This window comes from Ferrovibrio terrae (assembly GCF_943371255.1).
GTDB lineage: Bacteria > Pseudomonadota > Alphaproteobacteria > Ferrovibrionales > Ferrovibrionaceae > Ferrovibrio > Ferrovibrio terrae_B.
Genome location: NZ_CALRUC010000008.1, coordinates 1 through 57,348, shown reverse-complemented (window position 1 = coordinate 57,348; position 57,348 = coordinate 1). Strand labels below are relative to the sequence as shown.

The following is a 57,348-nucleotide window of genomic DNA, read 5'->3' as shown; positions in this document are numbered from 1 at the left end:
CCAGATAGCCCGGCACGATCATTGGGCCGCGGATCCAGATTTCACCGGTTTCACCTGCGGGCAATTCGTTGCCGTCCGGTCCGACGATCCTGATTTCGGCACAATGGACCGGCAGGCCGATGGCTGCGCGCTTGCTGGTTGGCATATCGGGTGGTGACAGAGCCACCGGCGAGCAGCACTCCGTGGCGCCATAGCCATCAATCAGGCGTAGCTGCGGCAACCGGTCGGCAAGATCCTGGATCGTCGCCATCGGCATCGGTGAACCGCCGAAATGACCCAGCCGCCAGTTCCTGAGATCGTAGGCCGAGAAATCCGGCTGCAGCAGGCACAGGTTATACATGGCCGGAACCATGACCGTATGCGTGATGCGCTCATCGGCTGCGAGCTTCAGGAAGGCCGGCGCCTTGAAGGCGCGGGACATGATGACAGCCCCGCCTACCCACAGGAACGACATGATGGCAAGCAGGCCGGTGACATGGCTGGCGGGAACGACAAGCAATGTCCGTTCCCTGCCCTGGCTGAGGCCGAGAATGAGTTCGAAGTGGATGACCGAGTGCGCGAAATTCAGATGCGTGAGCATCGCGCCTTTGGGCAGGCCGGTGGTACCGGAGGTATAAAGAAGTGTCGCAAGGGCTTCCGGATCGGTGACCTGAAATTCCGGAGACGCCGCCCCGGTTTGATCGTCCGGCCAATGAATACCGTCGTCCGAAACCGGCACAAGTGCGGACAGGTTCGGCACATCCTGCCTGTTCGGCAATTCGCCGGATAACGTCGCCTCGTATAGCAGAATGCGAGCATCGGAATGAGCCACGACATGCGCGATTTCCGGCCCCTTCAGGCGGACATCCATCGGCACGGCCACGGCACCAAGGCGCAGGATACCGAGATAGACGGAGACGAACTCGATGCGATTGGCGAGATACATCGCCACCCGCATCCCGGGGCGCACACCAAAATCCCTGAGGCGAGCCGCAACTGCACCGGCAGCCTCGGCCAGTTCGCCATAAGTCAGACGCTGCCCGTCCCCAACCAGGGCCTCGGCATCGGGATGTTTGCGGGCGGCCGATGAGAATATGCCGTAAGCGGAGTCAGAGCGCGGCCGGAAGCAGTTCACCACCCGGCCATCGAAATGGGTTTCCTGCTGAATCTGGTAGCGGGGCTGGGCCGGCCAAGCGGCTTTCGACCGGGACATCGCTTGCAGGGGCGGTGTCGGCAGAACCATGGCCGCCTGATTTTCGGTCGGGGACATCGAGCCCTTCTTATATTTACTTACGAACGCTTGTTAGTTTATATTCCGACCAACACTGAGTCAATGGAGACATCGGAAACAGAATGGCTGCGGAAAATTCCGGCAAAACACTGAGCCGCAGGGATGTCGATTTCAATCTCTTCGATGTTCTTCAGATCGACAAATTGTTGTCGCGGCCGCTCTACGCAGATCTGGACCGCGAAATCTTCAACGCCGTCCTGGACACGGCCGAGACCATCGCCGCCAGCCACTTCCAGAGCTTCTACCGGAAATCCGATCTGAACGAGCCATCGCTTGAAAACGGTGCCGTTCACACGCTGCCCGAGCTCAAGGCCGCGATTGACGCATTCACCGATGCCGGCTTCATGTCGGCGCACGCACCGGCCGATGAAGGCGGGCAGCAGCTTCCCGTCACCATCATCCAGGCGGCCTATGCCTTCTTCCAGGCCGCCAATATCGGCGCCTCCATCTACTATTTCCTGACCGTGTCTGCCGGAAACGTGATCCGCGCCTACGGTACCGATATGCAAAAGACGACGTTTCTCCGTCCCATGCTGGATGGCCGTTTCCTCGGCACGATGTGCCTGAGCGAACCACAGGCGGGTTCGGGACTGGCCGACATTCGCACGCGCGCCATGCTCCGTCCTGACGGCACCTACAGCCTCAAGGGCAGCAAGATGTGGATCTCGGCCGGCGATCACGACATTTCCGAAAATATCGTTCATCTGGTACTGGCCAGGATCGATGGTGCCCCCCCCGGCACCAAGGGCATCTCGCTGTTTATCGTGCCCAAGTTCGATGTCGGCAACGACGGCAGGCCCGGCAGGCGCAACGATGTCCGGGTCACCGGCCTGAACCACAAGATGGGCTATCGGGGCGCGGTGAACACGCTCCTGAGCTTTGGCGACAACGACGACTGCACCGCCTATCTGCTCGGCGAGCCGCATCGCGGTCTGGAATACATGTTCGTGATGATGAACGAGGCGCGTATTTCCGTGGGCCTTGGCGCCACGATGCTGGGCTATGCAGGATACCTTCACAGCCTGGACTATGCCAAGCAGCGCCCGCAGGGCCGCCTGCCCGACAACAAGGATCCGCTCTCGCCGCCCGTGCCGATTATCCAGCACGGCGATGTCCGCCGCATGCTCCTGCAGCAGAAGGTCTATGTCGAAGGTGCGCTTGCGCTTGGCCTGTATGCGGCCTGCCTGGTCGATGAAGAGCGGTCGACCGGCGATACGGCAGCACGGGAAGACGCCTCGCTGCTGCTCGAAATGCTGACTCCGATCGTCAAGGCCTGGCCGAGCGAATACTGCCTGGAGGCCAACAAACTGGCGATCCAGGTTCTGGGGGGCTACGGCTATACGCGCGACTTCCCCGAAGAGCAATATTACCGCGACAACCGCCTCAATCTCATTCATGAAGGCACCAACGGCATCCAGGCGATTGACTTCGTCGGCCGCAAATTGCGCATGAAGGGTGCCGCCGGGATCGAATTACTGGGCCGGCGGATGCAATCCGATATCACTGCAGCTGAAGCCGTCGGGCTTACGGAATTCGCAGTCCAGCTGGGTAATGACCGGGACCGCGTTTTCGATGCAACGCGCGCCAATTTCAAGCACGCCGTGCCAGGCAAGATGGGAACCTATCTCGTCAACTCTTCCAGCTACCTGGACATGTACGGGCATCTGGTCGTGGGCTGGATGTGGCTGCGTCAGGCTGCCGCGGCCAAGCGCATGCTGGATGCCGGCTGCGGCGGTGACACCGAAGCTTTTATGCGCGGCAAGCTGGCGGCCTGCCAGTATTTCTTCCGGCACGAAATGAAACGCATCGATCACTGGCTGCCCGTCGTTGCCGCAAACGACGCGACAGTTCTCGACACTGCCCCCGACTGGCTTTGAGCCGAACCGAGACATTTCAATGTTCAGCTATGACACTGCCCTCTCGCGTCGGTTCCCGGAGCGGGAATTCTCCTACAGCGATTCCGACACCATGCTCTATGCGCTGGGTGTCGGAGTCGGCTTGATGCAGGATGACCCATACGCCACCCGCTACCTTTATGAGAAAGGTCTTCAGGCCATCCCGAGCCAGACCACAGTCGTAGCCTGGGAGGACACCTGGCTGGAGAAGATCGAACTGGATCTGACAAAGGTGGTGCATGGCGAGCAGCGGATCACACTGCATCAACCCCTGCCGACCTGCGGCCGCATTCGTTCTCAATTCAGGATCAGGGACATCTTCGACAAAGGCGCTGGAAAGGGCGCTATCATCCTGGCCGAAACCCGGTTGTTCGACGCCGCCAGCGGCACGCATATCGCCACCAACCTGTCGAGCGTCTTCGCCCGTGGCAATGGCGGCTTCGGTGGGCAGCCCGGCCCCGTCCCGCCAATGCATCCTGTGCCCGATCGTGTCGCCGACAGATTTCTTGTCAGCCAGACGACATCGAATCAGGCGGCACTCTATCGTCTGAGCGGAGACATGAACCCCCTGCATATCGACCGGGGCTTCGCTGAATCGGCTGGTTTCGACCGCCCTATCCTGCATGGCCTCTGCATTTTTGGGATGGCGACCTACGCCCTGACCTGCATGGCCTGCGAGGGTGATGCGAGCAGGATCGCACATATCGAGATGCGGTTCTCGGCCCCGTTCTTCCCGGGCGAGAGCCTGCGTACCGAAATATGGGTGGAAGCAGACCGGATTGCCTTCCGCTGCCTCGCGGAGGGCCGAGATGCCGTGGTTCTGGATCGCGGCAGCCTGATACTCAGGTAAAAGCAGGCGGACACCCATGTCAGGCCGCCCGCTTCAGTCACCTCAAATTGGCTTGAACACCGGAACCTGCGGGCCATCCTTCGACTTGGCGAAGGCGACCTGAACATTCTGGCCGATCTTTATCTGGTCGAGATCGCAATCGACAAGGTTGGTCAGTACCGTCAACCCTTCTTCCAGCGTGACATAGGCGATGGCGAACGGTTCCGGCGCGCGGCGCATCACGCTGTAGGAATAGATTTTCCCCTTGCCCGAAACCTTCTTCCAGGTGGTCTTGTCGCTCATGCAATGTGGGCAGTGCGATCGCGGATAGAAATGTGACTTGCCGCAGCTTTCGCAGCTCTTCACCAGGAATTCACCGCGCTCGGTCCCATCCCAGAAAGCCTTGGCTTCCGGTGTGATGGCCGGCGCAGGCAGAACGCGCTCAGTCATGTTAAATCCTCTCCAGAATCAGGGTTCCGCTCGCGTGCCGGCTGCCCAGCCATCCACCCATCCCCTGCGCCAGCGCCAGGTCGCAATTCTTGACCTGAACCGCCGGGTGGGCTTCACCGCGCAGCTGACGGACGGCCTCGATCACCTTCGTCATGCCGCCGCGATTGGCGGGATGGTTGTTGCACAGGCCGCCGCCATCGGTATTCACCGGCAGCTGGCCGACACCGGAAATCAGGTTGCCGTCGGCAACGAAAGCGCCGCCCTTGCCTTTCTCGCAGAAGCCGAGATCCTCGAGCTGCATCAGCACGGTGATGGTAAAGCTGTCGTAGATCGACGCGTATTTGATGTCCTTCGGCGTCACGCCGGCGGCCTCGAAGGCCTGCTTGCCGGACTGGACAGTCGAGGTATAGGTCAGATCGACCTGGCCGCCCTGGTGATGCTTGATGGCTTCACCGGCACCACGCACCGCAATCATAGGCCGCTTCAGCGTCCTGGCAACTTCCGGGCTGACGACAACCAGGGCGCCGCCGCCATCGCTGACCACGCAGCAATCCAGGCGATGCAGGGGATCGGCGATCATCGGCGATTTGAGGACGTCGTCGACCGTGACCACATCCTTCAGCATCGCATCCGGGTTGTGCTGGGCGTGATGTGATGCCGCCACCTTGATCCAGGCCAGCTGTTCGCTGGTGGTGCCGTAATCGTGCATATGCCGCATGGCGCACATGGCATACTGGTTCAGCACAATGGAGCCGTAGGGAAATTCGAATGGCAGTTCAGGCAGGTTCCAGTCCGGTGCCGGGTCGGCGCGCAAACCCGCGGCACGGGGGCGACCTGCCAGCGTGATCAGGGCCACGCTGCACTTGCCGTTGGCGATGGCCTCCATCGCGTGGCCGACATGCAGAAGATAGGCCGAACCGCCGGGATCGGAATTGTCCATATAACGCAGACGATTCAATCCGATGTATTCAGCCATCGAGAGCGGGCCGAGACCGGGCGCCTCGGTGTCGCAGAAGAAGCCGTCGACGTCATCCAGGGTCAGGCCGGCATCCCGGAGCGCCCCAATCGCCACATCCGCATGCAGTTCTGCCAGCGACTTGGTGTCGGCCTTGCGTGTCGGATGTTCGTAGGCCCCGACGATGTACGCTTTGGCTGCTTTGCTCATTCCGATACCGTTCCTCTCACGACAGTCCGCGCCGTGCCCGTCGACCACGAGCATATAGATACATACTAATGTTTGTTTGTATCGATAGAATGCGCATAATGTCAATGCGTTGATTCGCGGCCGGCACCAATCTGCAACGACTTAAGGTCGTGCACGGCTGATCTTGATTGATCGGGCGGCGGGGTTCTGCCTATACACTTTTTCGAACCGAGGAACACACAATCTCATGCGAATTGCAGGATCTAACGGGCAGACCACTCAGCGCGCGTTGCGACGGGCCGCGATTGAGCTGATTTCACAGCACGGCTATCACGGCATCAGCCTGCGTCTGCTCGCCGAACATGTCGGTCTCCAGGCCGGTTCGCTTTACAACCACATCAAGAGCAAGCAGGACTTGCTCTTCATGCTGCTGAAGAGCATCCAGGAAGATCTGGTCGTGAGCGCGGAGCAAAAAGTACTGCCGCAGCGTGGGACACTGTCCCGGCTTACCGCCTTCGTCAAACATCACATTGAATTCCATACGTCACGTAAAGCCGAAGTCTTCATCGGCAATATGGAGCTGCGCAGCCTTGAACCAGACAACCTGAAGGTCATGATCGACCTGCGGAAACGATACGAGCTGATTCTGCGCAGCATCGTTCTGGCCGGAATTGAAGAGCGGATTTTCGACGTCACGGATGCAAAGATCACCACCTTTGCAATCCTTGGCATGCTGAACTCGATTCCGACCTGGTACGATCCGAAAGGCGAACTGACCATTCCCGAACTGCAGGATCGCTATGTCGGCCTTGTGCTCAACATGCTGCACAAGTCCGAAGTCGTTCCCGCAAAGAAGGCAGCCAAGAAGTAAGCGCACGAACTACCGTTTGTTTGTCCACGACCTGCGCGGAACTGGCTATTTCCGCCGATATATGCCGTCAAGCGACATACTGATATGCCATGGAGAACATGCGCGGCGGAACGCCCTTGATGAAATGGCGGATATCGTGGCGCACGGCTTTTCGTGCTTCGTCGGATGCGAAATAGCGCTCGACCAACGCAGTCACGCTCGGAAAATGGAACTCAGAGAAGCCGCCGAAATCCACTTCCGGCGAGATCAACCCCGTTAAAGTAAGCTGTTGGGTGTAATAATTCGCGCCCGCATGTGCATGCAGCGCCAAATCGCCATGGATGTCCCGCCAGCTGCGCAGTAATGCGGAGCGGGGGAGATCTTCGTAAAAATGCAAAGGGTGCAGCATGTGGATGCCTGGAACTTCTCCGGGCTGCCATAGCTGCGCCGAGCCCTTCTTCAGCGTTGCCTCGGTTCTGAAGCCGCTGAAAGAGGCGAACCGGCTCTGGCGCCCGAATGCACCAAGATTCGTGAGGAAGGCTTTATCGTCAGCATACTCGGCCTTGATTGCGAGATCGAATGGCGGCGCGAAGTCATTGCCCTCACGATACAGGTTCATTTCTCGCGGCTCGTCGATGCCGGTCATGATAATTGCTTCAGATGGTCCGGAGGCCCGCCGGAAAATGTCTTCGACCAATTCCGCACGCAAACCTGACCTGGCCGCCGCTCTCGAATCGGTCGAGCCATCCAGCCGAAACAACGCTATCTGCGGCACCGTCTGCCTCCGCGCTTAAAAAAACTTGACCCGTATCGACTTGGAACGTTAACAAACTAACGGTTGTTAGTATTTAAGTCTAGGGCGAGCGTTTCAGGGCCGTCCGCTACCCACTCATGCAGGCCAGGAGACAGAACCCATGCCGATCTCAGAACACGGGCAGAAGACATATCGTCGACACTCGCTGTTGCGGCGCAATCCGGCGCTGTCGCGCGAAGCCTTTAGCACACACTACGAAACTACCCATGGCCCGCTTGCGTCCTCGCAAGAAGGTTTTCGCCAGTTTGCCAGTCGATATGTTCAGAACCATGTCGAGCGTCTTCCGGATGACTCAGAGCCCTTGTTCGATGGCGTGACCATGACGACCCAGGTTCCGCGAGGCGATTACAGTAAGGGATTCTTCAACCACCCTGACTACGCAAACGTTCAGGATGACGAGCGTTACCTGTTCGATATCGCCGAAACTGTATCCCTGCTCGGTTGGGAGGAGGTCGTCGTTGATGGCCCGGCGACCCAGTTCAAGGCGCTGCTGCTGATGGCTTCGTCCGCATTCACACAGGACAGACTGCGTACCGCCAGCCGTATCGTGGCAAACCACCTCGATGTGAACACGGCGAGCGCGCTGGGCTTCAGTAAGAGCACATTCAGCTGCGACCTTCTCATCGAAGCCTGGTTCAACGAGGCCTTGGTCAGGACCGCTGCCTACCGGGAATACACCAGCCCGGCGGAAGGCCTGCCGCAGATCTTCCTGCCGGTGCGCGAAGTCATGGTGTACGGGCCTGAGAAACCTTGGATTCACCCGAAACATCCCTGATGACGCAGCGTCCTCAGGCATTCCCCGCTAAAAAGGCAATTGCATAGGCCACGGATTTATGGATACTAACAAATGTTCGTTCTTATCTGACCTGCCTATGCGGATATTCCGCCTGGCATGATCAGATGTAAAAAAACACATCCAGGGAGGAAATCATGGATTTCTCGATCAGCCGGAGTGTGACTGCACTCGCGGTAGGCGTCGCAATCTCCGTATTCGCAATTCAAACGGCAACCGCCCAGGAAAGCTGGAAACTTGCGACCTTGATGCAGCACCCCGCCTTCGGTGCCACGCTCGACGATGAGTTCGCCGGAGCCATAACCAAGGCAGCCGGCGGTAAAGTCGTCATCGAACGCCAGTTCGTGGGCAATGAGCAGGAGATGGTCAGCCAAGTTATTCGCGGCCGTCTGGAAATGGGCGGCACGTCGGCCTTCGGCTCCAGCGTCGCCGTTCCGAACGCGACTGTCATGAGCGTTCCCAATATCTGGGACTCGGATGCCCAGCGTCGCTTCGTCACCGACAAGTATGCTTTTCCGGTTCTGGCCAAGCAGTTCGAGGAAAAGGGTCTCGTCCTGCTGGCCGTGCATGAGGCGGGCTACAATGGCGTTTTCTGCAAGATGAACTGCAGCGATCCGGCCTCCCTGAAGGGCCAGAAAGCCCGTGTATCGCCCGCCGCAGCGTCAAAGATGTTCTGGTCGGCTCTGCATACCAATGGTGTTACTCTGCCGATCAGCGAACTCTGGCCCGGCCTGGAGCAGAACTTGGTCGTTGCAGGTGATCTGCCGTTTGCATTCTACATGACGACGCCGGGCGCGCAGTCCGCACCGCATTTCGTTGTCACCCAGCATCTGCATCATCCCTGGCTCTACTTCGCCAACAAGGCCGCATGGGACAAGATCGACAGCGCCACCCGCCAGAAGATCGTGGCCGGCCTGCCTGATTCGAACTCGGTCCGCGATCGCTGGTTCGCCGACGAGAAGACCAAGATGAAGGACTTCCTGTCGAAGAACGGCAAGGTCTATGAGTTGAATGACGCCCAGAAGGCACAGTGGCAGGGGCTGGTCAAACCCCATGTCGATGCCTTCGTCGACAAGCTCGGCCCGGGTGCGATGGAACTGTACAGGGCCATCGAGAAGGGCAAAGAGGAATTCAAGAAGCAGAAGAGCTGAACCTCTTCACGCCCCGGACTTTCACGAGCCCCCGCAGTACTGCGGGGGCTCTTTTTTGTAGTCTGACAACGTTAACGTTCCGGCAAACCGCAGCAGAAGCTGACAGGAGAAACCCATGTTGAAGTTCTATTTCAACGGCTCGCCCAATCCCACGAAAGTGGCCCTGTTTCTGGAAGAAGCGGGTCTGCTTTACGAAGCGGTTGCCGTCGACACCAAGAGGGGCCAGCAGTTCGGCTCCGAATTTCTGAAACTCAATCCGAACGCCAAGGTTCCGGTTATCGACGACGGCGGAACCATCGTATTTGACAGTAATGCGATCCTTCTTTATCTCGCCGAAAAGCATGACATGTTCATGCCGGAGAGCCGGTATCGCGGCGATATGCTGTCCTGGCTGATGTTCGTCGCCACCGGAATTGGCCCATACAGTGGCCAGGCTGTACATTTCCGCCACTTCGCGAATGATGCCTCGCCCTATTCGTCCAACCGGTACCAGTTCGAGGCGGAGCGTCATTTCAAAGTCTTGGATGACCACCTGACCTCGAACGAGTTCCTGGTCGGCGGCCGTTATTCATTTGTCGACATGGCGGCCTGGGGGTGGGCGCGTATGATGGACTTTGTCATGGGCGATGGCGCGTCGTCTAGGTTCCCGCATGTACAGCGGCTTGTGGACCAGATCGGCGCGCGCGACGCCGCCATCCGCGCCCTGGCTCTGAAGGAAAGATTCCAGTTCAAGCCGGCTTTCGACGACGAGGCCCGCCGCCACATGTTTCGGCATCAACACCAGAAGAGCTGAAGTTTTCGAGTTTAACGCGCGTGAGCAGGCGTTACCCCGATGCAGAGCCCGCTTCCGGCGCTTACTTACCCAGGAATGCCAGAGATATTTCCGGGAACATCGCGGTTATGAGCAGAACGAACAGCATAATGCCGATGAACGGAATGACAGACCGGCATATGAAACCGAACTGCTCCTTGAACACCACCATTGCCACGATCAGGTTGATCGCCACCGGCGGGGCCACATACCCGATCTGCAGGTTCACGATGGTGATGGTCCCGAAGTGAATGGGGTTGAAGCCGTAGGCCACGCCCAGCGGGTGGAGCAGCGGAGCCAGAACCACAATGGCCGAAACTTCGTCCATGAGGGCGCCAGCCAACAGGAGCAAGACGTTGACGACGAGCAGCATGCTCCATTTATCGACAACATAGCCTTGCATGAAGGTTACAAGCGCGGCAGGCACTCCGGCATAGTCGAGAATTGTATTCAGACTGCCTGCAATCGCGACCAGAGGCAGCAGGCTGCCAAGGAGCTTGATCGTCTCCAGCAGGATGTTTCCGAAATCCTTCGCCTTCAACTCACGATGCACGAAAAACTCGATGAGCAGCGCGTAAGCGACGGCCAGCGCCGCGGACTCCGTGACTGTGAAGTAGCCGCTGTAGATGCCTCCCAGTAGAATGACCGGCATGAGTATTGCGGCTGCGCCCTGACGCAGGGCGGTGGCCAACTCAATCATGTCGATAGCTTTCGTCTCCATCTTTCTGTTGACGAAATATGAGTAAAGGCTCAATCCGCCGGTCAGAAGCAGGCCGGGTCCCCATCCAGCAAGGAAGAGATCCGTGATCGAGACCTCGGTCATGATCCCGTAGACGATCATCAGGATGCTGGGCGGGATGATGATGCCCAGCGTACCGCCAGAGCAGAGAAGCCCCAGGGAGAAACTCTTCGAATAACCGGCTTTCAGCAATGCCGGATACATGATGCTGCCGATCGCCATCATGGTTACCACCGAAGATCCGGAGATCGCCGAGAAGCCGGCAAGCGACAGCACGGTCGCAATGCCCAAACCACCAGGGATATTCGTCGTGAGCGCCGCCATGATGCGGGTCAGACGTGCTGCGATTGAGCCGCGCGCCATGACCATGCCAGCGACGATGAACATCGGAATGGAGAGAAGGACTTCACGGTCGACCGTGAACCAGATGTCCTGAATCAGGAATTCCGGTTTGCTCTTCGCCATATAGGTGTGAATGAACGCAACGGCGACAGCGAGCGTAAGGATAATGTTTTGGCGCAGCAGAATCAGGGCAACAATGATGCCTGCCAGTATCAGTCCAGTCGTCACGCTACGCCCCCGCGTTTGTTGGTGAGCCGGAAGAGCTCGCTATTGCTCGATTTCTTTGTCTTCGGGACGAACCGCAGGAAACGCCGCGTAACACAGGTACCGGAGCGCCGAAACGCCGAAGAGATAGGGAAGCACTATCTGGATGGGCCAGATCTTGATGTCGAATACCGGTTCGGTATCGCCAAGATCATAGGTACTCCGCACGAAGACGAGCGCGAGGTAACCCAGCAAAATGCAGAGCGAGGCGGAGAGAAAATCGCAGAAGCGGATGACCAGCGGTTCCCATTTCTCAGGGATGAGCTTGTCGACCACGCCCACTCGCAGATGCCCGCCGGTATGCACGACGATCGCAAAGCCGAGGAGACCGCCGACCGAATTTGCGAAGACCGCGAAACGCTGGGCACCGAAAATGCCGTTGCCCCCGATTTCGCGCGCGACAACATCCGCCAACAGCGCAATGACAACGAGCATCAGCGACGTGCAGGCAACGAAGACCTCGATCCGAAAAAGCCATGAAAGGCCGTGCCTTACTCGGTTTTCCATTATCCCTCCCCGGCAACAAAGCCGTGTATATACTAACGAACGTTTGTTTTAAATGCAAGCACTTCTCAGTACTCGCGCCCGGGCACTTTCAGCCAGCACGCCCCGAACCTCACTCCCTGAATGCCAACCATCGGCCTCTTCCTTCGGCTGCGCCGAATGTTCGGGCCCGGCCGCTGAAAAAGATAGGGACGGAATCCTGCTTCCGATTGCGGCCGGTGGGGCGCTTTGCACACGGCCTCCACGAGATGACTTGAATAAACAAAAAAACCGCACAGGCAAACCTGGCGGGGTTTTGATTTGGCTGCGGGAATGGGATTTGAACCTACGAACCATCAGGTTATGAGAACTATGGCTTCGGTGCTGAGCTGCCGGCCTGTGGCTGGTCACCTTACTGCTTCGTGAAAAATATTCTCGGGGGACAATTTGGAATCCTGCAGGCAAAAACGCAGTTGAAATGTCCCATGGCAACAATCGAAATCGTAGAAATGGCCAGTCCCGCGCCAAGCTGCGGTGGTAACAGTGGATTAAGGTATGTGAGGGGCAATGAGCCTAGCCGTGCAGCTCCAACAAATCAGCGCCGGAAGAACGGGATCGTAAGCGCGCGCGGTGGCGATTGCCGACCAACCAGTCCCGATACAGCCAGCAGAGCCAAGGCGTAGGGAAGCATAACGAGCAGTGCGACAGGCACGAGTGCAATGCCCATGGCCGGCAACTGGAACTGCAGTGAGGTCGCCGCCCCGAATACCAGGCACGCCACGAATGTGCCCAACACCCGCCAACGGCCGAAGATGACCGCTGCTATGGCGAGATACCCCACGCCGCCCGTCATGTTCTCGGTGAATGAGTGGATGTCGGCGATTGAATAGATCGCTCCACCGAAACCAGCGAGGATGCCAGTAAACAGAATTGCCAGCCAGCGAATGCGGGGCACCGCAACCCCACTTTTGTCGGCCGCCTTAGGCTCGTCTCCCGCCGCTCGAATAGCTATCCCCGCAGTTGACCGATACAACAGCCACCAGACCAGTAAAGCGAGAACTGGAGCAAGGTAAACAAGGCCTGTCTGCTGGAAAAGTGCTGTTCCAAGTATTGGAAGGTTCGAAAGTGGCTCGAAATTCAGCTTGCCGAAACCCTCAATTGAGAAGCCCGGATCGCGCCCAAAGATGCCCCGAGATGCGACCGTTGTGGCCCCAAGCACGACTATGTTGATACCGATGCCGACAACTATCTGATTCGCCCTGAGACTCACACTGAAGACGGCCTGAACCGCCGAAACCACCACCGCAAACAGTACACCCGTCAGCAGGCCTACCCATGGTGACCCGGTGACAAATGCACCCAGTGCGCCGCCGAATGCTGCCGCCAGCATCATTCCCTCAAGGCTAAGGTTCAGAACCCCGGCCCGCTCGCTGACAAGTTCTCCGACCGCCGCAAATATGAGCGGAGCGGCCAGACGGATGCTCGATGCGATGAATATGGCGAGCAACTCAGCAGTCATATCGCGTGCCTGCGGCTTCCGGTGGCAAGCTCGAGGCCCGCGATGACGATGATGATCAGCCCCTGCATAACCAGGACGACGGCGGACGGCACACCGGCCGCGATTTCCATCCCGATACCGCCGGAACGAAGGAATCCGAACAGAAGCGCAAACAGGATAACGCCTCCCACAGAGCCGCGGGCCAGAAGACCAACAACCAGTCCGTCGATGCCGTAGCCCGAGGAAAATCCCGCCTTCAGATTATATTGCTCGCCCAGGATCATGAATGCGCCCGCAAGGCCCGCACATGCGCCGCTGACAAAGAGCGTCCCCAGGACCATGCGCGTGATGTTCAGGCCTGCGCGGCGAGCCGCCAAAGGATTGTAGCCTGTGGCCTGCAGACGCAGCCCCACGGGGGTATGCATGAGGGTCAGATACATACCAAACCCGATCAGGAGAGCAATCAGCACGCCGATATGGGTCGGCGCCGATATCATTGGCAACATGCTCGCCACAGGCACATCGACAGACTCCGGCAGCGAGGTGGAGTCAGTTCTAGGCTGGCGCAGCAAGCCGTCGCTATGGACTGCCCAGTAGACCAGCCATAAAGCGATGAATGAGAGCAGCAGCGTGCTGATGACCTCATTGGTGCCGCGCCTCACCTTGAGCCAGCCCGCCAGCATGGCCCAGGCTCCTCCAGCCAAAGCCCCGACTCCGGCTGGAATGAGGATAGCAAGTCCGAATGGAAGCGAACCGACACCGGTTTTCAGTGCAACGGCGGCAGCAGCCATACCTCCCATCGCAATCTGGCCTTCGCCCCCAATATTTGTCAGGTTGGCCCGAAAGGCATAGATAAACCCCAGTCCGACCAAGGCCAGGACCGTCGCACGGTTCAATGAGGCGCCAATAGCGTATTTGCTTCCGAACGCTCCTTGCACAAATGCGCTGAATGCAACCGGTGAAGACGGCGCCATAATGACGATGAGTAAGCCGCCTATAGAGATGGCCGCCGCCAGTGCCAGAACTGACGGAACAGCTGCGCTAGCCATGCTTCGGATATCCCACCTCATTGGACACCGTGTCCGGACATCAGGGCGCCTATTTCAGTTCGGTTGAACACTGACCTCGGCATCTCTCCGACGATCTTGCCGCGATACATCACAAAGAGGCGATCACAGTACGCAAGGAGGTCTTCGAGCTCACTGGATATGACCAGGACGCCCCGCCCTTTCGAGGCGGCGTCCGCGATATGGCCGTAGGTCGCCATCGATGCACCGATATCGAGCCCCCGCGTCGGCTGCGAGGCGATGACAGCCGTATTCGCGTACAAGGTGAGCTCGCGGGCGAGTATGACCTTCTGTTGGTTTCCGCCAGACAGACTGGAGAACGTTGCACTGGGTCCGCTGCATCGAATATCGAAACGCTCGATAAGCTCCTCAGCCGCCCGATTCATGGTGGCGCGGTTCAGGAATGGCCCCCGACAGAACCGATGCAACTGACCGAGAAAGAGGTTTTCCGCCACCGACAGGTCAAGAATGCCGCCAACCGCATGCCGATCTTCCGGAATGATGGCGACACCAGCTTCCGAAATCTGCCCCGCCGTGACAGCCGTGAGCTCTCGCCCTCCCGCAAAGTACCTGCCACCCGAGAAACTCAAAAGTCCGGAGAGAGCAAGACCCAGCTCCGTCTGGCCGTTTCCTTCAACCCCGGCAATCCCGACGACCTCACCCGGGCGCACCAGTATGGTAACCCCGTCGACCTTTCTGGTTCCGTCCTCGCCCGTTACCGAGATGCCATCCAGCATCAAGGCAAAATCGCCTCTGGCCTCTGCGACGAGACCTGGCTGCGGCCGTGTTTGCTTTGGCACAGTCTGAATGCTTTGCGCTGCGCCCGGCCCGATGATGGCCTCGGTCAGTTCCTGGCGCCCGATGCGCCCCCCGGTGGAGTGGAATGTCACCTTTCCCCGCCGGAGAACCGTAATCTTGCGCGCGACCTGCTCGATCTCAGCCAGTTTGTGCGTCACCAGCAGAATGCTTTTGCCTGTCGCCGCCATGCTTTCGATAAGCTGTAGCAGACTGGAAATCTCGGCTGGCGGCAACACCGCAGTCGGTTCGTCCAGAACCACGACCTTCGGGTCATGAATGAGGCATTTCAGGATCTCAATCCGCTGTCGCTGTCCGACTGAGAGATTCGAGACGAGTGCGTCTTCCTCCAGATCGATGCTGTATCTGGCTGCGATACTTTGCAGCCTGACCAGCTCCGCCTTTCGGTCGAACCGCTTGAAACGCTTCGACAGACACAGGTTTTCAACAATTGTGAGCTCTGGAATTAGGCTGAAATGCTGATGCACCATCGCAATGCCGGATTGCAAGGCATCCGACGGGCCTGAAGGACTGAACTTCATACCATTCAGATGCAAATCGCCACTATCGGCTTGAACCAGGCCGAATACGACATTGCACAGCGTCGATTTCCCGGCCCCGTTCTCCCCGAGAAGGCAGTGAATATCTCCCATTTGCAGGTCGAGGCTGACGTCCTGCAACGCCTGGAGGGTGCCGAAGCGCTTGCTGATCCCAGCCACACGCAGGATAGGGGCGGCGGCGTGCACTCCGCTAACTGGAACGTCAGACTGCATCGCCACCGCCAGCATGGGACTAGCCGTCCAGCGTCGTAATCTGGCCGGAGATGATAGCCTTCTTGAGCTCTTCGACCTTTTTGGCGACGTCCGGCTTAGGAGTGCCGCACAGAACCATATCGCTCGCATCCGGTCCGGCCTTCAGGCCGAAGCCGTGCGAACCGGGCTTCCAGCTACCTTCGGCGTTTGCCTTGACCGCCTGCTGGATCAGATAGCCGACGCCGGTCCGGGAATAGGCGATGTAGAGGGGATCTGCTCCGCAATTCGGAAGCGGACCGCCGATGACGGATGTGCTCTTCTCACGGGCCGCCTGTTCGAGACCAGGAAGTCCCTTGTTGAGCACATGCACATGAACATCGGCGCCCTGGGCAATCGTCGCAAGGGTAGCCTCCTTCGCTTTGGCAACGTCGTCAAAGCTACCAGTGAAGACGGCGATCGTCTTAATGTCGGGCCTGACGTATTTCGCACCTTTCTCGAATTCCTTGCTGGCATTCACCACGCCGGGGATTTCCAGGCCTGCGATGAAGCTTATGGTACCGGTCTTGCTCGACATCGCCGCGACTGCGCCGGAGATGTAATTGATTTCCGCCTGACGCATGTCGTACTGCGACATGTTCGTGGCCTCAACGATCTTGGCGCCGCCGACCAAAGCAAATTTCACGTCCGGGAAGCGCTTCGACACCTTGATCATTGCCGCCTGCGAGGCGCCGCTGACCGCGACAACAAATTTGTTGTTGGTGGCAAGCTGTGTCAGGGCCTGCTCCATATCCGCATAGTTGATATTCTCGATGATCTGAATCTTGCCCTTGGTGCCGTAGGTTTCCTCGACCTTCTTGGCGCCCATGTAGGCAGACTGCATAAAGCCTTTGTCGGTCTGCGAACCTGGCACGAGGATACCGACGGTCACGTCCTGTGCAACCGCAACATTTGCGACAGAGAGAGCCACAGCTGCGACCGCCCCCAAAATTGTTCTCGTCATTGTCATGTCATGCCTCCAAGAGTTGTCTGGTTAGAATCTGTTGTTTTTTTGAGCGCCGTCTCTTCGGACGACCAGCGAGCGGAATGGGCTACGCATTCGGCAAGGAGCCGCCGGTCGGAACCAGGTGGGCCGATCAGTGACAGGCCGATTGGGGCTCCATCGAATACCGCGAGGGGCATCGTGACTTGCGGAAGCCCGGCCAGTCCCGCGATGCAGGTCAGCCTCTGGGCGTGCTGTCGGAACTGCTCCACCTCGTCACCGGAGGCCGAGCGCAAAGGCGCTGGACCGGGTGCAGTTGGAAGGCAGATGATCGTATCCGGCGGAAGCAATTCCCGGAGCCTCTCGCCAATCCTGGTCCTTAGGGCTACGTCCCGCGAGACGTCCTCTGCCGAGACCTCTTTGGCATAGGCGAAACGCTCAGCAATGGCAGGACCAAAAACCGGCCTAGCCGCCTCGATCCACTCGCCATGGACAGACCAGACCTCGGATGCCGAGAGGCGGCGGAATACCTGCCGCCATGCCTCCAGACCCGTCTGCGAGAGAGTGGCGTTTTCTACCGTCTCGTACTGATCCGAGATCCGGTTGATGGCAGGTCTAAGGGCCGACATGACCGCTGGATCAAGCTCGTTCTCGATGTCCGTCAGGTTGAGGACTCGCCGGAACTGCTGGTTGCCTTCGTTTGATTTGGGAAGCAGGATGTCACCAACTTGGGCAAAGAGCTCCGCATCGCGCGCGAACCAGCCGATGGTATCCAGGCTGGGCATGAACGGAACCACCCCTTCCATGGGAAGGATTCCGTGCGTGGTTCGGATGCCGTAAAGACCGCAATAGCTGGCCGGTATCCTGACGGAGCCGCCAGTATCCGTCCCAAGCGCGAAGTCACACAGTTCAGCCGCCACGGCTGCCGCCGACCCGCTGGAGGAGCCACCCGGCACCCGTCCGGGCGCGGCTGCATTCAGAGGCGTACCATAATGGTAATTGTCGCCGTTGATGCTGTAGGCCAGTTCATCCGTGATCGTCTTGCCGATCATGGTCGCGCCCGCGTCGAGCAGCTTTTGAACACACGGCGCTGTCGCTACCGCAGGAGCATGAGTCTCCAGCCAACGCGGGTTGCCCGCGCCAGTCACGTGCCCCTGGATATCGATGAAGTCTTTGACCGCGAAGCGCAGGCCAACCAGATTCCCAGCGCCCAGTCCGGACACCTCGAACCGGCCATGCGGGATGAACGCTCCGACCTCTTCAGCGCTGAGACCCATGAGCTACTCGGCCACTTCGCGGGCGGCTTCCCCCGCCATGATGCCACGACGCGCACCCTCCGCCCGATAACGGACAGCAAGCCAACGGTTGAACTGGCTGAGCGTCTCTTCGAGGTAACTGAACCGGCCCCGCGGCGCGAATCGGGAATACTTGGCCCTCTGCATCGCAAGATTTATCGCGGTGTCCTGTTCTCCGAGTTGACGGGAGCCCTCCATCAGTCGCGCCGCCCTTGCATGGAAATCGGGAAGCGCCGCGGTCGATTTGGGAACGCACCAGCCGCCTGCCGTAAACAGGCCGCCGCCGACCTTCAGGCTGGTCGGGCCCTGCGGGAATACCAGGCCGTAGCAAAGCATGTCGGGTGTGAAGATGATGTTCATGTTCGGCGGCACCATGCCGAAGCCGACCCGATGCCGCTGTTTTTCACTGAGCGTGGGAATGACTGGAAAGGACGCAGGTGCGGCCCATCCCTTATCGGTCAGTCCGCCATCGTTTTCGAGAAAAGGCACATACCGGACGATGACGTTATCATCGTCTCCAAGCCAGGGAGAGAACTCGACACCGGTGCTGGGCGCGAAATCATGAATGATGGGATGGACGAACTCGGTATGGTACGGCTCGATGTAGTTTTCGAGCAGCATCTTCCAGTTCCACTGGATTGGCCTTGATGTTACCTCGGGTTCGACCGTCACCATGTTGTCCAGGTCGTAGCCCTGCATGTAGGGCTCGAGCTTTTTCATGGTCGGCGCCAGCGGTTTCGCCTGAGGGTCGAAGTTGACGAAAATGAACCCGTACCAGATTTCCACCTGAAGCTGGGGCAGAACGGCCTCTTTCTTGAGGTCGGCGGCATTGCAGGTCTTCCCCATATGCGGGGCGCCCACAAACTCGCCGGCCAGGCCATATGTCCACTTGTGATACGGACAGATGAAGGTTCTCGCGTTACCGATACAGTCTTCCTTCAGCGGGTGGCCGCGGTGGCGGCACAAGGCCGACATGGCCCTGATCTGCTCGTCCTTTCCCCGCACCACCAGGATCGGCTCATCCGCGAGGGTCACTGCGATATAGTCGCCGGGATTTGGAATCTGCTGTGCCCTTCCTACGCAGAGCCAGGAATGCATGAAAACGGCCGACATCTCGAACTCGTGGAAGGCCGGTGACATATAGGCCTCCGCCGGGAGGACCCGTGCGGCCTCAACCGGCAATGCCGCGGTATCGAGCGAGTTGAGGACGGTCAGAACGTCGGGGTGCGTGTCATGGGGCATTGCGACACCTGTCATTTCGTCATGGAGAGGGCATTGATGACGTCGCCGGAACTGGCGACGAAGCCGTAGCACTTCTTCACGTTCCAGACGGTTGCCTGGGTGCAGAAGTCGGGCGATGTGGTGGCACAGCAGTCCTCAAGGAGGATACAGCCGTATCCAAGGAAGTTTGCGTCTGTCAGGGTGCAGAAGACACACTGGTCTGTGTTGACGCCTGCAAAGAGCACGGTCCGGATGCCGAGATTCTTGAGGATGCTGTCGAGCGGCGTGTCCCAGAATCCGGATATACGGTACTTGTCGACCATCACGTCGCTTGGCAGCGGCGCAAGCTCGTCGACCACGGCTGCCGCCCAGCTGTCTTTCTCGAGGACATGGGCGCCGGATCCAGGTAGCGGCTCGCCCAATCCCACGCCCTGGCCACTCGGCTTGTAGAGGTGGATCTGGTTGGGCGGCATGTTCAGCAAATCGGGCCGGTTCCCCCAATTCACCCAGATCACCGGTACATCGGCTTTCCGTAGTTCGGGCAGGAGCTTTTGGAGTGGCGCAATCGGGGCTCGGTCCGGGGTGTAGTCGCCGCCGATATGGTCGACCCAGCCGCCCTTGGCGCAGAAATCGTTCTGCATGTCGATGATGACAATCGCGGTCCGGTTCAGATCCGCGATCACCGACTGTGGCAATGACGAGATGGTCACCCGTCGAGGCGCAGGTGCCTCGACGGACATGTCGACCACCTTGTCGTCGACCATCCAATGTGTGTTGGGAGACTTGCCGAGCGGAAAACGGCGGGTCAGCTCAGCGGCGGCTGCAGTTGCTGAAGACATAGGCATGCTCCATGGGAGAACATAAGCTCAATCCCATAGAAGCATTTTCTATGCCAATTTGAATTCACCAGGCGCGGCGCTTGCCCATCACGCCTTCGCGGGCCTCACCAACCGGTTCGACCAGGTTGAAGAGCTCAGCCATCAGAGGCCGGGTAACCAACAGATCCGCAAGGGTATATTCGTCCAGAACACGGAAGAACGCGTCGAGCGCTTTCCGGAGAGTCGTCCGCAATAGACAGGCTGATTCAATTCGACAGCCGGTACTGCAGGGAGAGAAGCACCCGACGAGAGCAAAATCGTTCTCGGTATGGCGAACGACCTCACCAATCACGATATCATCCGGACGACGCGAAAGCTTCAATCCGCCGCCATTTCCGCGGCTGGAATCGATGAACCCACCGGCCGCGAGATTGGTCGCGACTTTCATTAAGTGGTTCTTTGAAATGCCATATATCTCCGCCACCTCACTGATTGTGACGACCTGATTGGGGCGAACACCGAGGTAAAGAAGGACGCGCAAGGCATAATCGGTATGGAGCGTCAGTTGCATTTTGCTTTCTTGCGACCTCGCGCGGGAGATGCTGTGAACTGGTGCTTCGGCAACCAATGCGAATAACCGAATGTGGGCGGACGATACTTCATCCTTTTGCACGCTGCCAGCGGAACTGCTCAAAAAGGTATCATTAATGCTTATTCAAACGTCAATCGGCTGATCGAGCCATCCTCGGCCACCGAAGCCGGCGACCGAGGACACTTGGAGATCCTCTTGATCAAGAAAAAATCCAAAGGCAATCAAGCAGTTGTCTTTTTAGCTGCAGCTTCCTGCATGACATTCGCGAGGGTCACATAGCACTCAGTCCATGCCTGCCTGACCTCGCCGGTAAAGCCATCGCCTAGCCCCTGCTCAAGCGTCCATAGAAGCGCCTCGGCGACAGTCTGATAGTCCTTCGGCTTGGCGCCGTAGTCATTGTGACGGCGGCCGAGCGCTTCAACAGCAGGAACGATTGAGCCAAGGTTGTTCAGGTTGGCGACTGCAGTTGCCAGCATTGCCATAAGCTTACGCCCCTGTTCCTTCATGTCTCCCTTGAAGAGGGGCTTCAAGCCCGGATCCAGGATGAACAGGCGGCCGTAGAACAGCTCTGCAGCCGTCTCGGATATTGGCGCAACCTTCGCGAAGCTGGTTTTGATGAGTTCGATCTGCTGGGGCGTCATTGCTTTGTCTCCGGTTTCTGGGTGATCCGGTGTCGACCAAGCAAGACTCAAGCCAATGCCGTGCGCGTTCTGCAGCAACCATCAGCCGATCGACCGCAACGAACATGGTCCAGCCAAATCAAGCCAAACACTGCTTGGTGTCTGAAAGTCCGATCGACAAGAGCATACATAGAGATGGGCGTGCCGGTCTAAACCCGGGGCCAATCGAACGTCGGACAACTACTCCCAATGAGGAGCCGTTCACGCAGGCAGGATCGGGCAGAAAATCGAGCGGCATTCTGAAACGACTCTATGCGGCCCTCAACGCGTTCGAATGGCCATCAGGGCATGACCACTAAGGGTCAGGAGATCCTCGTGCTGAAAAGCACGGCATCGATAAGAGGAAGTTTCATATCCGGCGTCCGAATAAGGGAGGTACACGCCTTCTAATATATGATGGTGGCCTACCACCAGCAAATCGAAGCAATGCCGGGCCACTTGCAGTGGCGTTGGCGCTGACGCTAAAGGTGCCTGCCTGAGTTGAGACAGGTATCCCCGGACGGACGGCCGGCCGAAAAAGTTTGGGACAATGCGTAGAAATCCCGCCGCTTCTGGAAGGCCGACCGGTGAGCAGGCAGAGGCAGGCCCCGCCGCAGTTGCAGCACGTACTGGACTACATCGGTGATCGATCAAAACCGTATGTTCCCCATCGGCTGCTTTAGCCGCGATACTGCGGCCGCGCGCAGGCCAGGAATTGGCCGCGGCCGGCCTGACCGACCGGCCTGCCCCGCTCGACGACGATGTCGCCGCGCGAGATCACCGTGTCCGGCCAGGCCGAAACCTCAATGCCTTCATAGGGCGTATAATCGACGTTGTGGTGCAGCATGGCATTGCCGATGGTCCGCGCTGTGCCGGTATCCCAGAGCACAATGTCGGCATCGGCGCCGATAGCAATCGAGCCCTTGCGCGGGTAAAGGCCGTAAAGCTTCGCCGCATTGGTGGCGGTAAGCGCGACAAACTGCTGCAGCGTAATACGCCCCTTCAGAACACCTTCGGACAGTAGCAGCGCCATGCGGGTCTCAAGGCCGGGAATGCCGTTTGGAATCTTCGAGAAGGATGCCCCCTCGCCGGCCACTTTCTTGCCGGTTGGCCCGTTCAGCCTGAACGGCGCATGATCTGACGAGACAATGTCGAAGGTGCCGTTGCGCAGGCCGGCCCAGATCACCTCCTGGTTCGCCTTGTCGCGCGGCGGTGGCGAACAGATGCACATGGCGCCGTCATGACCCGGCCGGTCGAGATCCTCGGCACTGAGGAAGAGATACTGCGGACAGGTTTCGGCATGGATGCGCAGGCCACGCGACTGCGCCCAGCGAATCTGCTCGACCGCCTCGCGGCCCGAGACATGCACGATCAGGATCGGCACATCGACCAGTTCGGCAAAGCTGATGGCGCGATGCGTGGCTTCGCGCTCGACCAGCAGCGGTCGGGCCACCGCGTGATACTTTGGCGCGATCCGGCCTGCCAGTTCCAGCCGTTCGGTCAGCCAGGCGATGGCATCGGTATTCTCGGCATGGATCATCGCCATGGCGCCTTCGCGGCGCGCCACATCCAGCGTCTCGAGGATCTGACGATCGTTCAGCTTCAGGTCGTCGTAGGTCATATAGATCTTGAACGACGTATAGCCCTCGCCGATCAGAGCCGGCAGTTCCTGGCCCAGTACCGAAGCCGTGGGATCGCTGACGATCAGATGGAAGGCATAGTCGATCAACGCCTTGCCCTCCGCCCGCGCGTGATAGTCGGTCACGGCCGCGCGCAGCGACTGCCCCTTCATCTGGCAGGCGAAGGGAATCACCGTCGTGGTGCCGCCGCAGGCCGCCGACAGCGTGCCGGAGGCGAAATCGTCGGCCATCACAGACCCGTCGCTCATTGGCTGGTCGAGATGGCAATGGGCATCGATGCCGCCCGGCAGTACCAGGCGGCCGGCCGCATCGATCTCGCGATGACCGGCGGAAAGGTCCTGGCCCAAAGCGGCGATGCGGCCGGCCCGGATGCCGAGATCGCAGACCATCGTATCGGCAGCAGTGGCGACACGTGCATTGCGGATGACGAGATCGAAACGGCTGCTCATGACGATGCGATATCCTTGCCGCTGATCAGGGCGGCCAGTGCCGGCGCCACGCCGGTCACCGTCTTGGGATCGGGCCGGCGGAAGCTGCCGGCGGTGGCCTTGCGCAGGTTCATGTACGCCAGCAACTCGGCCTGCTTCACCGCCGCCACCACGCCGTCGATGACGGGCACCGGAATGCGGTCGGCCACCACCTGCGCCAGGCCAGCCAATGGCGCACCGGCGAGAATGACGACGTCGGCACCGTCCTGCTCGATGGCACGGTGCGCCAGACCGACCAGCAGGGCCTCCTTCTCCGCCTGCACGTCGCCGATATCGCGAAACGGTCCATCGAGCAGGCTGATACCGGCCAGCCGTCCGGTCAGGCCGTGATACTCCACGCATTCGCGATACCAGGGCCCGAGTGCCGTGGCGAAAGACACGATGGCGAAGCGCCGGCCCAGCATGCAGGCGGTCAGCATCGCCGCCTCCGCCAGGCCGATCACCGGCACCGGCATCAATTCGCGCGCACCGCCCAGGCCCGGATCGCCGAAGGCAGCAATCACTGCGGCGTCGAACTGCCCGACTCGCTCGGCCAGCATTTCCAGCGCGACGCGGCCGCCGATCGCAGCCTCGGCCCGGGTGGCGATATAGGGCACGCCATAGGACGCCGTGGCGAAGCTCAGCGCCGTCTCGGCGCTGGCGGCGTCGCGCGCGGCGGCGGCAATGCGATCGGTCACCGATTGCGAGGTATTGGGGTTGATCAGCAATATCCGTGTCATGAGGTCACTCCGGTCCACAGGCCGCGTTCGACAAAAACAGTTTCCGCCTCGGCGGCGAAATCGAGCAGGCAATCGTCGGCAAAGCGCCGGGCGACGATCTGCAGCCCGAACGGCAGGCCAGCAGCATCGCGGCCGCAGGGAATCGAAATCGCCGGCACACCGGCATGATTGAACATCGGGGTGAAGACGGCATGGTCGCGCGGCGCGGCCGGGCGGCCGCCGATCTGCGCCGGACCGAGTTGCGTCACCGGCCAGGCCGTGCAGGGCACTGTGGGGCCGAGCAGCAGATCAAAATCGCCGAAGAACCGCGCCATGGCCTGGGCGGTCGCGTCGCGCAGCAGCAGCGCGGCTGCGACATCCCGGCCCTGCAGCGCCAAGCCGGCCTCGATCTGCCGGCCGATATCGGGATCGAACAGCTCAGGCTCCCGGCGATAGCGCGCGCCGTAAAGCCCCGCGAGCCCGGCATATTGCAGCGGCATGAAACCGGCTTCGCCGAGTCCGTCAGGCCAGGCAGGCGTTGCCACTACAATAGAGAGCCCGGCGGCACGCAGTGCATCGACAGCGGCAGCGATGCCATCGCGTACACTGTCATCCACAGCGGCATCGAGGCCGAGGTTGGGACTTAAGGCGATGCGCAGGTGTTCGCCCGCGAAAGCCGGCGGCGGCGGACAACTGGCCGGATCGCGCGGATCGAAGGCCGCCAGGACGGCGAAAGCCTGCCGCAGGGCGGCCATGTCGCGCGCCATCGGCGCGATCACGCCATTGCCGAAAACCGGCTCGGCGAAGCCCGGGCCGAGCGGGATGCGGCCGGCGGAGGGTTTGAATCCGACCAGGCCACAATGCGCCGCAGGTCGTCGAGCCGAGCCGCCGGCATCGGTGGCAAGCGCCAGATCCCCGATCCCGGCCGCCAGCGCAGCTGCGGCACCGCCGGACGATCCGCCCGGCGTAAGATCCACGTCCTGCGGATGCCGTGTCGTGCCGTGCAGCAGGTTCACGGTCACGCCCTTGCAGGCGAATTCCGAGCAGTTGGTGATGCCGAGATACAGCGCGCCGGCCTGCCGCAACCGCGCCACCGCCCAGGCGTCTTCAGGTGCGGTGAAATCGCGGAACAGTAGCGAGCCCTGGCTGATGTTCTCGCCGGCGACCCAGAGATTATCCTTCACGGTGAACGTCTGCCCATAGAGCGGCATTGGCCGTCCCGCCGCATGCACGCGCTGCAGCCGTGCGGCCTCGGCGCGCACCGCATCCGGATCGTGGCGGATCACGGCATTCAGCGCCGGGTTGCGTTGCGCGATCCGGGTGATCGCCTGCTCGGCAATGGCGGCGAGATCGGGCGGACCGACATTGCCCCGGATGGCCGCGGATGTCATGGCCACACCATCCTGCGCAGGGGCCAGGTGCCGGCGATACAGAGCAGGCCCAGGGCGATGAAGGCCGCACCGTAGCCGAGGCCGGAAGCGAGCAGACCGACCAGCAGCGGCGCAAGCAGGAGGCCGCTGTAGCTGGCCAGCAGCACGGCGCCGGTCGCAGCGGCGACTTGATCGGGCGGTGCCTGCTGCGCCACCTCGGCGAGGAAGACGCCGTTCCAGCCGCTGGCGGTCAGGCCGAAGAGGAAAACCAGAATGAACAGACTGCTGCCGTGCAGGTAAGGCGCGGCAAGGCCGACCAGGATCGCACACAGAGCCATGGCCAACCCCAGTCCCGCGATCACAACCGTGGAACCGCCGAGAAATTGCGTCATCCAGCCCCAGCCGAGACGGCCGAGCAGGCCGCCGCCCTGGGCGACCGCCAGCAGAATACCGGCGGCGACAAGATCGAGGGACAGTTCCACCGTGAGGAAGCTGATCAGGAAGGTGTTGAGACTCATCTGCATGGCGGAATAGCCGAGTGAGGCCGCTGCCAGCCGCCCCAACCCGGCATTCTGCCGCAACAGCGCTACCGCCTCCTGCCAGCGCATCGTGCGCGCCTGCGTCGCTGCGAAACGCCGCGCGAGCGGCTGGCAGGCGATGGCCAGCAGCGCCGCCGCAATGGCCACCAGCCAGGGGCCGTGACGCCAGTCGCCGGCCGCCAGTACAGGCAGGAGCAGCGAGCCGGTCATGGCGCCGATCTGATTGCCGGTCTGGCGCAGCGAGAACACCAGGCTGCGCTCCTGCGGTTGCGCGGCCTGCGCCAGCACAGCCGAGCTGGCCGGTGTTTCCGGTCCGAAGGCCAGTCCCAGCAGAATGGCCGCCAGCAGAAAGCCGATGGGCTGGCCCGCCGCCAGCAACAGCATCGCCAGCATGACGAGTCCAAGCACCGCCTGGGCCAGGCGGATCGGACCGATGCGGTTGCACAGGATGCCGCCGAACAGCGAGGTGATTGCACCAAGGCCGAAGACGATCACGCCATACAGACCGAGCACCGCTGGCGAGAGTCCGCCGCCCAGCTGCGGCGCCAGCACGGGCACGGCGAAGACAGCGAGCGCGACGCAGGCCTGCAGCGCGGTCATCGCCGCCAGCGGCGAACCAAGACGGCGCCAACGCGGCATGATACCCTGCTCAGCAGACATAAGGAGACATGCGATGTCCATGTACAAGGCCGGTGGAATTTCGATTCATGCCGTCGATGTGGCGGCGGGACGGCCGGCCGATGGCATGCGCGTCGAACTGCATCGCCTGGAGCCGCATCCGGAGAAGCTGGCGGAGGGCCGGCTCGCTGCTTCCGGCGCCTTCGACCATGCCACCGTGCGCGGCGAGGGCATTATCGCTGGCCGTTACGAAGTGCTGTTCCATGTCGGCGAATGGCTGGCCGGGCAGGATCGTGACGGCAGATTCCTCGACATCGTGCCCTTCCGTTTCGCGGTCGACGATGCGGGCCAGCATTTCCATCTCCCCTTTAAATTCACCCCCTGGGGGTTTTCGCTGTTCCGCGGCAGCTGACGCTCAGCGCATCCGGCGCGACAGGCCGGCAAAGCGTTCCATCAGCAGCATCAGCGCCAGGCTGAACAGGATTAGCACGCCGGACACCGCCGCGACGCGGACATCCAGCGTGTTTTCCATCGTCTGCCACATGCGGATCGGCAGCATCTCGTTGCGCGCATCCGACAAGAACAGCGAGACGGGCACATTGTCGAAAGACGACATGAAGGCGATGAAGCCGCCCGCCATGATGCCGCCGCCGATCAACGGCAGCACCACGCGTCGATAGGTATAGATCTTGCTGGCGCCCAGGCTGGCCGAGCATTCGAGCAGCGACGGATCGAGCTGCGACAGGCTGGCCAGGGTGGTGCGGAACACATAGGGCGCGCAGACGACGACATGGCCGATCACCACGGTGGTAAGCGACAGCGGAATGCCGACCAGGCTGAAATACATCAGCGCCGAAAGGCCGAAGGCCAGCGCCGGCAGCACCAGCGGCGACATGAACAGGCTTTCGAGCTGACGTGCGACGGTGGATTTCGAGCGCGCCACTGCGAAGGCGGCCGGCACGGTGAACAGGATCGAGACCAGCGTGGAGAGAACGGCGGCCTGCAGGCTGTTCCAGGCCGCATCCTGAATCTGCCAGGCATCGGCCAGCGCCACATACCAGCGCAGCGAATAGCCTGGCGGCGGGAATTTCAGCGAATAGCCGTCGGTGAAGGAGACGATCAGCACGATGGCGGTGGGGGCGATGATGAGCAAAACGGCAGCCGCGCTCAGAATCCCCATGACGGCATGAAAACTGATCGAATCCAGGTTCTGGCGACGCCCGACGGCCATGCTGCCCTCCTCACATCGCGGAATAGCGCCGCGTGTAGCGGCCGAGCAGGTTGAACAGCGCGATGCAGAACAGCACCGCCACCATGAAGATCACCGAGATCGTGGCGGCGAAAGGCCAGTTCTGCAGCGTGAGCGCCTGCTGGTAGATATACATCGGCATGTAGAGCTGCTGTCCGCCGCCGACCAGGCTCTGAGTGATGAAGGCGGTGACAGCGGCCGAGAAGGTCAGCACCGAGCCGGCGATGATACCGGGCAGGCTGAGCGGTAGCACGATGCGGAAAAAACTGCGCCAGCGGCCGGCACCGAGCGCCGCCGAAGCGGATTCCAGATTGGGGTCGAGCTTCTGCAACGCATCGATCAGCGGCAGAACCATCAGCGGCAGCTGCACCTGCGCCAATGCGATGACCAGACCGCCATGGCTATAGAGCAGGCGCAGCGGGGTTTCCGTAAGGCCGAGTTCGAGCAGCAGCGTGTTGGCGATGCCCTGCCGGCCCAGGATGACGATCCAGGCGAAGGTCCGCACGATGACGCTGGTGAGAAGCGGCAGAACGGTGATCAGGATGATCACGCCCTGCCAGCGCGGACCGGCACTGCGATGCAGCCAGGCCAGCGGAAAGCCGAGCAGCAGGCAGAGCAGCGTCGTCTCGACGCCGAGCCGCAGCGTGTCGAACAGGACGCCGAGGCCGAAGCCGTCGGACAGCGCCTTGGCATACTGGGTGAGACCCCAGGCGGCCATATCCTTGTCGGCATGCAGGCTGACGGCGAACAGCAGGAACAGGGGGGCGATGAAAAACAGCAGATAGAACAGCATGAGCGGGAGGGCCATGAAGCCCTCCCCTCGTTCGGAGGCACCGGTCGTCGTGCGCCCCGAGGTCATGCTCAGACCTTGATCTCGCGGTTGAAGCGGTCGATCCAGGCAGAACGGTTCTCGTTGATCTTTTTCCAGTCCTGGAAGACGAAGGTCTTCTGCAATTCGGCCTGGTCCTTGGCCAGCACCTTGGAGATCTCGCCCTCCATCTTGACCTTCTTGTTGGTCGGCACGATCAGATAGGGGCTCTTCATCAGCACAGCCTGCACCTCGGGGCTCATGGCGGCATCGATCAATGCCGCCGCCAGCTTGGCGTTGGGCGAGTTCTTCACGATATGGATGCTGGTCTTGAAGGCGATGGCGCCGGTCTCGGGCTTGACGAATTCGACCGGCACGCCACGCGCCCGCAGCAGCTGGATCGCATTGAAATTGCCCGGACCGATATCGATCTGGCCCTGCTGGAACAGGGTCGCCAGCGCGCCCGGATTGGCAGCCACCGCAGCCAGGTTCGGCTGCAGCGCCTTGAGCGCCTCGAAAGCAGGCTCGATATTCGCCTCGCCCCCGCCCTTCATCTTGGCCAGTTCGACCATGAAGCCGGTGCCCAGCGTGGAATTCAGGTTGGTGATGCCGACGCGGCCCTTGTATTCGGGCTTCCACAGGTCGTTCCAGGATTTCGGCGGCGTCTTGATCTTCTCCGGATTATAGGTGATGCCGACCACCTGGAAGAAGATCGCCGGACCGAGCGGATCCTGCGCCTCGGGCAGCAGATCGGCATAGTGCTTGCTCTGCGCCGTGGGGAAGGGTTCGACCAGATCCTGGCCGATGGCGACCAGCGCCGGGCCGGGATCGTGCAGCATCACGTCGATCGGCGGATTGCTGCGGGCGGCCGTAACCTTGGCGATCTGGTCGACCGAGAGCATCGGGTCGAGCGCGATTTCGGCGTTGCCGTTGGCCTTGCGGAAATACGGCACCAGCACATCCCGGTGCGCCTCCTCCCAGCTGCCGGTGAAGGTGGCGAAAACCAGCTTGCGGGCCTGCGCCATGCTCATGCCGGGGAAGAGCGAGATCGCGGCCGTACCCAGGGCGGTGAGCAGCGCCTCACGACGATTGAATTCCATCACATATGCCTCCTCGTTGCGTTATTTTACGGTTTCGGTGCTGGAAAAATCTGAACGGCATCAAGCGATGCCGGGACGACACGGATCGGCGTGCCACTGGCCAGAGGCTGGGCACCGGCAGATCGGGCGGACGAGACTTTCAGCGTCCGTCCGGAGGCGGTGACGATTTCATGCACGATGGTGGTGCCAAGCGGCATGCCGAGCTCAACCTGGCCGGCCAATCCTTCACCGCCATCGACAAAAACGAGATTGTCGGGCCGCACCGACACCAGGACGGCGGTTCCCGGAACGATTTTTTCTGCAGAGCGCGGCAGGACCAGCCGCAGGCCGTCATCGAGCCGGACAGCGCAGGAGGTCGCATCGCTGCTTTCCAGATGACCCGGCAGCAGGTTCGACGTGCCGACGAAGGTATTTACGAACAGCGTCTCCGGCCGGTCGTAGATCTGCGACGGCGTGCCGAACTGTTCCAGGCGGCCCTGCGACAGCACCGCAATGCGGTCCGACATCCCGAGGGCCTCCTCCTGGTCATGGGTCACCATGACGGCGGTGATGCCGGACATCTTCTGGATGCGCTTGATCTCGATCTGCATGTCGAGACGCAGGTTCTTGTCCAGCGCCGCAAAGGGTTCGTCCAGCAGCAGGATGCGCGGCTGCACGGCCAGCGCGCGCGCCAGCGCAATGCGCTGCTGCTGGCCGCCGGAGAGCTGGCGTGGATAGCGGTCGGCGAAGCGGTGCATCTGCACCAGTGCCAGCATCTCTTCGACACGCACGCGCTGCGCCGCCCTGTCAGTACCGCGGGCGGCCAGGCCATAGGCGATGTTATCGGCGACGGTGAGATGGGGGAACAGGGCGTAGTTCTGGAACACGATGCCGACGGAACGCCGGTTCGGTGGCAGGTCGTCGATGGGGGTGCCGCCGATGATGACGCGGCCCATAGTCTGGTTGATGAAGCCGGCAACGATGCGCAGCAGCGTGGTCTTGCCGCAGCCCGAAGGCCCCAGCAGCGACACCAGTTCGCCGGCCCGGATATCCAGCGTCACGTCATCCACGGCCGTCGCACTGCCGAAACGATGCGTGATCGCATCCAGGGTCAGCGACTGGCCCGCTTTTTGAAACGCAGGATCGGTGTCAGAGTCTCGAACCGACATATCGGATCATTGTATCCAATGTTTGATCTTATTGTTTACAAGCTCTAGCAAGATGCGTACCATTTCCAGAACCCTGGAACAGGCAGTTGTTTTGCCTAAAAGAATCGATTTCGCGCGGTTTTCAGAGTTTACCGAGCCCTGGATGTGGCGGTGAGTTTTTAGGCAATACACGAGAGCCGCGATGCATTTCGCGGCAGGTCGGAGAGACGATTGGATGCAATCTCCCTGTTAACCGACATCGCCGAAGGGCGGCAAAGCGCTGACATCGCCACGGCCGATAGCCTGCGCCGCGTGGCAGCCGGCAATCCGTCGCTGCATGCTTTCATCACGCTGTCGGGGTCTGCCGGCCGGGAGGCGATGCAACTGGATGCGGAAGGCCGGCGGAACCGCCCGCTGTTCGGCCTGCCCCTGGCGGTCAAGGACCTGATCGACACAGCCGGGCTGCGCACCACCTACGGCTCGCTCATCCATCGCGATCATATTCCCGAACAGGACGACATCATCGTCGCCCGCGCCCGCACCGCCGGCGCGGTCATCCTGGGCAAAACCAACACGCCGGAATTCGGCTTCGGCGCACTCTGTGCCAATGCACTCTGCCCCTCCACCGCCAATCCCTACGACCTGTCGCTCAGTTCCGGCGGGTCGAGCGGCGGCTCGGCGGCCGCCGTCGCCGCCGGTTTCGTGCCTGCGGCCCTCGGCACCGATTTCGGTGGATCGGTGCGCACGCCGGCCGCCTTCTGCGGCGTAATCGGTTTCCGGCCCAGCGCCGGCCATCTCCCCTCAACGACGCGCCGGCTGGCCTGGGATGCGATGCCGACGGTCGGCTTTCTGACCCGCAGCGTGCGCGATGCCGCCCTGCTGTATGACAGCCTGGCCGGACCGGATGCGCGCGATCCGGCCTCACTGCGCCTGCCATCAGGCACAGCGGCACCCACGCGACGTATTGCCTGTTCGAGCGATCTGGGCACAGCGCCGATATCGCAAGCGATGGCCGAGCGTTTCGCTGCCGCCGGCGCGGCGATACGACAGGCCGGCTGGGCCCCGACCCAGGCGCATCCCGACTGCACCGGCGCAATGACGAGTTTCGCCACGCTGCGCGCGGCACATATCCACAGCAACCTGTCGCCACTGCGCGAGCGCCATGGCGACCTGCTCTCGCCGACTGTGTGCTGGAATATCGGCCGCGGCGACGGCCTGACCGCCGCCGCCTATCTGCAAGCTGAAGCCGACCGCACTGTTCTCTACCGGCGCTTCATTGCCTTTTTCGATGATTGCGACATCCTGATCACACCCAGCGCCGCCATCCTGCCCTTCGCGGCCGATGGCGGCGAAGTCCGCGAGATCGACGGCCGCCCGCTCGACAGCGTGATCGACTATCTGGCCATCACCGCCATCATCACGCTGACCGGCTGCCCGGCCCTCTCCCTGCCCTACTGGCCACCGGGGGAAACGCTGCCCATCGGCCTGCAACTGGTCGCCGCACCGGGTCGCGACCGAAGCCTTCTCGCCTTCGCCGCCGAACTCGAAAGCCACGCGGCTTTCGGCTTCCGGCCACCGCCGCTTTTCATGGAGAATTTCGGATGATCCGTCTCGGCATGCTCGACCGGCTGCGGATCGACAAGACACCGCTGCACGACAGCGGTCGGCTATTCAGCCTTTAGCCACGCCGGTTTTGCGTGGCCGGATACCCAGGGCCTCGGCCAAGTCGACACTGCGTGCAACCGGCTCACTGAGATCCATCTCCGCCTCGACATGATCAAGATGCTTCAGCATCAGAGCAGCACCCTGCTTGCCCTCGCCGGCAATGATGGCGGCGACGATCTGGCTATGCTCGTCGGGCGGGCAGGCTTCGTGTTCGCCCTTGGCATACAGCAAGATCGCCAGGCAGGTCAGCGCCTGCAGCTCGGTAAGCAGCCGGGTCAGCACATTATTCTGCGTCAGTTCGGCCAGCAGCAGATGGAATTCTCCGGTCAGGCGCACCAGCGTCGGCCGGTCACCGGTCGTGCGAGCAGCGTTCTCGGCCGCCAGATGGTCTCGCAGGCGACTGACATCCTGCGCATTCAGCATACCGGCAAGCTGCATCACGATGGCAGGCTCAACCATACGACGCACGGCCAGGAACTGGCGTGTTTCCGGACGGGTCGGTGCTGCCACAGTCGCACCGTGATTGCGCCGCTGGATCACGATCCCATCTTGCGCCAGGCGGGCCAACGCATGACGCACGATCGTGCGGCTGACGCTGAACAGCTCCGCAAGCCGTTCCTCCGTCAGCTTCTCGCCAGGCGGCAGACGCCGTTCGAAGATGGCCTGCAGGATGCGGTGTCGGATCGTGGCGTCAGCTGCGGAATCGGTGGTCAACATTTGTATGCATATTATACTGAAATTGGATGCAATGTACCACCGCCGTGGATGATTTTCCACAGTGGATCGCCCGGCCGGGTATGACCCGGCAGATCGTGCTGACCGGTCACACGGTCTTCAACTGCATGTCCAGTGTGGCAAATATCTTGCCGTCCCAAGTTTCCACGGCGTCAATCGCATTCAACAAATATGCATGGCGCGCACCATGTCAGGATGTCACTACCAGATCCTTTCGCACCACTCCATTGCTGAGCCGAGGCCTCAGTTTCGGTGTGGTCTGAAGGTCTCATCCCTAGTCCAAATCGTTGGGAGTGGAGACGTATCCCCGACTGCCCCATAGCCAACTTGCCGCCACTCTATTCAGCACTCCATAATACCTTTCGGAGTGGTCCGCCTGAACAATCAGGCCGGCCATTTTCCGATATCAATCGCACTGGAAAAATATCGTGGGGCATTTTTGGACAATGCGGGAAAATACTGCACCTTCCGAACGTGCATCCTCGGCCGGCTAAGCATAGTCCGGCGTCACGATCTTCATGTCACGCCTGGATGCTCCACCTCTTTACTTGGCTGCATCCACGCCTCGCAATTCTAGTTCTTGCAAGCCCATCAGATGACAGGCATTCAAGCCGATCATCTTGCGGATTTCTGTCTCGCTATAACCCAACCCCAGGCAGAGCCGGATCACGGCCCGGAAACCAGCAACTGGATGCGGGTTCTTGGCCTGACCAAGATCGGAACCCAGGATTGTGCGATCAACACCGGCCGCTTCGATCAGCTGCTTGAGCTGTTTACCGGTGAATTTCTTGTTGTAGGTCTCATTGATGAACATGCAGAAGGAATGCTCGATATAGGCACCCATGTCGACGAGCTCTTTGATGTCGCGCAGCGTGGCGTCTATTACGAAGGTCGGATGATTAACCAGCAGGCGCTTCACGCCACGCTTCTTCGCCTCATCAAATAATGGCCAGATCTCGCTGATATGCAGATGGCCGGCCGACAGCACGGCATCGGCCTCCGCAATGATGTCGAGGATCGGCTTGACTTCTTCCTTCAGGTCGCCCTTGTCATCGACCACCGACAGGCCGGTGGGCTTCAGCATCTGCTCCTTGGTTGGCAGGATGACATGCCGGTGGCCGTGGCGTAGATGATTGGCGGCACTGAAGGTCGGCATCCAGACGATATGCCCGCCAAGCTTAAGCATGTGATCGACCGCGTAGATATTCAGCCCGCCGACCGTGTTGTTAAGTGCCACACCGGTCAGCAGGTTGATCCGCAGATCGGGCATCATCTCTTCCAGCAGCTTGGCCACCGGCGTTACAGAATAGTAGTGATCCTTGAACAGCACCGCGTGCATGCCGGCCTCCTGCGCTTCCAGGATGGCCTGCAGATGGTTGAGCGAGCGCGGCATCACGGACGGGCCGCTGTGGCAATGCAGGTCCACGGCACCGCGCAGGATATTGTCGATCACCGCATCCGGCACATCGGAATATTCCTCAACGGTCTTAGAAAACATGAGAATGGGATCGGTCATCGCCGTGTCTCCTGATGTTGATGGTTACTAGCCCCAGCTGACGGCGCTTTTCTGCGCTGTATTTTCTGAACTGGACTGTTCTGGCTGCGGTGGCATGCCGATGATCTGCCCCAGCGTCGAATAGTTCGGCCCGCCCAGCCGCGCGACAGGTCGCAGCCGTCCGGCATCGATCTTGTTGTCGATGCCGAGGCCCTTGCGGATATGGAACAGATCAACCTCGCCAACAAAAAACTGGTTATTGCCGAAATCGATCACCCTGTGCAGCCGGCATTCCATGGCAATCGGCGCCTTTGCCACACGCAATGGTTCCACCAGCTTGCTAGGAACCAGTTCGAGTCCCAGCATGTCGGCTTCGCTGACCTCAGGCGGAAACTCCGCGCCACTGCGATGCAGCAGATCAAGTAGGGTTTCATCACTGATATGGACGACGAATTCGCGCGTTTCATGGATATTGCGCGCGGTATCCTTCAGTCCATTCGGTCGCCGGCCAATGCTGATACCCAGCATCGGTGGAGTATGCGAAACGAAAGTGAAGCAGCTGAACGGTGCCAGATTTGAAACGCCAGTGACTGACCTGGTACTGACCCAGGCAACCGGCCGCGGCACGACAATGCCGCAGAGCAGCTTGTAGGCCGCCTCTCCTGTCAGATCGGCAGAGCGGATTTCCTGCATGGCTGTCAGCCGAGGGTTTCGCGCATCTCGGCAAGGCCTTTCATGGCTGCCTGGCGCAGAAAGCCCTGATCCGAATTGAAAACGAAAGCGGTCGCCCCCTGGTCCTTCAGCCATTCCGCATCGGGCCGGCTGCCTACATAGACACTGACCGGTTTGTTGGCCTTACGTGCTGCCGCTATGATTTTCTCAACGGCTACGCGCACGGCCGGTGGATTGGGTGTCTCATCACCGAAAGCCGCCGTCAGGTCACCCCGGCCAATGAACAGAGAGTCGATCCCCTCGACGGCCGCAATGGCGTCGATCTCGTCGAGCGCCGTGGGGTCTTCGATCTGGGCGACAACGGTGACGGTTTCATCGGAAGCACGGATATGTTGCCACATCGGCACGGCGGTATAGCCGCCAGCGCGTGTACTGGTAGCAAAACCACGACCGAGCTTATATCGGCACAGTGCCGCCACCTCACGCGCATAGGCTGCGCTGTGCACATGTGGGATCAACATGCCCGTGGCGCCGCAATCGAGCACCGACAGGATCGCATCCGGGCCGGAGACCCGCACCAACGCCGGGATATTGCAGCCGCGCGCTGCCAGCAAGGCGATATCAGTGGTGGTGCGGTCGAAGGGCGAATGTTCCTGGTCAATCACCACGAAATCGAAACCAAGTGCCGCGACAATCTCGGTGGCATGGCTGGTTGGCGTTTTGAGGAAAGTGCCGACCAGTTTATCGCCAGCCAGCATCCGCTGCCGGAAAAAGCGCGGTTCTGTCATTTCACTCACTCGGGCATCGGGTAATCGTCGGCGTTCAGCACCCAACCGGGCTTCAACGAGAAGTCCATGCGCGGCGGACAGAACAGGTCGACCAGCTGGTTCAGACCTTTGCCGACGGCTTCCGTGGTATGCACCGAGGGTGGCGGGATCACAGCAATAGACGGACTGCCGCACAGCTCATGCTGATCGTCGCGCCAGATATGCTTGTTTGGCGTCCACGGCCAGCGGATGTGGTGGACAAACTCGCCTTCCAGCGCAAGCGAGCCCTGCTCGAAATCGTCGTGATGGTGCGGCGACAGCGTGGTCGGGTCACGCGGACCCTGCCGCGGATCGATGTAATTCACCATCAGGGTCGTGCAACGCCAGATACGACCAAAACGGCCCTTCTCCGGTGGCACATCAAGAGAATAGACGCGCAGCTTCAGTCCGTCTTTCGGTGTTGGCCAGGGCTTGGCCAGCGTCACCGCCGGCTTTGGCTCGGCATAGGACGCACCATTGACGCATTTTGCCACCAGGTCAGCCGATTGCGTGGTGAACATGCGCACTATGCGGCCGGGCTTCAGCACCTTCACGCTCGACTTTCCGGGCGGCACGAAGGCCAGCGAGCCGCCCTTTACCGTCTGCGTGCCATCTTTCGTGGTGATCTCCACCTCGATCTTCGGATCATCCAGGATGACCGCATATTCGTCCGGCTGCGCATCACGGGCCAGCACAGCACCCGCGACTGGATCGGTGATGACGATCAAGAAATTCTGACCGCGCGCATACCAGGCCTTGCCCTCTGCCTCATCCTGCTGCGGCTCCTGATAGAAGCGTACATATTCGCAGCCGCCATAGGCCGTGACGGACGTAGACGCCCCGGCCGGCTTGGCGGCCAGACTCGCGCGCGGATCATTGGAATGGTACATGGCGCGCCTCCCTCGTCATTCGCCGGTTTGGTGAACCGGATCATAGGGAAGACACAGGGAGGCGTGACGAAGTTTCCATCCGCGTTTCGCATAGCGGAACGGAGTTTACGGGATATCCATCCCCAACCGGCTGACACTGCGTGCGATATTCTCCGCCGCAGCCCGCAAATGCGGCACGTAGAGTTCCACGGCCTGGGCACGCTTCATTGCCGAGGTGAAATAGGTCAGTCCCAATGTAGCCAGTACACGCTCGCCATCCATCACCGGCACTGCCAGCGTGGAAGAGGACTTAGGCTCGACCGCCGGATCGCGCTCGGCAAATCCCTGATTGCGGGTGGGCTGCAGGCTGCGGAGTAATGCCGCCGGCCGGCGCGCCGGTGCATCTTCGGGGTCTTTTGATGATGCCAGAATCTGCAGCAGGATATTGCGCTCGGTGGCGGGACAGAAGGCAAGATAGGCTCGGCCTAGGCTGCGCTTCACCAGACTGAGCCGCGATCCCACTGTGCCATGGAATGGCGAGATGGGACTGTCGGGGATGGTGCTGAAACGCACCGTCACGGCATCCTTGTCGAGCACTGCGATAGCCACTGGCCATTTGAACTGGCGGGTCAGATCGATCGCCCAGGCCCGCCCGGCCTCGACCACCAGCGGATCGCCATGGAAGCCACAGCTGAGCGCGCGCACCAGCGAGGTCACGGAATACCCGCCCTGTCGGGAATCATTGACGACATACCCCTTAACGGCGAGCGTCTTGAGCAGACGCACGATGGTCGGCTTGGGCAGACCGGTCGTGTCGTGCAACTGCTTGATAGAGGCGACTTTCTGACGGTTCAGCGCCTGTAAAAGATCGAGCGCGCGCGTAACCGATTGGACCTGGCCATCTTGGAGCGGGGCTGCGGCCGGGGGCATGGCGTTTCCTCAAGAACTGCTGGTTATTTCGTATTGTGAAACTCCCGCCTCGCCAAGGCAAGCGCATTCCGGATCGCGGAATGGGAGGAACTTCCTGTGCCGCTCCGCTCTCCTCGCCTGTAGCGTCTGCGACATAAAAACGGGAGGACTCAAGTCATGACATGCTGGAAACAGCTGCTTGCCGGCGTTGCAGTATTCGCCGGACTCGGTCACACGGCCTTCGCTCAGGGGAATTCGGCCAAACCGCCCATCGTCCTGGACTCCACCGGCGCCTATGAGGTGGGGGGAAAGATGATTTCCAACCCCAAGAACCCCAACGAGACGCTGTCCTGCGACCACGGCTATGTCGAATATTTCATTCCGCAGAAGCGTCGCCAGACCGGCCTGATCATGTGGCACAGCTCCAGCACCAAGGTGTGGGAGACCCGCTGGGACGGCGGCGAGGGCTTCAAGAGCATGTTCCTGCGCAAGGGCTATCCCGTCTATCTGTGGGACGGTCCGCGCGTCGGCCGCGCCAACTGGAGCTGCGAGCCGATCACCTATACGCCGGACTATTTCGACCAGCGCAATTTCGCCGCCTGGCGGTTCGGCGCCACCTATCCGAACTGGCATCCGGGCCTGCAATTCCCCACTGCTGACAAGGAAGCCTGGAACCAGGCGACGCGCGCCCGCTACGACGAATACGACACGCTGGACAATGCCCTGCTGCAGGCCGAGGCCGGCGGTCAGGCCATCGACAGAATTGGCCCGGTCGTCGCACTGACCAATTCGGCGGGCGGCTGGCGCGCGCTGCTGTCGGGGCTGAAGGCGAATACCGGCAACATGAAAGGCATCGTCGCCTATGAGACGCCGGGCTTCGTCTTCCCCATCGGCGAAGGTCCGGAGCCGCAGCCGAAAGCGCCTTACGGTCCGCATTCCGTGCCGCTGACCGAGTTCATGAAGCTGACCAAATTCCCGATCCAGATGGTGTTCGGCGACTACACCGACACGCGTCCGATCTGGAAAACCTCGGCCGAAGTAGCAAAAACATTCTGCGGCATCGTCAACAAGCATGGCGGCGACTGCGAGGTGCTGCTGCTGCCCGAGGCTGGCCTGAAGGGTAACTCGCATATCCCCTTTGCCGATCTCAACAACGTGGCGGTGGCCGACGAGTTGTCGAAATGGCTGGGTCGCAAGGGCCTGGACAAATTCGTCGACTGATAAAAAAAGACGCCGGCGTTTCCTGGAAACGCCGGCGTTAGCTGTCCGGGGGAGGAGGCAGCAGGATCAGCCGAGGATCGCCTTCACTTCCAGATATTCCTCGAAGCCGAAAACACCGAATTCGCGACCGTTGCCCGACTGCTTGTAGCCGCCGAACGGCAGGCTGCGGTCGAACGGCGCCCCATTGAGATAGACACGGCCAGCCCGGATACGGTTGGCGACCCGGCGCGCATGGTTGCGGTCCTTCGACTGCACGAAGCCCGCCAGGCCAAACGGCGTGTCATTAGCGATCTCGATCGCCTCATCCTCGCTGTCATAACTCAGGATCGACAGGACGGGGCCGAAGATTTCCTCGCGTGCGATCCTCATCTGCGGCGTCACATCGCCGAACACGGTCGGGCGCACGTAATAGCCGTGATTGACCTCTGCCGGCCGGCCGGTGCCGCCAACCACCAGCGTGGCACCCTCGTCGATACCCGACTGGATCAGGTCCTGCACCTTGTCATATTGCATCTGGCTCACCAGCGGCCCCATCGTGGTGGCCGGATCGAGCGGATCGCCCAGGCGGATGGTCTCGACTGCCTGGCACGCCGCGGCGAAAGCCGCATCGCGTTGCCCGCGCGGGATCAGCATGCGGGTCGGCGACTGGCAGTTCTGGCCCCCGTTGGTGTAGCAGGCATGCACACCTTGAATAACTGCCGCCTTCAAATCGGCATCGGGCAGGATGATGTTGGCCGACTTGCCGCCCAGTTCCTGCGCCACGCGCTTCACCGTGTCGGCCGCCAGCTTGGCCACGCGGATGCCGGCCGCGGTCGAACCGGTGAACGACACCATGTCGATCCCCGGATGCGCGGCGATGGCCTCACCCACCGTGGGACCGTCACCATTCACCAGATTGAAGACGCCGGCCGGCAACCCGGCCTTGTGCAGAATCTCGGCGAACAGCAGGGCGCTCAGCGGCGCGATCTCGCTCGGCTTCAGCACGACGGTGCAGCCGGTGGCCAGCGCCGGCGCCACTTTGGAGGCGATCTGGTTGAGCGGCCAGTTCCACGGCGTGATCAATCCGCAGACGCCGACCGGCTCGCGGCGGATCATGCCGGGCCCCATCGGTTCCTCGAATATATACTGCGCCAGCACGCGCGCCGCTTCCTCGAAATGGAACAGCGCGACGGTGGCCTGGCGTTCGGTGGCAAAAGTGATCGGCGCGCCCATCTCCAGGGTCATCGCGTGCGCCAGTTCGGGCAGGCGCGCCTTGAAGCCGGTGATGATCCTGTGCAGATACGAAAGACGTTCTTCCACGCTGGTTTCGGCGTAAGTCGCAAAGGCCCGGCGCGCCGCCGTCACGGCGCGGTCGACATCCCGCGCGGAGCCCAGGCTGATCCGCGCGAAAACCTCTTCCGTGGCGGGATTCTGCACGCCCAGCGTCTTTGGCTCGGCCGGATCGACCCAGGCGCCATCGATATAGAATTTCAGCTTTTCCATCCTGCGTCGCCTTTAAAGATGCCGGCCCTCGTCCACCGGCACCACGATGCCGGTCGAACTGGTCAGATAACTGATGCATGCCACCACGGCGCGCGCCACATCGTCCGGTGTGGTGACGCGGCCGAGCGGCAGTTTTTCGGCAACCTTTTCCAGCTGCTCGCGCGTGCGGCCGGGCACGAAATCGGTATCCACGCCGGCCGGCGAGACCGAAAAGACGCGGATTTTCGGCGCCAGCACCTTGGCCAGCGCAATGGTGAGCGCATCGACTCCCGCCTTGGCCGACAGATAGGCAAGGCTGCTGCCGACGCCCGTGCGCGCCGCGATGGAGGACACATTGACAATGGCCGCCTGGCTGCCGCGTTCCAGTAAGGGCCGGAAGGCGCGAATCACGGCGAAAGGGCCGCGCAGGTTCAGCGACACGGTGCGGTCGAAGATCTCGTCGGTCAGCCTGTCGAGATCATTGGCCGGCACCGGCGTGGTGGCCCCGCCGTTGTTGACCAGCGCATCGAGCCGGCCGAAACGCGTCTCCACAGCTTGCACCGCCACCGCGATCGACGCAGCGTCATCGATGGCGATGCGCAAGGCCACATGCCCGCTGCCCTGCAGACCCCTCACCACCTGTTCCGCCAGTTCGCCGCGGCTGTTGTAACCGACCACGACCGTGGTTCCCTGCGCGGCAAGGCGCGCAGCCGTGGCCTTGCCGATGCCGCTGCTGGCGCCGGTGACAAGCGCGACTTTCGCGACCGGTAAAGCCGGCACGTCAATACTGGTCATCAAATCCTCTTCACATTTCGATCTTGGCAGCGTCGATGACCGGCTTCCATTTCGCCATTTCTCTGGCGACGAAGGCCTTGAGGTCTGCGGGCGAGCCGCCCACGCCTTCCAGCGTGTTCTGCTGGAGCAACGCCTTGGTCTTGTCGGTCTTCAGGAAGTCGTTCACGATCTTGTTCAGCTTGGCGACGATCTCGGGCGGCGTGCCGGTCGGTGCCACCATCGCGTACCACGCGCTCACCTCGAAGCCCTTGAAGCCGACCTCCTGCACTGTCGGTACGTCCGGCAATTGCGGCGCGCGGTGGCTGGTCGTCACCGCCAGCGCGCGCAGCTTCTTCTCGGTCACCTGCGGCACGTAAGTCGGCATAAAATCCATCGCGACATCGACCTGGCCGCCCAATAAATCGGTCATCAGCGGTACCGTGCCGCGATAGGACACCGCGGTCATCGTCACGCCGGTGAACTGCTGGATCAGCTCGGCCGTGATATGGCCCAGCGTGCCGTTGCCCGGATTGCCGACCGTGACCTTGCCGGGATTCTTCTTGGCGTAGTCGATCAGCTCGGCAAAGGTCTTCGCCGGGAAATCCAGCTTGGTGGTGATCATCAGCGGCGATTTGGCAACCAGAACGACAGGCGTGAAATCCTTCTCCGAGTCGTAGGTCAGGCCCTTGTACATCAGCTTGTTCAGCGCGATCGGCGACGGCGTGCCGAACAGCAGCATGTAGCCGTCGGCTTTCGCCTTAGCCACGGCGGCGCCGCCGATATTGCCGCCCGCCCCGCTTCGGTTCTCGACGATGAAGGGCTTGCCCAGCTTGTCGCTCAGCTCGCTCGCCGTGGCGCGTGCCAGGAAATCGACGGCCGAACCGGCCGGGAAGGGCACGATCAGGGTGACCGGGCGATCCGGCCAGGCGCCTTCCGCCACGGCGGGATGACAGGGTGTGAATGCCAGTGCGAGTCCGAAAAGAGCCAGTGAGAGCAGACGCATGATTCCTCCGATTTATTGTTATGGCGCAGGTTATCCCTGCTTGTGTTGTTTCGTCGTGGTCAGACCATCGTTTTTTCGTGCACCGGCAGCGCCAGCAGATCGCGTGCCTGTCGTGCCGTCGCGATCTGCCCGCCCAGCGCTTCGACGATGCCGCACGCCTTCTCGACCATGGCGGCGTTGGACTCGGCCAGCACATCCTTGCTGAGATAGACCGCATCCTCCAGCCCGACACGGACATGGCCGCCAGCGAGGAAAGACTGTGCCACCATCGGGAAGGCCATGCGGCCGGTACCGAAAGCGGTCCAGACCGTGCCCGGCGGCAGCAGGCCGCGCGCATAGAGCACGGTTTCCGGCGCGGGCTGGAAGCCGTATTTCACGCCCATAACCACCGAACACAGAAGCGGGCCTTTCAACGTGCCATCGCGGACTAGGTCATTGCACAACGCGATGTCGCCGGAATCAAATAGCTCGATCTCAGGCTTCACGCCGGCCTTGTTGATCACCGCGGCCATGCGGCGAACATTGTCGGGCGTGTTGATCACCACCTGCTTGCCGGAATTCATGGTGTTCAGGTCCAGCGTGGCGATGTCGGGTTTCAGCCGCGCGATATGCACGACCCGGTCTTCCGGCCGCATCAGCGTGGTACCGGGGCCGGCGACTTTCGGGTCGTCCGCGCCGGGCACGAAACGGCCGCCCGGGCCGGTGGTGAGATTGATGATGAGGTCCTTGTCGCGCGCGCGGATGCGATCCATTACGTCGCGATAGTAGTCGAGTTCCATCGACGGGCGGCCGGTCTGCGGATCGCGCACATGGATATGCACGGCGGCGGCGCCGGCCTCGGCCGCACCCAGGCAGGCCTCGGCGATCTCGGCGGGCGTGATCGGCAGATGCGGCGTCATCTCCGGCGTGGTCTGGTTGCCGGTGATGGCACAAGTAACGATAACGCGTGATTGCATCATCCGGCCCCGCTCCCCTAGGCTCTTCCGCTGCCGTCTTCTGGCGGCAATCCCTAATCTCGGTTCTACATGGAAGAAGGGTTCGGAGCGCGTGCGCTGTATTGATGTTCCACAATGCGGAACGGTCGATTTGATTGGTTAGATAAAATTTTCGTGGGCCAATTTGGGACGCACCGCAGCTAAAGCAGCGTAAGAATAGCTACCCGAGCAACTATTCCATCCGCAGTTTCCCGGTATTTTACCAGCTGGTAAGAGGGCAGAAGTGAGCTTTCCAAGCTTACGATGGGGGTTCGATTCCCCTCACCCGCTCCAGCACTTAGCTGGCCAAGCAATTGGCAAAAGCTTACGACGCCGCGTTCTTGTCCCCCTAAAAGTCAAACGCTATGCAAACCAAGTCCTGCCGTTTGGGATAATTTTGGACAAAAAACACCGCCTTTGCCAGATGACCGCCTCACGAACTGACAGATGCCGGCCACCTCTGCAGTTCACACCCGCTCCTTGATCGCGATAACGGATCAGCACCGGATCGAAATGGCCGCTACAGACAGCCATCCGTCAACTGGAGGATGCATCGCGACGCGGATGATTTGAGACTGCCGGAAGTACCGAATGGGTGTCTGCACCGAGCCGCGGCGCCGGCGGTAGCGCTGGCCTTTGCCCTTCTTGCCAGCGAAATGCCGGCCCTAGTGCCACGGGCTCGCCGTTCATGCCGATCCCTGGCGTAGCCGGATAGATATCGCGCAGATACTCGGAGAGATCGCGCACCTTGGCAGCCGGTACGCCGGCAGCGTTGAGGGCAAGATCCAGTTCTGCCGCATCAGCAGACGCGAAAGCCTGTTTCAGTTCGACGCGGAGCGGCTCGTTGGCAACATTGGCCAGGAAATCACCCGACGCGAGGCCCGCGGGCACGAAGGGCGGCGCGGCAAGCTCTGGTCGCTCCAGCAGACGGCACAGCGTCACGAACTGGCCCATTGTATTGGCTGCTACCGAAATATGGCCGTCCATAGTGGCAAAGGTTTCCGCTCCGGGACTGCCGACGAATCCGCGGTTGCCCACGCGTTCAGGTGCACGACCGGTCGCCAGCGTCATGGCGGCGGGGCCTGACATCAGCGCCAGCGCGGAATCGACCATCGAGACGTCGAGCGTAATCGGGCTGGTATCACCGCGCAGGCGCCGGATAAGCGCGGCCAGGATCGCTTCCGCGGCACTGATGCCGGTGGCGATGTCGACAATCGGGAAGCCGACCTTCACCGGGGCGTCATTCGCCTGACTTCCCTGCAGCGTCATCATTCCGGTCGCGGCCTGAATCACGTGATCATAGGCTCCGTATCCACTGTTCGGCCCGCTCTGGCCCCAGCCCGAAATCGAGCAGTACACGATGTCGGGCCGAACCGCGCGGAGGTCTTCCGGGCCGAGGCCCAGGCGTCGGGCAACGCCGGGGCGGAAATTTTCAACGAAGACATCGACGCCTTCGGCGAGCCGCAAGACTGCAGCGCGGCCCTCGGGCGCAGACAGGTCGACGACGACCGATTTCTTGCCGGCGTTCAGTGCTCGGAAGCCAGGAGGCAGACCGCCGTGTTCCGGCTGCATTGTGAGCGCCCGCATTGGATCGCCGGAGCCTGGCCGCTCGATCTTGATGACCTCGGCGCCGAGACAACGCAAATGATGCGTGGCACAGGGCCCCGCCAGTACATGCGTCAGGTCAAGCACCCGAAAGCCTTCGAGCGGCTGCATCACGATTTCCTTTGCGCGTCAGCGCAGGGCATTCGCATGGCTGCATCCAGGGACAGGAGGCCGGATCTTTGAGCAGGCGCAAGCTTCATGTTCAATCTCATCTCGATTTTACATCAGCGAGGGCAGGAAGAGCGCAATCTGCGGGAAGACGATGATCAGCAAGACCAGTGCGAAATAGGCGATCCAAAAGGGAAAAACCCCACGGAAGATCTCGTACATAGACACATCCGATGTCATCGACGCGATGGCAAAGACATTGACACCGATCGGTGGTGTGACGACGCCGAGCTCGACCATGATGACGACAAGGACACCGAACCAGACCGGGTCGAATCCGGCACTCATGGCCAGTGGATAAAAGAGAGGAACCGTCAGCACGAGCGCGGGCAGCGCATTCATAAACATACCGATGATGACGTAGAAGAGCAGGATGGCGCCGATCAGCTCATAGGGGGTGAGCTTGAGCCCCGCGACCAGGCCGGCGATCTGCTGAGTCAGGCCGCTGATGGCGATGAAGCGGCTGAAAGCGGTGGCGAACAGAAAGATCAGGATGATGCCTGCTGTCAGCCGCAGCGTCTGTTCAATCGATTGCCAGAAGGCACGCCAGGTAAGCCGCCGTGTCAGCACGGAAATCAGCAGCGCGCCGGCGACGCCGATTCCGCCCGCTTCATTGGGCGTGACTATGCCCGTATAGATGCCGCCAAGCACCAGCAGCATCAGTACCAGCACCGGCCAAACTCCGCTGCTGGCTTCCAGCCGCTCGCGCCAGGAGCTTACTTCGCCGCGCGGCGCCAGCGCGGGATTGAGCCAGGTCCGCACTGTGATCAGCAGAACCAGGATGACCGCAAACAGAATGCCCGGCAGTACGCCAGCCATGAACAGTTTGCCGATCGAGACTTCGGTGATCATGCCGTAAACGATGAAGGCGAGGCTGGGCGGGATCATTACCCCGATGGTCGCGGCACAGGCGATCGAAGCCGTGGCAAGCTTCATGTCGTAACCATAGCTCTTCATCTGCGGCAGGGCGATCGAACCCATGGCGTAGACGCCGGACAGCGTATCGCCGACGATCGATGACAGTCCCGCGCAGGACACTGTACTCGCAGAGGCAAGTCCTCCGGGCAGATGTCCGATCCAGCGATAGGCCGCACGATAGAGGTCCTCGGCAAATCCCGAAGCGACGACGATGAGGCCCATCCAAGTGAAGAGTGGAATGACGCTCCATGTCTGGTCGCCGACAACATCGAGGGCCGTGGTGCCGAGACTGGTCAGGCTGGCATTTGCACCGATCAGCAGGCTGATACCGATCAACGCCGTGATCGCCATCGCAGCGGCGACATGAACCCCCAGAAAGATCAGGATGAAACACAGTGCAATACACAGAGCGCCGCGCATCTCGCGGGGCATGTCGAACGGCAGGGCCTGCGGAAACAGGATGAGACAGAAGATCGCAGCCGCCGCCAGCAGCCAGGCCAGGCCGATAATCACAGCTTGCGGCTTCCGGAGTGCGCCGACGTCCTTCAGCGTAGCGATCAGGTTGACCAGCAACGTGACCGCGAACAGCAGCATGAAAATCGCCGCAATCAGCGCGAAGGGCCATTCCGGCACCTTCAACACGCCGGTGACGATCGAATCCTCGATCAAAAGCGAGGTTTCCTTCAGAATCTCAGACGCGGTGATCGTGACTGCTCCCAGGGTGAGCAACAGCCCGCCGCCAATGGTCGGCAAGCGGGCATGGGCTGGCATCAGCTGAAGCAGCATGTCGACGCGGATATGTCCGCGTGCGAGTTCGACCGCGCCAAGCGTGGACAGGGCTACGAGAGTCATCAGCAGCCCATTCATCTCCATGCTGCCGGGGACAACGATCGAAAAGAGATTGCGCAGCACGACATCCGCCACCGTCACGCCCATCATCAGGATGAGGGCACCGCCCCCGATCCACTGTGCGGCAAGGTTCGTCCAAGCGACGGCGCGCCACGGCGCCCTCGCAGGCGTTTCATGCTCGACGGGCATCTCGGTCCCGATCCTATCCAGGCCACTACTCATGCTGTTTTACCTTTTTAGCCGACAAGAGCACGCCGCAATGAGCGGCGCGCTCTCGCTGGTGCTTCGGAGCGGGCCTAGTTCTGATCGTAGAGCTTTAGCAGGCGAACAGCTTCGTCGAGAATCTTCTGGCCCGGCATGCCCTTCGCATTTGCAGCCTGTACCCATTGGTCCCAGAGCGGACGCATTCTGGTGGCAAGGGCGGCATGGTCCTCGGCCGGCAGCGCAAGAATATTTTCCGGCGGGATCGCTGCCGTCGCGGCTGCGGCGGCGTCGATTGTGTTGTTGAAGAAATAGACCGGCAGCAGGTCGGCGAGATGCTTTCTCTCCTGCTCGGTCAGCTTCTTGTGCGTGTCCCGATTCATCACGGTCGAGTAGGTGCCGGGATTGAGGTTGATCAGCGTGTGATAGGTCGTCACTTCGTTGAGCTTGAAGTTGTTCACCCAGCCCCAGGCGCACAGGACTCCGTCGACAGCGCCGCGCTGCAGGGCCAGATAGGCATCCGGCCCCACCATAACGCTGGCGCTGGCGCCGAGCGTCTCCATCACCCGTACGCCGGCCGAATCCTGGGCAGCGAGCACCTTGCCTTTCAGGTCCGCCAGCGTGCGGATCGGCGTGCGCGTATGCAGGTGTGAGCCCATGGCGACGAAGGTGGCGAGGTCGACGACATTGTCGCTGGCGCTGAACAGTTTGCCCATCTCGGGGAAGATTTCGCGCAGGCGCCAGTACACCACGCTGGCAACGGTCTGATTCTTCGAAAGGCCGGGCAGGCCGAACAGTTCGAGCTGCGTGAACTTACCCTGCAGTGCCGGGTGCCAGACGAAGCCAATATCGAGAAGGCCGGAACCGGTGGCTCGCAGCCAGTCCTTGAACGGCGTCACCGAATTGGGTGGGAAGAATGTCAGCTTGGCACGGCCGCCCATGATGGACTTGAGTTGCGCCGCGAAACGCCGGTCCATGTCGTTCCAGGGCGTGCCGTCAGCGGAGGCGAACTGCATCTTCAGTTCGATTTCCGGCATGGCCGTCTGGGCCCGGGCCTCGCTCTGGGCGCCGGCCGCCACCGAGGTGCCGGCGAGGGCCAGCAGGGAGAGGCCGCCAAAGGCCCGGCGATTGATCGATGAACGCGATACGGATTCCACGATCGGCTGATCGGATGTCATTTTTTGTCTCCTCCCGGGCCCGGCAGAGGCTGGGGCCTTATTATTGCGCGCTACAGGGCGCGCCTATTCGCTGTCGACCGTTCAGGCAGACGGCGTTCCTCCGGGAGCAAACCTAGGATCGACCATCAATTAAGAATACTTATTTCTTCTTAAGTGAATCATCAGCATAGCTTAAAGCAGAAGATGCCATGAGCCGGCTCCATTCCTCCTCGGAACGGCGGAGCTCCTGGTTGAAATAGTCATAGAGCGTCTGAGCAGGGCGCGACAGCGAATGCCGGGCAGGAATGATCAACGCGACCTCCACGGCAAGGGTGGAATCGTCAATCGGATTGACGGTCAGGCGTTCATTGCCGAGTTCCTTCTGACCGATCCAGTAAGGCAGGATCGCCGACCAATCCGTCAGGGCGAGGAATTCGAGCCCGGCCGACAGGCTGGCGTTGGAAATGATCCGCTCCACCGCAATCTCGCCATTGCGAATCGCCGCATCGATTTTCGGCCGCAGGCTGTTTTCCGCATTGGGCAAGAAAAGTTTCAGCGGCGGCATAGCAGCAAGTTTCAGCGGCTTCATCGGCATCAGTCCACGGCGGGAGCCGGAAATGAGCGTGACCGGGAACCGGCCGATGGATTGGGCCGACAGACCGATCTGCGGCTTTTCGAACTGTCCGACATAGAAATCGAGAGCGCCGCCGGCGACGTCGGCGATCAGCGTATCCGCCGTGCCACTGGCGATGTCGATATCGACCCGGGGGAACTCGCGCGTGAAGCGCGCCAGCGCCGGCGGCAGGATGGCTTTCGCCAGGCCCGGTGCGAAGCCCGCCGAGACCGCGCCGCTCAGCCCGGCGGAGAAATCCTCGATCTCGAGTTCTGCCTCCGACACGGCTTTCAGGATCGCGAGCGACCTTTCGTAGAAGCGCTGGCCAGCCGGTGTCGGCACCACACCGCGCCGCGTCCTTTCTAGCAGGCTGATCCCCAGCCGCCCCTCCAGCGCGCTCATCTGCTGGCTGACGCCGGATGCCGTGCAGTGCAGGCGATTGGCGGCCGCACTCAGCGAGCCCTCCTCGCAAGCCGCGACGAAGAATCGAATCTGCCTCAGCTCCATGAATGCCCCTGTCAGCTTTTAGTATATTGGAATATTGGCATTAGTAATTTTAACTATCTGTAATATCCAGTTCAACTCTATGATTCGCGCCGCGCGCGCCGTTCGGGGGCCAATTCCGGAGTGGTCGCGCCGGGGAGGAACAAAGAATGACGCCGCAGGAACGCGAGTACCGGGTGCGCCAGATGGGTGCGCGCCACGACTGGTGGGCTTTGCGCCGCGAACCGGTCCTCGCACCGGAGCAGGAGGTCGTCGACGCGCACTTCCATCTCTGGGGCGAACGTGATTTTCCCGATCCTGCCGTGCCGGATGCGATGCTGCGGACCAGTCGTTATCTCTTGGAAGAATTCCTCGCTGACGCCAGGGACGGCCATAGGGTCACACAAGCCGTCTATATCGAATGCGGCTCCGGATACCGCACGGATGGCCCGGAGCATCTCCGCGCCTTGGGCGAGACGGAATGGGCCACCCGCATGGCCGCTCAATCCGCCAGCGGCAGCAACACGGAAACGATCGCGGCCATCGTGGCGCATGCGGACCTGCGGCACCCTGAACTGGAAATGCTGCTCGACCGGCATGAGATGGCCGGCGCGGGACGCCTGCGAGGGGTCCGCCAGAGTGCGGCCCGCCTCGAAGACCCCTCGGCGCGGTTGCTCGCCGGAGCCGCGCCACCCGGCCTCTATGCCGATCCGGCCTTTCGCCGTGGCCTGGCCCGCGTGGCCGAACGCGGCCTCGCCTTCGATGCCTTCCTGTTTCATTTCCAGCTGAACGATCTGGCCGACCTTGCCCGTGCAGTGCCGGGCGCAACCATCATAATCGATCACCTCGGTGCCCCGGTCGGGTATGCCCGCGGCCCTACCGAGCGCGATCCGGTCTTCGCCGCCTGGTGTACTATGATCGACAGGCTGGCAGAGTTGCCGAACCTCGTTATGAAACTCGGTGGCATGGCGTCGATCGTCACCCAGTATGACGCCCATACCCGTCCGATGCCGCCGTCATCCCGGGAATTCGTGGACGAGCGCGGCGCCTATTTCCAACACGCGATCCGGCGTTTCGGTCCGGCGCGCTGCATGTTTGAGAGCAATTTTCCGGTCGACAGCGTGGCGATAAGCTACGGCAATCTCTGGAATGCGTATAAGATTATTGCAGCTGAGCATGGCTCGGCAGCCGGACAGGAGCTGCTCGCCGGCACCGCACGCCGTGTCTATCGGATGTAAGAAAAGCAGCTGACTGCAGGCTCGGCCAGGCATGCGCCCAATTAACCGCTGTCCAGTCGAACACTCGGATCGCCCTGTTTGATCTGCCACCGCTATCGATGTGCTGCCGCAATGGCCTCCATCTCGATCCGCACCGGTGCAATCAGGCCGGATATTACCGTCGACCGCGCCGGAGCCTTCTCGGTGCCAAAAATTTCCGCGTATGTCGCATTGAAGGCTGGATAATCGTCCTTATCGGTCAGCCAGACAGTGACCTTGACGATATCGGCAAGGCCGCAGCCGGCTTTTTTAAGTTCAGCCTCAATCATGCCGATGACGTACCGCGTCTGCCCGGCAATATCCGGTGCTGCCGGCTGACCGTTCAGCATCGGCACCTGTCCGGCAACGAAGACCAGTGGCGCATCGACGCGAACCACCGATGTGAGAGGTTGGGCCTGTCCTCCGCGAAGGACAGGCCCGCCGATATGCTCGATCATTCCGGCTTGATCCCGGCTGCCTGCACCACAGCCTTCCACTTCGTTACCTCAGCCGCCACATAGGCCTGCGATTCCTCTGGCTTGCGAGCCTCGACCATAAAGCCACGCTCGGTGAAGAAGGTCTTCAGATCATCCGCCGCCAGCGCCTTGGATACTTCCTGATACAGCCGGGCCAAGGTCGGTGCCGGAATGCCGGCCGGTGCGAACACGCCCTGCCAGGAGATGGCCTCATATTTCGGCAAGCCGGCTTCGGCCACCGTCGGCACATCGGGCAGCATCGGATGCCGGGTCAGAGAAGTGACGCCCAGCGCGCGCAGGCGGCCGGATTTCACATGTTCCAGCACGACCAGCAGATCGCCGAACATGCTATCGATCTGGCCACCCAGAAGATCCTGCAGCGCGGCGGCGCTGCCCTTGTAGGGCACATGCTCCAGCTTCACCTTGGCTTCCAGGCCGAACAGCTCGCCGGCCATATGCATTGAGGTGCCGATGCCGGGCGAACCGTGCGTGAAGGTGCTGGGCTTCGCCTTGGCATGGGCGATCACATCCTGCACCGACTTGAAGCTGCTGTTGGCATTGACCACCAGCACCAGCGGCGAGCTGACCACCAGGCTGACCGAGGCGAAGTCCTTCACCGGATCGTAAGGCAGATCCGTCCGCAATGCGGCACTGATCGCGTTGGATCCGGAAACGCCCATCAGCAGCGTATAGCCATCCGGCGCGGCCTTGGCGACCAGATTCGCGCCCAGTGCACCACCGGCCCCGCCGCGATTCTCGACGATCACCGGCTGGCCCAGCGGACCGGAAATCTTGGCGCCGATCTGCCGCGCCAGCAGATCGGTCGACCCGCCAGCCGCAAATGGCACGATCAGGGTCACAGGCTTGGATGGGTAGGCCTGCGCCAGTGCCGGCGTTGCAGACGCCAGCGCCATACCCGCAGCAACCATCAGGCCCGCCGCCCCCTTCAGTACATTACGATAAAATACCCCGGTCATCTCAGTCTCCTATCCTTGTCTAGTCGCAGTTGTTACTCGGGCTCTCCCCACCCTCCCGCACCGGCGGTCTCCACATGCAGCCGGTCTCCGGCTTGCCATTCGAACTGAGCCTTGGCCCCCAGCGCCTCGATGCGGCCATCGGCACGCTCGATCCAGGCACGCGACAGCGCACCGGCCGCACCACCGGCCGCACCACGGGCAGCATGACGATGCCGCTCGCCGCGATAGGACACCGTGCCCTTGCCGTCTGTGAGGCGATAAACCCTGCGCAGGCCATCGCCGCCGCGATGACGCCCGCCGCCGCCGGAACCTGTGGCAAAACCGTACTGTTCGATGCGGATCGGCGTGCGTGCCTCGACGATCTCGACCGGCGTGTTGCGCGCGTTGCTAACATCGGTGGAAATCCCCGGCGTGCCATCGCCGCCGGCATGCGCGCCGGCGCCGCTGGCCACCACTTCGGTCAGCGTAAAGTCACGGCCATCCGCGTCCTTGCCGGCAAAGGCGATCACGGCGGCAACACCGGCATTCGCGGCAGCGGCGGTGTGGGGTGCAATCCCGCTCCAGGCGCCGATGATGGCATTGCAAGCCAATTTCACCGTGCCGGTGCGCGCATTCACCGCCGCCGGCCACAGCGGATTGACCACGCTGCCCTCTGGCAGATGCAGATCGAGCGGCAACAGGCAGCCGGCATTGTTCGGCGCATCGGGTGCGAGGCTGCGCATGAAATACAGTGCCGCCGACAGCACGGCGGCCGGCGCCGCGTTGACCGGACCGCGTGTCTGCGGCGCCGAGCCGGTGAAGTCGATGCGCAGGCGGTCGCCGCGCTTTTCCAGCGTGACACGAATGGCCACTGGATCGTCGCCGACACCGTCACTGTCCAGGGCATCCTCCCAGCTGGCAATCCCATCGGGATAGGAGAGCAGCGCCTGCCGGGTCAGAGTTTCGGTCTGGTCGATCAGCGCGTCACATAGCACAAGGAAATGCTCACCCTCACGGAGCGCCAACTGCTGCAACTCGCGACCGCCCGCCGATGTTCCCGACCATTGCGAGGACAGATCGCCCAGCAGCAGGTCCGGCGTGCGGCTGTTCGCCGCCAGCAGCGCCCCTAGCAGCGCATCGAGTTGACTGTCGCGATGCGACCGCACCGGCGGCAGGCGCAACCCCTCCTGGAAGATCGAGGTGGCGTGCGGCGGAATCGATCCTGGCGTGATGCCGCCGACATCTTGGTGATGCAGGCTCGTGGCAGCCAGCCCGATAAGCGTCTGCTGCAGGAAAATCGGGCGCACCAGCGTCAAATCCGGCAGATGGGTGCCGCCCATGAAAGGATCGTTGAGCAGATAACCATCGCCATCGCGCATCGTGTCGGCGGGAAACTGCTTCAGCACTGCCTCGACGGCAGGAATCAGCGATCCCAGCAGCAACGGCAACGAGCGTGCCTGTACCAGCAGACGACCATCGGGCAGGAAGAGGGCCGCCGCACCGTCGCCGGCCTCGCGTGCGATGGCGGAATAGGCGCCGCCGATCAGGCTGTCCTGCATCCGGTCGGCCGCGGCCTGCAGCGTCAGGCGCACCGGCTCGAGCCGCGGCACAAGCGTGGCAGGCAGGCGACTGGTCATGCCGCCCCTTTCAATGCCTGCTGCCGTGTCTGCGCCTGACCGGTGCGTCGCATCTGCAGGTTACCATCGGCAGTCTGGCAGCACAGCCAGCTGGCCGGAATCCACAGGCTGGTAGTTTCGGTGAAGATGCTGGCCGGGCCGCTACAATCAGCTTCGCTGCCGGCTGCCGAAGCCGGCACAGTGGCCTGCAGCGTGGCGGGCCGCGTCATCCACTGGCCCCGCAGACGCAGCAGACGCACGCCGCGCGCGAAGGCATGGCCGCGCACCCGTTCATGCACCTGGTCGAATCGCTGCGCCAGTGCGGCGGCGTCATCGCGATCCGGTTGGAAGAAGAATTCAAGCGCTGCCGACTGTCCCTGGTAGACGGCTTCGAGTGACCATGTGATCCGCGCCTGTGATTCGGCCTGCGCCACGATGGCCTCTACCGCCGCCATCAGGGCCGGCCAGTCAGCCGTGGTCAGTGCAAGATCGAGAGCACTTTCCGCAGCTGCGGTCTCGGATGCGGCAAGACAGCCGAGCGCAGACACAACGCCGGCATCGGCCGGGATCAGCACGCAATCACTGCCCAGCAGCTCGGCGACCTCGGCGGCATGCTGCGCCCCGCCACCGCCACCGGCAATCAGCCGGGCACCGGTTGGGTCAATCCCGTGGCGATAGGCATGCGCCTTCACGCCCTCGGCGATTGCTGCTGCGGCAGTCGCGACCACGGCGGTAGCCGCCGCCTCAATATCGCAGCCCAGCGCCTCGGCAATGCCGTGCATGACCTGGCGCGCAGCGGCAACATCCAGTGCAAGTCCACCGGCAAGTGTCGCGGGCAGACGGTTCAGCACGACCAGCGCATCGGTCAATGTGGGCAGCGTGCCGCCACGCCCGTAGGCAGCGGGACCAGGCTGGCTGCCCATCGACTGCGGACCGAGGCGCAACGCGCCCGCCTGATTGACCCGAACAATGCTGCCGCCGCCAACCGGCACCGACAGGATATCCGTCGCCCGCAGGCTGATCGAAAGGCCGCCGATGTCGATCCTGCGACCGCAGACAATGTCGCCGTGTTCGATCAGGCCGATATCGGTGGTGGTACCTCCTGTCTCCACCGAAATGCAGGGCATAGATTTATCGCCCCCTGCCGCGCCCTGCAGATGGAAGCCGCTCATCGCCGCAGCCGGGCCGGCCAGCGCCAGGCTGAGCGGGTTTCCCGCAACCATGGCCGGCGACCGCAGGCCGGCATCGGAGGTCACGATCACCGGCTGCGGCAGGCCGCGTGCCAGCAGGCCAGCGCAGAAGGCATTGAGATACTGCCGGCTGGATGGCTTCACATAGGCATCCAGTGCCGTTGCCAGGAAGCGCTCGAATTCGCCGGATGCCACATCGACGGCATGTGACAGGGAAACTGCCAGATCGGGGTTCGCCGCCAGCAGCGCTTGGCCGACCGCGATCTCATGGGCGGGATTGCGCACCGCATGCAGCAGGCAAACCGCTACCGCCGATACGCCGCTCGCGGCAATCGTCCGGGCCAGAGCGGTCAGCGCGGCCGGATCAAGCGGTTCGATTTCCGCGCCATTTGCCGCGCAGCGGCCGGCAATCTCGAACCGCAGCGCATCGGGGAACAATGCCTGCGGCGTTTGCGGGGCCGGCGTCAGCGTATAGAGATCACTGCGGTTCTGCCGGCCGACCAGCAGCAGATCGGCAAAGCCGCGATTGGTGACCACCGCGACCGGCGGCGCCTTGCGCTCCAGCAGCATATTGGTGACCAGCGTCGAGCCATGCGCCACGCGACCAACTGTGGCGGGCGCAATCGCCATCGCATGCAGAGCGTCATCGAGTGCCGCGAGCACCGAGATGGCCGGATCGGCATCAATGCGCGGGACCTTGCGGCGCTGGTACCGGCCGGTGCCATCGACTGCGGCGACATCCACATAGGTGCCGCCAACATCGATGCCGATCGACCAGAACACGGCTGTGCTCACGCCCGCTCTCCTATCAGAAACGATCCGGGTTGAAGGGGGACAGTTCGATTTCCGGCATGCGGCCGGCAACCAGATTGGCGATCTCGCGGCCGGTGGTGGCGCCGCCACACATGCCGACATGACCATGGCCGAAGCCGAGCCAGGCATTCTCCGCTCGCGGCGCGCGGCCGATCACCGGCATGCTGTCGGGCAGGCAGGGTCGATGGCCCATCCACAGGCTGGTTTTGCTGGTATCGAGATGTGGAAACAGCTCCTTGCCTTTTTTCAGCAGGGCTTCGGCGCGCGCATAGCGCGGCGGCGCTTTCAGGCCGGCCAGCTCGACCGTGCCGGCCAGACGCAGGCCCATCGCCATCGGATTGACCATCATGTTGTATTCGGTGGCCATCACGGTGCGGCTCAGCTGCAGGTTCGAACTGGCAACCGTGACATGATAGCCGCGTTGGGTTTCCAGCGGGACGCGCGCGCCGACCCGGCGGGCCAGGCCCGCGGACCAGGCACCGGCAGCAACCACCACGCCATCGACATCGAGGCTGTCGCCATTGTCGAGCTGTAGTGCCTTCACCACGCCCCCTGTCATCTGCAGGTCTGTCACCGCCTGCTTCACATGCGTGGCGCCATCGCGGATCGCCTGGCCGTAGATCGCTTTCACCAGCGCAGACGGGTCCGCCGCCGATCCGTTGTCGGGCGCATAGTGGCCGAAGCGGAAGCGACCTTTGAGATCGGGCTCCATCTCGGCCAGTTCATCACTGCCAATATCACGCAATTCGACGCCGAGGCGGCGGCGCAGATCCATGCCCCATTTCCACTGATTGGCCGCCTCGCGCGAGGAGTAGACATAGAGACAGCCGGTATGGCGCACGAGGCTGGTGGCACCGGCACGCTGCAGCAATGGCTCGTAGGCTTCGAAGACCGGCTTCAGCAGGCCGCGCATGGCAGTGGCGATGCGAGAGACTTCCTCTCGGCTGGAAGCGCGCAGGAAACGGATCAGCCAGGGCAGCACTGCGGGCAAATGGGCAGGACGGATGGTCAGTGGCCCCTCGGGGTCGAGCAGCCATTTCGGCACCTTTTTCCACATACCGGGCATGCCGACAGGCAGACAGGCGCTGGGTGACAGCGAGCCGGCATTGCCGAACGAACAGGCTTCACCCGCCTCGCGGGGATCGATGAACGTCACTGTGTGACCATCGCGCTGCAACCACGCTGCCGAGCACGCCCCGACAACACCGGTACCGATAACCGCAATATGCATGCCAGTCCCCCGCAGGATGTCGTTTGGACACGACACCGCCGGATGGGATTGTCAGCGCGCGCCACTCATCATACAAATGAATTA

General features: G+C 61.6%; 52 protein-coding genes (1 of these 52 only partly in view). 10 read left to right on the top strand and 42 right to left on the bottom strand.

All coding sequences use genetic code 11. The features are described from left to right. A protein-coding gene (locus tag AAG799_RS03500) for a class I adenylate-forming enzyme family protein (RefSeq protein WP_341894412.1) crosses the window boundary here: on the bottom strand, positions 1-1,249 show its 5' portion. Its footprint begins 425 nt before the window's first position; the window shows 1,249 of its 1,674 coding nt (coding positions 1-1,249); the start codon lies at positions 1,247-1,249; the stop codon falls past the left edge of the window. A gap of 83 nt (positions 1,250-1,332) precedes the next feature. Between AAG799_RS03500 and AAG799_RS03495 the strand changes: the two genes are divergently transcribed. Both AAG799_RS03495 and AAG799_RS03490 read left to right on the top strand, forming a co-directional pair. Further along, a complete protein-coding gene (locus AAG799_RS03495) occupies positions 1,333-3,147 on the top strand; it encodes an acyl-CoA dehydrogenase (protein ID WP_341894411.1) in 1,815 nt (604 codons plus the stop codon). Between the two features lie 19 nt (positions 3,148-3,166). Beyond that, the gene (locus AAG799_RS03490; RefSeq protein ID WP_341894410.1) at positions 3,167-4,015 is read left to right on the top strand and encodes a MaoC/PaaZ C-terminal domain-containing protein; all 849 of its coding nucleotides are present in this window, start codon (positions 3,167-3,169) and stop codon (positions 4,013-4,015) included. Positions 4,016-4,057: 42 nt separating this feature from the next. Here AAG799_RS03490 and AAG799_RS03485 read toward each other — a convergent pair whose 3' ends face one another. Then, positions 4,058-4,444, bottom strand: coding sequence for a Zn-ribbon domain-containing OB-fold protein (locus AAG799_RS03485; RefSeq protein WP_341894409.1), 387 nt, complete (start codon positions 4,442-4,444; stop codon positions 4,058-4,060). A gap of 1 nt (position 4,445) precedes the next feature. Beyond that, a complete protein-coding gene (locus tag AAG799_RS03480; protein ID WP_341894408.1) occupies positions 4,446-5,663 on the bottom strand; it encodes a thiolase domain-containing protein in 1,218 nt (405 codons plus the stop codon). 172 nt (positions 5,664-5,835) lie between these two features. Here AAG799_RS03480 and AAG799_RS03475 point away from each other — a divergent pair, with 172 nt between their 5' ends. Beyond that, entirely contained in the window at positions 5,836-6,459 is a 624-nt protein-coding gene (locus AAG799_RS03475; protein ID WP_341894407.1) for a TetR/AcrR family transcriptional regulator, read from the top strand. 67 nt (positions 6,460-6,526) lie between these two features. On the opposite strand, the gene AAG799_RS03470 is transcribed toward AAG799_RS03475, so the two are convergent. After that, positions 6,527-7,213 (bottom strand): hypothetical protein, encoded by a 687-nt coding sequence (locus tag AAG799_RS03470; protein ID WP_341894406.1) that lies wholly within the window; start codon positions 7,211-7,213, stop codon positions 6,527-6,529. Positions 7,214-7,352: 139 nt separating this feature from the next. On the opposite strand from AAG799_RS03470, the gene AAG799_RS03465 reads away from it, so the two are divergent. From AAG799_RS03465 to AAG799_RS03455, 3 genes are all read left to right on the top strand, one after another. Then, positions 7,353-8,027, top strand: a complete 675-nt coding sequence (locus tag AAG799_RS03465; protein ID WP_341894405.1) for an EthD domain-containing protein — start codon at positions 7,353-7,355, stop codon at positions 8,025-8,027. A gap of 155 nt (positions 8,028-8,182) precedes the next feature. Beyond that, complete coding sequence (gene dctP, locus AAG799_RS03460; protein WP_341894404.1) at positions 8,183-9,196, top strand: TRAP transporter substrate-binding protein DctP; 1,014 nt, start codon at positions 8,183-8,185, stop codon at positions 9,194-9,196. 115 nt (positions 9,197-9,311) lie between these two features. Next, positions 9,312-9,989, top strand: a complete 678-nt coding sequence (locus AAG799_RS03455) for a glutathione S-transferase N-terminal domain-containing protein (protein ID WP_341894403.1) — start codon at positions 9,312-9,314, stop codon at positions 9,987-9,989. A 61-nt stretch (positions 9,990-10,050) separates the two neighbouring features. Here the strand turns inward: AAG799_RS03455 and AAG799_RS03450 are convergent, their stop codons facing one another. The 15 genes from AAG799_RS03450 to AAG799_RS03380 form a co-directional block, all read right to left on the bottom strand. Beyond that, positions 10,051-11,316 (bottom strand): TRAP transporter large permease, encoded by a 1,266-nt coding sequence (locus AAG799_RS03450; protein ID WP_341894402.1) that lies wholly within the window; start codon positions 11,314-11,316, stop codon positions 10,051-10,053. Between the two features lie 39 nt (positions 11,317-11,355). Beyond that, positions 11,356-11,859 carry a TRAP transporter small permease gene (locus AAG799_RS03445; RefSeq protein ID WP_341894401.1) on the bottom strand — a complete coding sequence of 168 codons (504 nt, stop codon included), beginning with the start codon at positions 11,857-11,859 and terminating at the stop codon, positions 11,356-11,358. Positions 11,860-12,430: 571 nt separating this feature from the next. Beyond that, positions 12,431-13,354, bottom strand: coding sequence for an ABC transporter permease (locus tag AAG799_RS03440; RefSeq protein ID WP_341894400.1), 924 nt, complete (start codon positions 13,352-13,354; stop codon positions 12,431-12,433). Further along, entirely contained in the window at positions 13,351-14,382 is a 1,032-nt protein-coding gene (locus tag AAG799_RS03435; protein ID WP_341894399.1) for an ABC transporter permease, read from the bottom strand. The genes AAG799_RS03440 and AAG799_RS03435 overlap by 4 nt, the downstream gene beginning before the upstream one ends. A gap of 17 nt (positions 14,383-14,399) precedes the next feature. Beyond that, positions 14,400-15,983, bottom strand: a complete 1,584-nt coding sequence (locus tag AAG799_RS03430; protein ID WP_341894398.1) for an ABC transporter ATP-binding protein — start codon at positions 15,981-15,983, stop codon at positions 14,400-14,402. Between the two features lie 4 nt (positions 15,984-15,987). Beyond that, complete coding sequence (locus AAG799_RS03425; protein ID WP_341894397.1) at positions 15,988-16,953, bottom strand: BMP family protein; 966 nt, start codon at positions 16,951-16,953, stop codon at positions 15,988-15,990. Further along, a complete protein-coding gene (locus tag AAG799_RS03420; protein WP_341894396.1) occupies positions 16,950-18,203 on the bottom strand; it encodes an amidase in 1,254 nt (417 codons plus the stop codon). Before AAG799_RS03420 ends, AAG799_RS03425 begins: the two co-directional genes overlap by 4 nt. 3 nt (positions 18,204-18,206) lie before the next feature. Then, complete coding sequence (locus tag AAG799_RS03415; RefSeq protein WP_341894395.1) at positions 18,207-19,463, bottom strand: aromatic ring-hydroxylating dioxygenase subunit alpha; 1,257 nt, start codon at positions 19,461-19,463, stop codon at positions 18,207-18,209. 11 nt (positions 19,464-19,474) lie between these two features. Continuing rightward, positions 19,475-20,281, bottom strand: a complete 807-nt coding sequence (locus AAG799_RS03410; protein ID WP_341894394.1) for a cysteine hydrolase — start codon at positions 20,279-20,281, stop codon at positions 19,475-19,477. Between the two features lie 64 nt (positions 20,282-20,345). Continuing rightward, a complete protein-coding gene (locus AAG799_RS03405; RefSeq protein ID WP_341894393.1) occupies positions 20,346-20,831 on the bottom strand; it encodes an Rrf2 family transcriptional regulator in 486 nt (161 codons plus the stop codon). A 242-nt stretch (positions 20,832-21,073) separates the two neighbouring features. Next, complete coding sequence (locus AAG799_RS03400; protein ID WP_341894392.1) at positions 21,074-21,493, bottom strand: globin family protein; 420 nt, start codon at positions 21,491-21,493, stop codon at positions 21,074-21,076. Between the two features lie 697 nt (positions 21,494-22,190). Next, a complete protein-coding gene (gene hydA, locus AAG799_RS03395) occupies positions 22,191-23,600 on the bottom strand; it encodes a dihydropyrimidinase (RefSeq protein WP_341894391.1) in 1,410 nt (469 codons plus the stop codon). After that, on the bottom strand, positions 23,597-24,358 hold the full coding sequence (locus AAG799_RS03390; protein WP_341894390.1) for an aspartate/glutamate racemase family protein: 762 nt from the start codon (positions 24,356-24,358) through the stop codon (positions 23,597-23,599). Before AAG799_RS03390 ends, hydA begins: the two co-directional genes overlap by 4 nt. Continuing rightward, entirely contained in the window at positions 24,355-25,728 is a 1,374-nt protein-coding gene (locus AAG799_RS03385) for an amidase (protein ID WP_341894389.1), read from the bottom strand. The genes AAG799_RS03390 and AAG799_RS03385 overlap by 4 nt, the downstream gene beginning before the upstream one ends. Next, entirely contained in the window at positions 25,725-26,885 is a 1,161-nt protein-coding gene (locus AAG799_RS03380; RefSeq protein ID WP_341894388.1) for an MFS transporter, read from the bottom strand. Before AAG799_RS03380 ends, AAG799_RS03385 begins: the two co-directional genes overlap by 4 nt. A gap of 34 nt (positions 26,886-26,919) precedes the next feature. On the opposite strand from AAG799_RS03380, the gene AAG799_RS03375 reads away from it, so the two are divergent. Next, a complete protein-coding gene (locus tag AAG799_RS03375; RefSeq protein WP_341894387.1) occupies positions 26,920-27,276 on the top strand; it encodes a hydroxyisourate hydrolase in 357 nt (118 codons plus the stop codon). Between the two features lie 3 nt (positions 27,277-27,279). On the opposite strand, the gene AAG799_RS03370 is transcribed toward AAG799_RS03375, so the two are convergent. From AAG799_RS03370 to AAG799_RS03355, 4 genes are read right to left on the bottom strand one after another with little or no spacing between them, the layout of a single operon-like run. Further along, the gene (locus AAG799_RS03370) at positions 27,280-28,095 is read right to left on the bottom strand and encodes an ABC transporter permease (RefSeq protein WP_341894386.1); all 816 of its coding nucleotides are present in this window, start codon (positions 28,093-28,095) and stop codon (positions 27,280-27,282) included. A gap of 10 nt (positions 28,096-28,105) precedes the next feature. Further along, positions 28,106-28,921, bottom strand: coding sequence for an ABC transporter permease (locus AAG799_RS03365; RefSeq protein WP_341894385.1), 816 nt, complete (start codon positions 28,919-28,921; stop codon positions 28,106-28,108). 53 nt (positions 28,922-28,974) lie between these two features. Further along, a complete protein-coding gene (locus tag AAG799_RS03360; protein WP_341894384.1) occupies positions 28,975-30,021 on the bottom strand; it encodes an ABC transporter substrate-binding protein in 1,047 nt (348 codons plus the stop codon). Positions 30,022-30,047: 26 nt separating this feature from the next. Further along, the gene (locus tag AAG799_RS03355; RefSeq protein ID WP_341894383.1) at positions 30,048-31,169 is read right to left on the bottom strand and encodes an ABC transporter ATP-binding protein; all 1,122 of its coding nucleotides are present in this window, start codon (positions 31,167-31,169) and stop codon (positions 30,048-30,050) included. Positions 31,170-31,379: 210 nt separating this feature from the next. Between AAG799_RS03355 and AAG799_RS03350 the strand changes: the two genes are divergently transcribed. Continuing rightward, complete coding sequence (locus AAG799_RS03350) at positions 31,380-32,753, top strand: amidase (protein WP_341894382.1); 1,374 nt, start codon at positions 31,380-31,382, stop codon at positions 32,751-32,753. 66 nt (positions 32,754-32,819) lie between these two features. Here AAG799_RS03350 and AAG799_RS03345 read toward each other — a convergent pair whose 3' ends face one another. The 6 genes from AAG799_RS03345 to AAG799_RS03320 form a co-directional block, all read right to left on the bottom strand. Further along, positions 32,820-33,530: a GntR family transcriptional regulator gene (locus tag AAG799_RS03345; protein WP_341894381.1), complete on the bottom strand. Its 711-nt coding sequence runs from the start codon at positions 33,528-33,530 to the stop codon at positions 32,820-32,822. Between the two features lie 562 nt (positions 33,531-34,092). After that, positions 34,093-35,064 (bottom strand): DUF6282 family protein, encoded by a 972-nt coding sequence (locus AAG799_RS03340; RefSeq protein ID WP_341894380.1) that lies wholly within the window; start codon positions 35,062-35,064, stop codon positions 34,093-34,095. Positions 35,065-35,091: 27 nt separating this feature from the next. Then, complete coding sequence (locus AAG799_RS03335; RefSeq protein WP_341894379.1) at positions 35,092-35,736, bottom strand: flavin reductase family protein; 645 nt, start codon at positions 35,734-35,736, stop codon at positions 35,092-35,094. A 5-nt stretch (positions 35,737-35,741) separates the two neighbouring features. Next, positions 35,742-36,503 carry an aldolase/citrate lyase family protein gene (locus AAG799_RS03330; protein WP_341894378.1) on the bottom strand — a complete coding sequence of 254 codons (762 nt, stop codon included), beginning with the start codon at positions 36,501-36,503 and terminating at the stop codon, positions 35,742-35,744. A 5-nt stretch (positions 36,504-36,508) separates the two neighbouring features. Beyond that, complete coding sequence (locus AAG799_RS03325) at positions 36,509-37,411, bottom strand: hypothetical protein (protein WP_341894377.1); 903 nt, start codon at positions 37,409-37,411, stop codon at positions 36,509-36,511. A 105-nt stretch (positions 37,412-37,516) separates the two neighbouring features. Further along, positions 37,517-38,320, bottom strand: coding sequence for a DNA-binding transcriptional regulator (locus AAG799_RS03320; protein WP_341894376.1), 804 nt, complete (start codon positions 38,318-38,320; stop codon positions 37,517-37,519). A 156-nt stretch (positions 38,321-38,476) separates the two neighbouring features. Here AAG799_RS03320 and AAG799_RS03315 point away from each other — a divergent pair, with 156 nt between their 5' ends. After that, positions 38,477-39,520, top strand: a complete 1,044-nt coding sequence (locus AAG799_RS03315) for an alpha/beta fold hydrolase (protein ID WP_341894375.1) — start codon at positions 38,477-38,479, stop codon at positions 39,518-39,520. 66 nt (positions 39,521-39,586) lie between these two features. Here the strand turns inward: AAG799_RS03315 and AAG799_RS03310 are convergent, their stop codons facing one another. From AAG799_RS03310 to AAG799_RS03275, 8 genes are all read right to left on the bottom strand, one after another. Continuing rightward, positions 39,587-41,002 carry an aldehyde dehydrogenase family protein gene (locus AAG799_RS03310; RefSeq protein ID WP_341894374.1) on the bottom strand — a complete coding sequence of 472 codons (1,416 nt, stop codon included), beginning with the start codon at positions 41,000-41,002 and terminating at the stop codon, positions 39,587-39,589. Between the two features lie 12 nt (positions 41,003-41,014). Next, complete coding sequence (locus tag AAG799_RS03305; RefSeq protein ID WP_341894373.1) at positions 41,015-41,776, bottom strand: SDR family oxidoreductase; 762 nt, start codon at positions 41,774-41,776, stop codon at positions 41,015-41,017. 10 nt (positions 41,777-41,786) lie between these two features. After that, the gene (locus tag AAG799_RS03300; protein ID WP_341894372.1) at positions 41,787-42,758 is read right to left on the bottom strand and encodes a tripartite tricarboxylate transporter substrate binding protein; all 972 of its coding nucleotides are present in this window, start codon (positions 42,756-42,758) and stop codon (positions 41,787-41,789) included. Positions 42,759-42,817: 59 nt separating this feature from the next. After that, positions 42,818-43,717: a 3-keto-5-aminohexanoate cleavage protein gene (locus tag AAG799_RS03295; protein ID WP_341894371.1), complete on the bottom strand. Its 900-nt coding sequence runs from the start codon at positions 43,715-43,717 to the stop codon at positions 42,818-42,820. Between the two features lie 552 nt (positions 43,718-44,269). Continuing rightward, positions 44,270-45,448, bottom strand: a complete 1,179-nt coding sequence (locus tag AAG799_RS03290) for a CoA transferase (RefSeq protein ID WP_341894370.1) — start codon at positions 45,446-45,448, stop codon at positions 44,270-44,272. 108 nt (positions 45,449-45,556) lie between these two features. Next, positions 45,557-47,461 carry a TRAP transporter large permease subunit gene (locus AAG799_RS03285; RefSeq protein ID WP_341894369.1) on the bottom strand — a complete coding sequence of 635 codons (1,905 nt, stop codon included), beginning with the start codon at positions 47,459-47,461 and terminating at the stop codon, positions 45,557-45,559. Positions 47,462-47,568: 107 nt separating this feature from the next. Beyond that, positions 47,569-48,651 (bottom strand): TRAP transporter substrate-binding protein DctP, encoded by a 1,083-nt coding sequence (dctP, locus tag AAG799_RS03280; protein WP_341894368.1) that lies wholly within the window; start codon positions 48,649-48,651, stop codon positions 47,569-47,571. Positions 48,652-48,790: 139 nt separating this feature from the next. Beyond that, positions 48,791-49,750, bottom strand: a complete 960-nt coding sequence (locus AAG799_RS03275; protein ID WP_341894367.1) for a LysR family transcriptional regulator — start codon at positions 49,748-49,750, stop codon at positions 48,791-48,793. A 146-nt stretch (positions 49,751-49,896) separates the two neighbouring features. Between AAG799_RS03275 and AAG799_RS03270 the strand changes: the two genes are divergently transcribed. Then, positions 49,897-50,964, top strand: a complete 1,068-nt coding sequence (locus AAG799_RS03270; RefSeq protein ID WP_341894366.1) for an amidohydrolase family protein — start codon at positions 49,897-49,899, stop codon at positions 50,962-50,964. A gap of 92 nt (positions 50,965-51,056) precedes the next feature. Here AAG799_RS03270 and AAG799_RS03265 read toward each other — a convergent pair whose 3' ends face one another. Genes AAG799_RS03265 through AAG799_RS03245 form a run of 5 tightly spaced genes read right to left on the bottom strand, consistent with a single transcriptional unit; the run spans position 51,057 to position 57,264 of the window. Beyond that, complete coding sequence (locus AAG799_RS03265; protein ID WP_341894365.1) at positions 51,057-51,440, bottom strand: RidA family protein; 384 nt, start codon at positions 51,438-51,440, stop codon at positions 51,057-51,059. Then, positions 51,437-52,435 (bottom strand): tripartite tricarboxylate transporter substrate binding protein, encoded by a 999-nt coding sequence (locus AAG799_RS03260; RefSeq protein WP_341894364.1) that lies wholly within the window; start codon positions 52,433-52,435, stop codon positions 51,437-51,439. Before AAG799_RS03260 ends, AAG799_RS03265 begins: the two co-directional genes overlap by 4 nt. Before the next feature lie 32 nt (positions 52,436-52,467). After that, complete coding sequence (locus AAG799_RS03255; RefSeq protein ID WP_341894363.1) at positions 52,468-54,051, bottom strand: hydantoinase B/oxoprolinase family protein; 1,584 nt, start codon at positions 54,049-54,051, stop codon at positions 52,468-52,470. Beyond that, positions 54,048-56,015 (bottom strand): hydantoinase/oxoprolinase family protein, encoded by a 1,968-nt coding sequence (locus tag AAG799_RS03250; protein ID WP_341894362.1) that lies wholly within the window; start codon positions 56,013-56,015, stop codon positions 54,048-54,050. The genes AAG799_RS03255 and AAG799_RS03250 overlap by 4 nt, the downstream gene beginning before the upstream one ends. A gap of 13 nt (positions 56,016-56,028) precedes the next feature. Next, positions 56,029-57,264, bottom strand: a complete 1,236-nt coding sequence (locus tag AAG799_RS03245; RefSeq protein ID WP_341894361.1) for an FAD-dependent oxidoreductase — start codon at positions 57,262-57,264, stop codon at positions 56,029-56,031. Positions 57,265-57,348: the final 84 nt, after the last annotated feature.

Bases quoted from the DNA above. Each gene is read 5' to 3' on its own strand.
- AAG799_RS03495 (WP_341894411.1), top strand. From the start codon at position 1,333: ATGGCTGCGGAAAATTCCGGCAAAACACTGAGCCGCAGGGATGTCGAT.
- AAG799_RS03490 (WP_341894410.1), top strand. From the start codon at position 3,167: ATGTTCAGCTATGACACTGCCCTCTCGCGTCGGTTCCCGGAGCGGGAA.
- AAG799_RS03485 (WP_341894409.1), bottom strand. From the start codon at position 4,444: ATGACTGAGCGCGTTCTGCCTGCGCCGGCCATCACACCGGAAGCCAAG.
- AAG799_RS03480 (WP_341894408.1), bottom strand. From the start codon at position 5,663: ATGCTCGTGGTCGACGGGCACGGCGCGGACTGTCGTGAGAGGAACGGT.
- AAG799_RS03475 (WP_341894407.1), top strand. From the start codon at position 5,836: ATGCGAATTGCAGGATCTAACGGGCAGACCACTCAGCGCGCGTTGCGA.
- AAG799_RS03465 (WP_341894405.1), top strand. From the start codon at position 7,353: ATGCCGATCTCAGAACACGGGCAGAAGACATATCGTCGACACTCGCTG.
- dctP (WP_341894404.1), top strand. From the start codon at position 8,183: ATGGATTTCTCGATCAGCCGGAGTGTGACTGCACTCGCGGTAGGCGTC.
- AAG799_RS03455 (WP_341894403.1), top strand. From the start codon at position 9,312: ATGTTGAAGTTCTATTTCAACGGCTCGCCCAATCCCACGAAAGTGGCC.
- AAG799_RS03445 (WP_341894401.1), bottom strand. From the start codon at position 11,859: ATGGAAAACCGAGTAAGGCACGGCCTTTCATGGCTTTTTCGGATCGAG.
- AAG799_RS03440 (WP_341894400.1), bottom strand. From the start codon at position 13,354: ATGACTGCTGAGTTGCTCGCCATATTCATCGCATCGAGCATCCGTCTG.
- AAG799_RS03435 (WP_341894399.1), bottom strand. From the start codon at position 14,382: ATGGCTAGCGCAGCTGTTCCGTCAGTTCTGGCACTGGCGGCGGCCATC.
- AAG799_RS03430 (WP_341894398.1), bottom strand. From the start codon at position 15,983: ATGCTGGCGGTGGCGATGCAGTCTGACGTTCCAGTTAGCGGAGTGCAC.
- AAG799_RS03425 (WP_341894397.1), bottom strand. From the start codon at position 16,953: ATGACAATGACGAGAACAATTTTGGGGGCGGTCGCAGCTGTGGCTCTC.
- AAG799_RS03420 (WP_341894396.1), bottom strand. From the start codon at position 18,203: ATGGGTCTCAGCGCTGAAGAGGTCGGAGCGTTCATCCCGCATGGCCGG.
- AAG799_RS03415 (WP_341894395.1), bottom strand. From the start codon at position 19,463: ATGCCCCATGACACGCACCCCGACGTTCTGACCGTCCTCAACTCGCTC.
- AAG799_RS03410 (WP_341894394.1), bottom strand. From the start codon at position 20,281: ATGTCTTCAGCAACTGCAGCCGCCGCTGAGCTGACCCGCCGTTTTCCG.
- AAG799_RS03405 (WP_341894393.1), bottom strand. From the start codon at position 20,831: ATGCAACTGACGCTCCATACCGATTATGCCTTGCGCGTCCTTCTTTAC.
- AAG799_RS03400 (WP_341894392.1), bottom strand. From the start codon at position 21,493: ATGACGCCCCAGCAGATCGAACTCATCAAAACCAGCTTCGCGAAGGTT.
- hydA (WP_341894391.1), bottom strand. From the start codon at position 23,600: ATGAGCAGCCGTTTCGATCTCGTCATCCGCAATGCACGTGTCGCCACT.
- AAG799_RS03390 (WP_341894390.1), bottom strand. From the start codon at position 24,358: ATGACACGGATATTGCTGATCAACCCCAATACCTCGCAATCGGTGACC.
- AAG799_RS03385 (WP_341894389.1), bottom strand. From the start codon at position 25,728: ATGACATCCGCGGCCATCCGGGGCAATGTCGGTCCGCCCGATCTCGCC.
- AAG799_RS03380 (WP_341894388.1), bottom strand. From the start codon at position 26,885: ATGCCGCGTTGGCGCCGTCTTGGTTCGCCGCTGGCGGCGATGACCGCG.
- AAG799_RS03375 (WP_341894387.1), top strand. From the start codon at position 26,920: ATGTCCATGTACAAGGCCGGTGGAATTTCGATTCATGCCGTCGATGTG.
- AAG799_RS03370 (WP_341894386.1), bottom strand. From the start codon at position 28,095: ATGGCCGTCGGGCGTCGCCAGAACCTGGATTCGATCAGTTTTCATGCC.
- AAG799_RS03365 (WP_341894385.1), bottom strand. From the start codon at position 28,921: ATGGCCCTCCCGCTCATGCTGTTCTATCTGCTGTTTTTCATCGCCCCC.
- AAG799_RS03360 (WP_341894384.1), bottom strand. From the start codon at position 30,021: ATGGAATTCAATCGTCGTGAGGCGCTGCTCACCGCCCTGGGTACGGCC.
- AAG799_RS03355 (WP_341894383.1), bottom strand. From the start codon at position 31,169: ATGTCGGTTCGAGACTCTGACACCGATCCTGCGTTTCAAAAAGCGGGC.
- AAG799_RS03345 (WP_341894381.1), bottom strand. From the start codon at position 33,530: ATGTTGACCACCGATTCCGCAGCTGACGCCACGATCCGACACCGCATC.
- AAG799_RS03340 (WP_341894380.1), bottom strand. From the start codon at position 35,064: ATGACCGATCCCATTCTCATGTTTTCTAAGACCGTTGAGGAATATTCC.
- AAG799_RS03335 (WP_341894379.1), bottom strand. From the start codon at position 35,736: ATGCAGGAAATCCGCTCTGCCGATCTGACAGGAGAGGCGGCCTACAAG.
- AAG799_RS03330 (WP_341894378.1), bottom strand. From the start codon at position 36,503: ATGACAGAACCGCGCTTTTTCCGGCAGCGGATGCTGGCTGGCGATAAA.
- AAG799_RS03325 (WP_341894377.1), bottom strand. From the start codon at position 37,411: ATGTACCATTCCAATGATCCGCGCGCGAGTCTGGCCGCCAAGCCGGCC.
- AAG799_RS03320 (WP_341894376.1), bottom strand. From the start codon at position 38,320: ATGCCCCCGGCCGCAGCCCCGCTCCAAGATGGCCAGGTCCAATCGGTT.
- AAG799_RS03315 (WP_341894375.1), top strand. From the start codon at position 38,477: ATGACATGCTGGAAACAGCTGCTTGCCGGCGTTGCAGTATTCGCCGGA.
- AAG799_RS03310 (WP_341894374.1), bottom strand. From the start codon at position 41,002: ATGGAAAAGCTGAAATTCTATATCGATGGCGCCTGGGTCGATCCGGCC.
- AAG799_RS03305 (WP_341894373.1), bottom strand. From the start codon at position 41,776: ATGACCAGTATTGACGTGCCGGCTTTACCGGTCGCGAAAGTCGCGCTT.
- AAG799_RS03300 (WP_341894372.1), bottom strand. From the start codon at position 42,758: ATGCGTCTGCTCTCACTGGCTCTTTTCGGACTCGCACTGGCATTCACA.
- AAG799_RS03295 (WP_341894371.1), bottom strand. From the start codon at position 43,717: ATGATGCAATCACGCGTTATCGTTACTTGTGCCATCACCGGCAACCAG.
- AAG799_RS03290 (WP_341894370.1), bottom strand. From the start codon at position 45,448: ATGCAGCCGCTCGAAGGCTTTCGGGTGCTTGACCTGACGCATGTACTG.
- AAG799_RS03285 (WP_341894369.1), bottom strand. From the start codon at position 47,461: ATGCCCGTCGAGCATGAAACGCCTGCGAGGGCGCCGTGGCGCGCCGTC.
- dctP (WP_341894368.1), bottom strand. From the start codon at position 48,651: ATGACATCCGATCAGCCGATCGTGGAATCCGTATCGCGTTCATCGATC.
- AAG799_RS03275 (WP_341894367.1), bottom strand. From the start codon at position 49,750: ATGGAGCTGAGGCAGATTCGATTCTTCGTCGCGGCTTGCGAGGAGGGC.
- AAG799_RS03270 (WP_341894366.1), top strand. From the start codon at position 49,897: ATGACGCCGCAGGAACGCGAGTACCGGGTGCGCCAGATGGGTGCGCGC.
- AAG799_RS03265 (WP_341894365.1), bottom strand. From the start codon at position 51,440: ATGATCGAGCATATCGGCGGGCCTGTCCTTCGCGGAGGACAGGCCCAA.
- AAG799_RS03260 (WP_341894364.1), bottom strand. From the start codon at position 52,435: ATGACCGGGGTATTTTATCGTAATGTACTGAAGGGGGCGGCGGGCCTG.
- AAG799_RS03255 (WP_341894363.1), bottom strand. From the start codon at position 54,051: ATGACCAGTCGCCTGCCTGCCACGCTTGTGCCGCGGCTCGAGCCGGTG.
- AAG799_RS03245 (WP_341894361.1), bottom strand. From the start codon at position 57,264: ATGCATATTGCGGTTATCGGTACCGGTGTTGTCGGGGCGTGCTCGGCA.